Source organism: Psychrobacter celer (assembly GCF_016107555.1).
Classification (GTDB): domain Bacteria; phylum Pseudomonadota; class Gammaproteobacteria; order Pseudomonadales; family Moraxellaceae; genus Psychrobacter; species Psychrobacter celer.
Genome location: NZ_JABASU010000012.1, coordinates 1 through 57,671, shown reverse-complemented (window position 1 = coordinate 57,671; position 57,671 = coordinate 1). Strand labels below are relative to the sequence as shown.

The window sequence follows — 57,671 nt, the reverse complement described above, 5'->3', positions numbered from 1 at the left end:
CAAGTCGCTCAATGAAACGTTTTTATATCGAATCGAGGATAGCGTAGGTAATAGAGACTGATAAGACAATAAAGACTGACAATAGAACAAACACCTATCCATACGGCATCCACCCATCGTGTTTACGTACGCTGGCTTGATAATCGGCTCTACTTTGTTTACGATGACACCCTTTACTATGAACATTAGGCTTTCATGATTGATGCAAACGACATTCCAAGTAGTCAGCTAATCTTATATGCTGATGACGGCTACGACAGTCATGTGGTACGCCTATTACTTGAAGAAAAAAAGCTCGATTATTACTTGTCACGTTTGCACTCTGAGCGCCCCGAGGACTTGACTGAGCTAAACCCTTATCATACCCTGCCTGTGTTGCAGCAACGTGATATTGCCCTTTATGAAATCAACGTGATTTTTGAATACTTAGAAGAGCGCTACCATACCAATAAGCTGCTCCCTGAAGCTCCGCAAGAGCGCGCACAGTTTCGCCAATTGGCATGGCGCATCCAGCATGATTGGCTGGTGCTCGGCAAGCAGCTACTGACACATCCTGATAGTTTTAATAAAGCGAAAGCTGTCATTGCCAAAAAACAGCTCAGTGATTCTTTAATCACGCTTGCGCCTTTGTTTGCACATAAGCCTTATTTTATGGCAGATGACTTTGGCTGGTGTGACGTGTTGTTAGCGCCTTTACTGTGGCGACTAGAAGACATGGGCATAGCGCTACCGCATGCGATCAGTCGGCCTTTATTGGACTATCAGCAGCGTATCTTTGAGCGCGAGAGCTTCCAAAGAAGTGTGCGCTAATTAGACAACGCTCGATGTCTGTCTTAGAATAAAAAGTGTAAAAAGAATAAAAACCAAACAGACAGTGACAATGCGAAAATTAGTCCCGCCATACTTGTCTGTTGCAAACAATGTATTATTTAAAATAGTAGACTGTTGTCACAGATGACCGTTTATCTCTTAACCCATATTTAGTATAGGAAATCATTAGATGAGCGATACCACTTCTCTCACCCCAACTCGTCCATATATGGTACGCGCCCTTTATCAATGGATAGAGGACAATGCGCTGACGCCCTATCTGATGGTCGATGCGACGGCCAAAAACGTCCAGGTACCAACCGAACATGTGCAAGATGGCCGTATTGTGCTCAATATTGCCAGCCGTGCGACAGGCAATATGCGTATAGACAATGACTATATCCAGTTTAGCGCTCGTTTTGGTGGCGTCTCACAAGAGATTTGGGTGCCATTGACGGCGGTGATGGGTATCTATGCCAAAGAAAACTCGCAAGGCATGTTTTTTGATCCAAACGAGTATGACAATTATGTGCCAGAAGAGCAGCACACGACGCCCAAGTCTGACAAGCCCAAACCCAAACGCGATAACAAAGCGGGTCTAAAAGTCTTAAAGTAACAAAAACCTCTAACACCTTAGTTTTTAGCCCACAAAAAAGCCAGTCGTATGAACCATGACTGGCTTTTTGCTTATTTAACACTCTATAACTCTACTCTATAAGACTAAAGACCTAAGCTAGCGCCAAACAGCAATAATTGAGCGGCTGCCGACTACGTTCTTGGCAGCGTGACACCGCGTTGACCTTGGTACTTGCCGCCACGGTCTTTATAGCTGGTTTCACAAACATCATCGCTATCACTTTGGAAAAACAGCATCTGTGCAACCCCTTCACCTGCATAAATGCGCGCAGGTAGATTGGTGGTATTACTAAACTCAAGCGTTACATGCCCTTCCCACTCAGGCTCAAGTGGTGTGACGTTGACGATGATGCCGCAGCGTGCATAAGTAGATTTACCAAGACAAATAGTCAGGACATCGCGTGGTATACGAAAGTACTCAACGGTACGCGCCAGCGCAAATGAGTTGGGCGGAATGATGCACTCATCACCAACGATATCGATAAAGCTTTTATCATCGAAGTTTTTGGGATCGACCACCACAGAGTGTACATTGGTAAAAACTTTAAACTCAGGGGCACAGCGTACATCGTATCCGTAGCTTGATGTGCCGTAGCTGACCAAACGCTCGCCTGCATCGTTGAAACGTACTTGACCCGCCTCAAATGGCTCAATCATGCCATGTTCTTCAGCCATTTTGCGAATCCAGCGGTCAGATTTGATAGACATTTTTGTTCCTTAGCAAATAATATAGGGGTTAGGCGCTGACGATAGCGCATCAATGACCCAGAGGCTGTCATGATTGTCACCCTCTAAGAGACACGCTTCGTATATTGGTAGCGGTGATTATACGGAATTGAGCGCTGAATTTATAGAGCTGTCACTATTTATCATGCAAACCATTTAATAGCCAAACCCTTAACACCCAAACTACTTGACAATCAAACTTTTAACGCCCGAGTCAACCGAGTAACTTTATAAAAAGCAGGCAAGACCTCTAGGCTACCATTTGGCAAAATGGTCTTCTGCCAACCCCATGACATGATCGAGCCTGATGACGGTATCGCCCAGCCGTATCTCCCCACTATACCAGCCAAGCCATTGCTCAAAAATACTGGCCAGCACGCCAAAGTTATCGGTTTTTTGATAGACAGTCATGGGCGTAAAGGTCAAATCAATATCGACATTGCTCCAGCCAAGGTTTTGATGATAAACACGCCAAGTACTTGGCACAGCTGCCTGCAAGGCCTGACGTACAAACATCACAGGCGGTAGATAATGTATCTGCCCATCTAGCCAGCAGGCATTTTCGCTCATACCCGTTTCATTGACACCCATCGATAAGTTCAATAAAAAATGGCGACCATCGGGCAAGTAGTGATTGATACATGTCCAAAACCAACTGGTCTCGCGGCGCATATAGCCCAGCGTCCAATCTAGATTGGCAATTGCAGACGCATCAAAGTCTATTTGCTTGGTTTGGCTGCCAGCCGTAACCGCAGCGATATTAAATATTGATGCTTCTTTGATGCACATGTGTCCCATGACTGCTGTCAGTGGCTCTTTTTGTGTGTATGTCCAGCCGCGCCTGCCCGTTGGGGTGCAGATCGCAAGTGGCTGCGTTTGCCGCTGTAGCATCGCATCAAGCGTAATGTGTTTACTATCCAATGCTACTACGATTTGTGAAGGCGTAAAATCCAATGTTACGGTCAGCTTATTATGGGTAAATGCCATTCGCCCTTGATAGCAATCACCTATTAGCTGCGTCTGCCGCGTCAAAGGCTGCAAAGCTTCACAAACCTCTAGCTCATCAGTCTCATCGTTATAAAGATAAACAAAGGCACTGGTGGCAAGCTTGATGGTCGCCAGTGCCAAACAGATGCGATAAGGCGGCTGGATAATTTGGATAAAGCAAAATTGATTGGCTTTGAGATCTTTTCGCCAGTTTGGCAGCGTCTTTTGCGAGATCAGATGACTGTGGTAGTCAAGATAATTGATGCTTTTGACTTGCGTAAACACCCCAAAAGTGGGCTGTCCCTCTTGGATAAGCTGTTCAATAACTGGTCTTGCACCCACAGGTGAGTGCGGCTGATTTTGTGCGTTAGGGCTGGGGTTTTGGTTCATAAGTGAGGTATCCTAGCCAAATTTTATCGTGAGACTACCTGTCCTTGGTAGCCAACGGTGGTGCTTACGACGCTTCTTTTTGCTTGTCTTGCAGACACCCAAATGGCTTCTCTTATCACCTTAATCTCTATATCGGTCAAACCATCTGTCAGCTTTTGTGTCACATCAGTAGCGGCTATCGCGCTCATCCATAAAAAGTGCCGAGGAAACTTTTTTAATAATTCAGCCAACACTGCTGAAAACTTATTAAAATCAGCGATCACCATACGGCGATTGCTAAACTCGGCGTTGATTTGATACCGTTTGCTACTACCGTCTTTGTAATAGCAAACAGCAATTATTTGATTGTTTGAAAGCTCAATCACATATATCGGCGGGCGCAACAGTTTCAATAACAGATACTGCTTGGGAATATCGTCTAAATGACGCCGATAAATTGATATGCTCACCATACTTCCTTGCTGTAAACCACGTTCTTTATGGAAAAACATGCTTAGGCTATTTTACTATTATTCGAGTAGCGCGCAAAACTTATCAAAAAATTCGCTTATCATCGACTGGTTTGGCAAATTTTGCAATGTTGGCTTCGATGTTTTTGGCAATGCTCAAATAATAAGAGGCAAACTCATCGTCAGCCAAGACGCTTGGCACCCCTTTGTCCACTTGGGCGCGGATACCACTGGCAAGTGGCAACTGGCCTAGTAGCGGCACCTGATATTGCTCTGCGATAAACTTGCCGCCACCGCTGCCAAAGATGGCCTCGGTATGGTTGCAGTTACTACAGGTATGCAGCGCCATGTTTTCCACCACACCCAATACGGGGATATTGGTTTTGTTAAACATCTCAACGCCCTTTTGCGCATCCATCAAGGCCACATGCTGTGGTGTTGTCACAATCACCGCCCCTGTGACAGGAATACGCTGCGCCAATGTCAGCTGAATATCACCTGTACCTGGTGGCATATCAATCACCAAATAGTCCAATTGTGGCCAGTTGGTTTGATTGTATAGCTGCATCAGGGCGCCCGTGGCCTTGGGGCCGCGCCACGCGACAGGAGTGTTGTCACTATCGAGCAAGCTACCTATCGATAGCATGGCCATACTGTGCGCTTCGACAGGCACAAACTGCTCGTTTTCTAGCTCAGGCTTGATATCCGCCACACCCAGCATCGTTGGCATACTAGGGCCATAGATATCGGCATCTAGCACGCCCACACGGTTGCCAAGCTTTTGTAATGCCAAAGCAATATTGACTGTCGTCGTTGATTTGCCAACGCCGCCTTTGCCTGAGGCCACCACAATGATATGACGAATACGTGGGTGCGCTGCCAGCGATGCTTGCGTTGGCGCAGCCTTAGTAATTGGCGGCTCGCCGCTTGTCGGTTCTTGCTCTGCTTGGGTAGCAGGTTTGGCGTGAGTGGCCATGGCATCTGTCGTCTTTGGCATCGATTTGGGCAAGCTTGCACCAGCACCTTTAACATCGGCTGGTAGGCGCACATTCATATGAATGGTTCTGATACCATGCGGATGCAGCAGTTGACCCAGCTCCTGTTGTATCTGTTCAGGGTTACTGTCTTTGGGTAAGCGCAAATCTAAGGTGAGCACTTGCCCATCGCGCTCAAGCCCCGTCACCATCGTGGCAATGCTAACGGTGCCGACTTCATAGCCGAGCAAGACTTTATCAACTGCGCTATCACGCTCGGCGCGCTGCTGCGGTGTTTCGGCTTTGGATTTTTTTTTCATAAAATTAAACATGGCTATCATGACTACCTATTTTGCAAGTGGGCCGGTAGGACAACTCGAGCAATACCGTCGTCGCGCTGGTCAATAATACATCATCAGCTTTTTGTCTACCCTTATTATTCGACAGTGTAGCTCAATTGACGCTATAAAAAAACCACAATGCCAGTGGGAACACGCGCGCCGACGATACCTATGGCAAAAACCAAATCAACCAATCGCCAAAAACTTCGAAGCGACAAATAAATAGATCAGCACTCCCGACGCATCACACACTGAAATGATCAAAGGCGCACTGGCGGCGGCAGGGTCAAAGCCTAATTTGTTCAGCACAAATGGCAAGCTCATGCCGATCACACAACCAATCATTACCACCGACATCATACTAAGCGCCAGCACCAGCGACACCACGGCATCACCGCGAATATAACCAATGATAGAGATCGCCACCGCCATGGTCGCACCGAGCATCAACGCCACCAGAGCCTCACGACCAAGCAAGGAAAAGCAATCGCGCATCACCACATCGCCCGTGGCCAGCCCAGAGGCAGCAGAGGGCGATGCCAAAATCAATACACGTAAGGACACCACGCCCAAAAGCTTGCGCGCCGCATCGATGACATAAGCATGATAAATGGTCTCAGCATCCGGCGCTCATAAAAAAGAGCCAATACAATTGGCTCAAGTCAACATAAAATCAAACCCTAATGGATTGGTCTTTTATTAGCAAGCTGATGATGGTCAAACGCCTCAAATAGCCAGCAAACCACAATCACGGTCAGTGTTGCCAAAGTTGATACCACAAACAAACATGGATGGTATCAATTTATTTAAAAGCGCCATAAACCCGCAACTGGCTCAGTTTGGGTTTTATTAATTCATAAACCAACCATGGCTAGCGACGATGGATTGCCCAGTAAAGACATTGCTTGGGAATGCTGCTAAAAACAAAGCCAGCTGGGCAATATCATCGACTGTGGTAAACGCTTTATCGACGGTATTGACCAGCATAATGTCATTCACCACTGACTCTTCACTGATGCCTTTTTCGGCGGCTTGTTCGGGGATTTGTTTTTCGACCAGTGGGGTTTTGACAAACCCTGGGCAGATCACATGCGCGCGGACATTATGAGGCGCGCCTTCTTTTGCCAACACACGGCACAGCCCTAGGAGTCCATGTTTGGCAGTGACATACGGCGCTTTATATAGCGATGCTTCGTGCGAGTGCACCGAGCCCATATAGATGATCGTACCGCCTTTGTCATCTTTATACATGTGCTGCGTGGCCGCTTTGGTGGTCAAAAACGCCCCATCCAAATGAATGGCGAGCATTTTTTTCCAGTCATCAAACGTCATTTTATGGATAGGATCGATAATCTGAATACCGGCATTAGACACCAAAATATCAATAGCGCCAAAGGTATCAACCAATTTCTGTACACCTTCGTTTACCGCATCTTCAGAGGTCACATCCATCGCAATAGCAAGTGCCCGACCGCCAGCTGCTTCGATGGCATCAGCCGTTTGCTGCGCGGCGGCCAGATTGATATCAGCAATACCAACCGCGGCGCCTGCCTTGGCATAGGTTTCGGCGATATCGCGTCCGATACCACTTGCGGCGCCTGTGACTAAGGCCACTTTGCCTGTCAAATCTTGTTGTAATTGGGTCGCCATATGCGATCATCCTTTATCAGTTGGCTGTGTTCAGTCTTTGTTGGCCGCCGTTATTGCACAATGCTCACTGGGGTTTTTTCTTGCAGCTCCTCAAAACTGACACCCTCTGCCAATTCCACCAGCTTTAGGCCATCATGGGTGACGTCTAATACCGCAAGCTCGGTGATGATACGGTCGACCACGCCTTTGCCTGTCAAGGGTAGCGCGCATTCTGCAAGGATTTTTGGCTCGCCGTGTTTGTTGACTTGCTCCATCAGCACAATCACCCGCTGCACACCGGCCACCAAATCCATCGCGCCGCCCATGCCTTTAACCATTTTTTTGGGAATCATCCAGTTGGCCAAGTCCCCTTTTTCTGACACTTCCATCGCGCCGAGTATCGCCAGATTGACATGACCACCTCGAATCATCGCAAACGACTCTGAGCTACTAAAATAACTGGCGCCCGGCTCTGCGGTGACGGTTTGCTTGCCCGCATTAATCAAATCGGCATCGACATTCTCCGCCGTTGGAAACTCGCCAATACCTAATAGGCCGTTTTCAGACTGTAGCCAGACATCCACCCCTTCAGGAATATAGTTGGCCACGAGGGTCGGTAGTCCAATGCCCAAGTTTACATAATAGCCGTCTTGCAACTCTTGTGCGGCACGCTGTGCCATCTGCTCTCTTGTCCATGCCATGGTGATTTCCTTATTTTTATAACCACTCCAAGAAATATGATTAGCGGCATCAAACTCGCTTAGTCTACAAAATGTAGCACTTAGGGTTATCTTACTTGCTGCTCAATTTTTAGAAGTAGTATTACAATATTCTATTATTAACGTCATTTTTAAAAGATTTGGGTAAAACCACTAACTAAGCACTCTTGGCGGCTTTAGTGGTGGTTTTTTCGATACGTTTTTCAGGGTTATCATTTAAGACGATACGCTGCACAAAGATACCGGGCAGATGTACGTCATCAGGGTCAAGAGTACCGGTCTCGACGATTTCTTCGACCTCAACGATGGTCACTTTGCCCGCCATCGCACAATCCGGGTTGAAGTTACGAGCGGTTTTATTAAAGATTAAATTGCCCGCCTTATCGGCCTTTTGCGCTTTAATCAATGCCACATCGGCGCGCAGTGAATGCTCTAACACATAAGTACGACCGTCAAACTCACGGGTTTCTTTGCCTTCAGCGACCAGCGTACCAACGCCTGTGGCGGTATAAAATGCAGGAATGCCTGCACCGCCTGAGCGCAGTTTTTCGGCCAAGGTGCCTTGCGGCGTCAGCTCAACTTCAAGCTCACCTGCCAAATACTGACGCTCAAACTCTTTGTTTTCGCCGACGTAAGATGAAATCATTTTTTTAATTTGACGGGTTTGTAGTAGTAATCCTAAACCGAAGTCATCGACACCGGCGTTGTTACTGATACAGGTCAAATCCTTAACTCCGCTATCACGCAATGCTTCGATTAACGCTTCAGGAATACCGCACAGACCAAACCCGCCAATAGCAAGCGTCTGCCCATCGCTGACGATGCCTTTTAGCGCCTCTTCGGCACTACTATATACTTTTGAGCGACTCATACTTATCTCCTTGCAAGTCTGTTTTTGTTATTAACGTCCATTATCTATCATGATTTATTTATTGTGCCAATCAATAGCGTATTGACTTTTTTAAATTTAAATCAATACATTTTATATCGATATATCATATATCAAATACTTATGCTAACTTAACATATAATTCTCGTAGCGAGAAGACAATAACACTAAGAACGAACGAGACAGCACAGTGCGAGGTATGAGGCAAGTCAATATCATATTATTCTAGGGTGTGTCCTCATTTCAAAAATGGCGATAAAAATGAGATAAATCGCCGTCAAACAAGGAAAATAGCGCAGATAATATTGAGATATTAGTCAGCTATTTGACACCGTTTGGCCAGATTTAACCATTTTTAGCCCATTTAGATGACTATTGATTGAATTGAGGACATGCCCTAGATTAATATTTGATAAAAAATCAAAAATTACATATTTTGATTAATTTTATTGACCTACATAAACATGCCCTGCATACTCGCTGATTGAACTTTGCCAAGGAGGGCGATTATGTTTAGCACATTTGCTATTGTTATTACGTTATTATTATTGATGTTCTTTGCTTATCGCGGCTATTCAGTGCTGATATTAGCACCGATTATGGCGACGCTGGCCGTATTACTGTCGGGCGACTTTCTTAGCAGTATTCCGGCTTATACCGATGTGTTTATGAGCGCGTTAAGTGGGTTTTTGCTTAAGTTTTTCCCCATATTTTTGCTAGGTGCGTTATTTGGGCGCTTAATGGCAGACTCAGGCGCGGCGACAGCGATTGCCAATACTGTGGTCGAAAAACTCGGTGCCAACAAAGCCATTCTCGCGGTCATCTTAGTCTGCGCTATCTTGACCTACGGCGGTGTGTCGTTGTTTGTTGTGGCCTTTGCCATCTATCCAATCGCCAAGGATTTATTTAAGGCTGCAGATGTACCCAAGCGCTTGATTCCAGCAGCGATTGCGCTTGGCTCCTTTACCTTTACCATGACAGCACTACCAGGCACGCCAGCCATTCAAAACGCTATCCCAATCCCATACTACAATACCAACGTTTTTGCCGCACCGATACTGGGTATCATCGGCGGTACCATTATGTTTGTCTGTGGCTGGCTATGGCTACAGACACGCGCCAAAAAAGCCAATGCCGCAGGTGAAGGCTATGGTCAGCATGACGAAGCAGATGTGGGCGGTGTTGGTGCGGTTAAAAAAGAAGCCGAAACCCTCAGTACGCATCCTACCTCATTTACCATTGCGATGATTCCGCTGGTGCTGGTCATCGCTCTAAACGCCGTTATGACCTATTTCATTTTTCCGTCAATGGACTTTAGCGGCTTACAAGCGCAGTTCCCTGATCTCAATATCGCAGGCTCGCTTGGACTATGGTCAATTATCATCTCATTGGTCGTTGCTTGTACGGTTTTGATTCTATTACGTATTGGTCATTGGAATAACCTAAAAAAAACCATCAACCGTGGTACTTACGACTCGATGTTGCCGATTTTTAACACGGCATCGGAAGTGGGTTATGGCGCGGTGATTGCCTCACTCGCAGGCTTTCTTATCATTCGTGATAGCATCTTAAACCTAAACCCTGACAATCCTTTGATTTCAGAAGCCGTTGCTATGACCACGCTTGCGGGTATCACTGGCTCCTCGTCTGGTGGCTTGAGTATCGCTCTCTCAACCTTGGGTGAGGACTATCTTAGAATGGCAGTCAATGCTGGTATCGACCCTGAGCTGATGCACCGTGTGGCAGTCATGGCGGCAGGCGGTCTGGATACCTTGCCGCACAGTGGCGCGGTCATCACCTTGCTGGCGATTTGTGGCTTGACTCACAAGCAGTCGTATCTCAACCTAGCCATGGTCACCATCGTGATTCCGCTGATCGCAGTGGTCGCTATCATCATCTTAGGGACGATGTTTGGTTCTTTTTGATCGTACCGCTCGCCTTGCCTTAGCGCACCTCACTCTACAGTCGTCTTATTTTCGATTGATGATAACCACAAATACCACCCACTTAGCCTGCGCTTGGTGGGTTTTTTATGTCAAAGCGATGCTGGTTTTTTATAAAAAATCGGCCATCACTTAGCGTTAATTACTAAGGAATATCACAAATTTGGCCGAATTACGGTATCATAGACACACTTTTTAGACTTTTGCTTATTTTAGAAGTTTTTAGCCTTGATAACGTCATCATCATACCTTTATAAACAGCGTGTGACGTTTGATAACCAACCCATTTATACAAAAATATAGGTGATAAAAGTGCGTGAGATTTTAGTAACCAGTGCGCTGCCCTACGCCAATGGCTACATCCATTTGGGGCACCTTGTAGAATACATTCAGACAGACATCTGGGTGCGTGCCATGAAGGCGCAAGGCCATCAGGTCACTTATGTCTGTGCCGATGACGCGCACGGTACAGCCATCATGCTCAAAGCAGAAGCCAATGGCGTCACGCCAGAAGAGCAAATCGCCTCGGTCAAAGCCTCACACGAAGCAGACTTTGCAAAGTTTTTGATTGAATTTGACAACTACCACAGCACCCACTCAGAAGAAAACAAACAGTTCTCTGAGCTGATTTATCGTCGTCTAAATAACGCCGGCCACATCAGCACAAAGGATGTCGAGCAATTGTTTGACCCCGAAAAACAATTGTTTTTGGCCGATCGATTTGTCAAGGGAGAGTGCCCAGAATGCGCTAGCCCAGACCAATATGGTGATAACTGTGAAGTCTGCGGCACCACCTATGATGCCACCGAGCTAAAAAACCCCTACTCGACGTTGTCGGATGCCACGCCGGTACTCAAAACCTCAAAGCATTATTTCTTTGATTTGCCAGAATTTGAGCAGTTTTTAAAAGACTGGACCCGCAGTGATGAGCGCTTGCAAGTCTCGGTCGCCAATAAGCTGCAAGAATGGTTTGAAGCGGGTCTCACCAGTTGGGATATCTCTCGCGATGCGCCGTATTTTGGTTTTCAGATACCCGATACCCCAAGCGATGAGCCAGACAAATACTTTTATGTATGGCTCGATGCACCAGTGGGTTACATGGCCAGCTTTAAAAACCTATGCGACAAACGCGAAGGCAGCGATCAGGCGCTCGATTTTGACCGCTATTGGGCACAGGAAAATGAGCATAAAACCGAGGTGTATCACTTCATCGGTAAAGACATCGTGTATTTCCATGCACTGTTTTGGCCTGCCATGCTAGCCGGTAGTGAATTCCGCACGCCAACGGGCGTTTTTGCTCATGGTTTCTTAATGGTTAATGGCGAAAAAATGAGTAAGTCACGCGGCACCTTTATCAAAGCTGAGACTTATGCCGAGCACTTGCACCCAGAGTATCTGCGTTATTACTTCGCCAGTAAGCTATCGGATAAGGTCGAGGACATCAACCTTGATTTAGAAGATTTTATGCAAAAGGTCAACTCTGACTTGGTGGGTAAAGTGGTCAATATCGCCAGTCGCAGCGCCGGTTTTATCGTCAAAAAATACGACGGGATGCTCTCAGAGGTCTGCGCTGAGCCTGAGTTGTTAGAAGACATCACCAAAACGGGCGATGAGATTGCTGCTGCTTATGAAAACCGCGAGTTCTCCCGTGCCATGCGCCTTATCATGCAGTGTGCGGACAAGGCCAACGAGTATATCGATGGCAAAAAACCATGGTCACTTGCCAAGCAAGAAGGCACTGAACAAGAGGTGCAAGACGTCTGCTCGGTGGCGATCAACATCTTCCGTCAGCTCATGGTTTATCTTGCGCCAGTACTGCCTGAGCTGACCGCCAATGCCAAAACGTTTCTGAATATTGAAGACTTAAGCTTTGCCAGCCGCAATGGGTGGCTATTGGGTCATAAAATCAATAAATTCAAGCCACTCATGCAACGTATCGAAGAAAAAGATATTGAAGCCATGGTAGAAGATTCTAAAGCATCATTAGCTCAAGCTGATGCGCCTGCTGTGACCGAAAATAACAAGCCTGCCGCAAAAGACAAATCACCTGCAATAGACGCTAATACTGATGCCGAGCAAACGGATTATATTGGTATTGAAGACTTTGCTAAGGTTGAGATGAAAGTGGCTAAAGTGCTTGAGTGCAATCACGTAGAAGGCGCGGACAAGCTGCTACAGTTCACACTGGATGTTGGTGAAGAAAAGCCACGCAACGTGTTTAGCGGCATTCGTAAGTTCTATGAGCCTGAGCAACTGACGGGTAAGAAGGTCATTTGCGTGACCAACCTTGCCCCGCGAAAGATGAAATTTGGCATCTCTGAGGGCATGATTTTGTCATCAGGCGATCCAAAAACTCAGCTAACAGTCGTTACGCTACCTGATAACTGTGTCATTGGTGATGTACTCGCATAAAAATATTAACTTAAGTAGTGGTGTAAGTGATAATTAAAGAAAGAACGAAAAAAAACGGTCTAAATAGACCGTTTTTTTATGGCTGACTTAAAAGATTAAAGTGCGCTGTTATCTACTCAAAACATCAATAATTTCCAACGTGTTATTAATTACTGTCACAATCTTATTGTCTGGCGTACGGATACGTACGTAACGGTCATCATAACGGTCTAAAATAACAGAACGATCATAATCCCTTCTATCAAGCTTGCCGACTACTCTATAACCGTATTTATCAAGGTCACGCTTGAATGACGCGTTAGGGCTAGCATTACGATACGCATTAATATTAGGGTGGGCATTGCCATTATTTTGATAATTGTTATGGTTGTAATCTTTACTAATGTGAGCAGAGTTACCCTTGCCATTTCCATGACCGTGCCCATTACCATGATTGTCTTTTGCCATAGCAGGCAGGCAAATCAATGAGCTTGCCGTAATGCCAGCGATGGTCAATAACTTTAAATTAGCCGTCTTCATAATGTTATCCTTAAAATATGCGTTTGAATAATAGTAATGATATGGATTTTGGACGCACCCTACTTCTCATATAAAAAATTTTTATATAAACATTAGCTTACGTTAATTATGAAGTCGGTTCGTAATAGATGCGTTGCTAGCTTGTATGCCTTTTGACTATCAGTTTATTGGATAAGACAATGCTTTAAGAGGCTAATTCTTATGGTTAAATACTCAAAACCACGCTTATGACAGTGGTTACGACAATGCCTAATAGTCTTACTAAGTACACCTATGACGAATGCGCTTTAATTTTTTATTGCGATAACTTACATTGCTGTCATAATATGGACGTAATAATCATGGATTGATTACTTTGATGTTCGCCCGTTATCTCAGCATGTACATAATATTGACTCGGGTAACCTGCACTTCTTTAACCGACGAGCCAGAATAACATGACCTTTGCTACTACTTTACGCTTTAGCCTATATGGTGCCGCCATGAGCGCTGCCCTTGGACTACTGGGCTGCTCAGACGCTACCGACACCGCCGCCGATAGTGCTGGTACTGATGCCGATAAACCTGCCAAGACCTTGGCCATCACCCAGATCGTCGAACATCCATCGCTAGATGAGATGCGCCGCGGTATCATTGATGAGCTGGCTGATAATGGCTACATCGAAGGTCAAAACCTCACAGTAAACTTCCAAAGTGCGCAGGGTAATACTGCCACCGCAGGGCAAATAGCCAAACAGTTTGCCGGCGACAACCCTGATGCCATCGTCGCCATATCGACGCCCTCGGCACAGTCAGTGGTAGCCTCTACCAAAACCGTCCCTGTGATTTATACCGCCATCTCAGACCCTGTGGCGGCAAAACTCATCGACGCCAATGACGTGCCTATCCAGTCAAATGTCACTGGCCTATCAAGTGAGCTGCCTATCGAGCCGCAACTGGACAATATCAAAAAAATCGTCCCCGATGCCAAAACCATCGGCTATGTCTATAGCCCAGGTGAAGTCAACTCTGTGGTGGTGCTCGATCAGCTCAAAAAAGCCGCGCCAAATTATGGCCTTACCATCTTAGATGTCACGGCCAATCGCCCAACCGATGTCGCCATGGCAACGCGCAGCCTCTCAGGTCGTGCCGATGTCATTTATACCTCGCTTGACAACAACGTAGTATCCGCCTTTGAAGCCATGGCAGGCGCAGCCAACGAGCTGGATATTCCGGTGATTGCTTCGGACGAGTTTAGCGTACGACGCGGCGCGACCGCCGCACTTGGGGTCAATGATTATGATTTTGGTCGTACCACAGGCAAGATGGTCTATCGCGTGCTAAATGGTGAAGCCGTGAGCGCCATTAAGCCTGAGGTCATGAACACCTTAACCTTGTACGCCAGTCCAAAGCATGCCGCTGAGCAAGGCGTAAGCTTGAGTGAGGATTTGCTAAAAAACGCCATCAATATCGACAAAAAAGCACAAACCACTGCGCAGTAGTCATAGGGCGTGTGATGCAGTGATTGTATGACACAGTCAACTGACGTTATCCTTTACCCATCTATTAAATAATGTACGGACACATTATTATTTTCAGGAGTGAGAGCTATGTTTTATCAAAACCGTTTTGGTCATTTCAACTTCAGTAAGGCGCTGTTATTAGGCGGCGTTTGTACTGCGATCTTAACTGGCTGTAATCAGACAGCCCAAGACACCGATAGTGCTGACGGTGCGACAGACAGTACCGCCACGCAAATGAAAACGGTCGCCATTACCGCCATTGTCGAGCATCCTGCCTTAGATGACGTACGTAAAGGCGTGATCGACGAGCTCGATGAAGCAGGTTTTAAAGACGGTGAAAACCTAACGGTTAACTTTCAAAGCGCACAAGGCAATACGGCAACAGCCGGACAGATCGCCAAGCAGTTTGTCGCGGATGAGCCAGACGCTATTGTCGCGATCGCCACCCCATCCGCTCAGTCTGTTGCAGCAGCGACCAGCACCATTCCGATGGTATTTTCGGCTGTGACTGACCCTGTCGCCGCCAAGCTAGTACCGAAACTTGATGGCTCAGGCACCAACGTCACTGGCGCATCAGATGCGCTACCCTATGAGCCGCAAATCGAGCTGATGCGTCAGATCATCCCAGACCTAAAAAACGTCGGTTACGTCTATAGCCCAGGTGAAGTCAACTCAACCATCATCCTAAAAAACCTAAAAGAAAAGCTGACGCCACTTGGTATCAATGTGCATGAAGCGCCAGCACAGCGTAGTAACGACATCGCCATGGCCGCCCGCAGTCTTGAGGGTAAGGTGGATATGATCTACACCTCAACAGATAACAACGTGGTGTCGGCTTATGAGTCGCTATACCAAATCGCCAAAGAAAGTAAGATTCCGCTGATTGCCTCAGACACCAGCTCAGTCGAGCGCGGTGCGGTGGCGGCGTTGGGCGTCAACTACTACGATCTTGGCCGCGAAACTGGCAAAATCGTTGTGCGTATCTTAAATGGTGAAAAAGCCGGCGCTATCCCTGTCTATACGCCGCAAGCGCTAGATTTGTATGTCAGTCCAAAACATGCGACTGAAGAAGGCATTACTTTATCACAAGCGGTTATCGATAACGCCAAAGAAGTGATAGAATAACGACCTTCTATCTTTGACGTCACATAGCAGCGTCTATCTATCAGCAAAACCACCAAACAGACAGCGAGCGCTATTCATGGCTGTCTGTCGTTGGTTTTGTCCGATCGGCCTATATAATTAAAACCAAGGTAGCTTATGATCGTTATTCATCGTGATATGTTTTGGTTTACCCTAACCGCAGATTGTTTAATCTGTTAAATTCACCGCTTAGCTGTTTGGCGTTTATATGAGTGTGGCAATCGCCGCGCATTTATGTGACTCTCTCGCGCCGGACACTTGGTTATGACTTACTGATCTCTTATGTCTTTAATTGCTTTTTTTGGTGCGCTTGAAAGCGGTCTGATTTATGGCCTTGTTGCACTTGGCGTCCTGATCTCATTTCGTACGCTCGACTTTCCTGATCTGACGGCTGATGGCAGCTTTCCGCTCGGCGGCGCTGTCGCTGGTATCTCTATCGTCGCTGGTATCAACCCATGGCTTGCTTGCGCGTTTGGTATGCTCGCAGGATCAGTCGCAGGTATCGTCACGGCATGGCTCCACGTCAAGCTGGGTATCTTGCAGCTACTTGCCAGTATCTTGGTGATGGTCGCGCTATACTCTGTCAACTTGCGCATCATGGGTGCGCCAAACTTACCGCTCCTTGGTGAGACCACTGTATTTAGCAGCTTGGTAACCGATGGCAACGGCTATTGGATGCGCTGCTTGATCATTGGGGTGGTGATCTTACTGGCCAAGCTGTTTTTAGATTGGTTTTATAACACTGAAACTGGCTTGTCGATGCGTGCCACAGGCTCCAACCTACGGATGGCACAAGCCCAAGGTATCAACACCTCATGGATGACCATCATCGGTATGGCCATATCCAATGGTCTAATCGCACTGGCAGGTGCTTTGTTTGTACAAACACAAGGCGGCGCGGACATCTCTATCGGTATCGGTACCATTGTCATTGGTCTAGCAGCCGTCATCATCGGTGAGACCATCATTCCTGCCAAGCGTATCTGGCTGATTACCTTTGCTGTTATCGTCGGGGCGGTACTATATAAGCTGTTTATTCAGGTGGCGCTATCGAGCGATACACTACGTAGCATCGGCTTTGGTCCGCAGGATTTAAACCTAATCACCGCCCTACTGGTGGTACTGGCACTGGTACTACCAAAAGCCAAAACCAAGTTTTTATCTCGCAAGGCTCGCGCTTAATAGTGGGTAAAGTAGCAATACAAGCTTGAAGTGACTGTCTTAAAGTGACAATAAGGAATAACGACTATGATGCAAGCCACAGATTTGCGGTTAACCTTTAACCCAGGCACCCCTATCGAAAATCCGGCGCTACGCGGCATCAATCTCAACATTGCAGATGGTGAGTTTGTGACGGTGATTGGTACCAATGGTGCTGGTAAATCCACGTTTTTGAATACTGTCAGTGGTACCACACGTGTCGATAGTGGCTCAATCTTACTTAATGGTATTGATGTCACCAAAAAAACCGCGCATCAGCGCGCGCACTGGGTCGCTCGCGTGTTTCAAGACCCGATGGCGGGCACCTGCGAGGCGCTCACTATCGAAGAAAACATGGCACTGGCGTACAAACGTGGCGGCAAGCGTGGGTTGAGCTTTGCCTTAAACCAAAATAACCGTGATTTGTTTCGCGAAAAGCTGTCCGTACTTAAACTGGGATTAGAAAACCGCTTAACTGACCGCATGGGATTGCTATCAGGCGGGCAACGTCAGGCAGTTAGCCTCCTGATGGCCTCGCTCCAGCCTTCCAAAATCTTATTACTAGATGAGCATACGGCCGCACTTGACCCGAAGACAGCGGCGTTTGTCTTGGAGCTGACTGATAAGATCGTCACAGACAATAGCCTTACGACGATGATGGTCACCCACTCTATGCAGCAGGCGCTGGCGCACGGCACGCGTACGGTGATGCTACATCAAGGCCAAGTGGTCTTAGATGTTGCAGGAGACACTCGTCGCGGCATGACCGTCCATGACCTGCTCGATATGTTCGAGCAAACCCGTGGTGAAAAGGTCGAAGATGATAGCCTGATTTTAAGTTAAGTCATTGATATTATGCACAGTGCTTATTTAAAAACAGGTCCCAGATAGCTGGTAAATAGACCGAAAAATGAGTCACCAGTAAGGACATGCCCTAAGGGTCAAGCAGCACCAGCTTTTGAATCAGTTCACTGACATGCTGCGCTTGCATCTTTTTCATCACTTGTGAGCGGTGCACCTCGACTGTGCGCACGGCAATATCTAAGTGGTCGGCGATGACTTTATTGATATTACCTTGTAGCAGCTCATCGGCTACCAGCTTTTCTTTATCCGTCAGCTGAGCATACAGTTTGCGAATCTCGTACAGTTTGGCACGCTTGATGGTTAATGCTTGCGCCTGTGCCAATGCTTGCTGTAGACGCTGACTGCCTATGGGTTTTTCTAGATAATCGGCCGCGCCCTGTTTGAGCATATTTACCGCATCCGCAATTTCGCCATTACCTGTCAAAGCGATGATCGCCATAGGGCTATCATGATTATTCAGATACGCCTGTAGCGCCTGCCCGCTCATCTCCGGCATCATCAAATCACTGATGATGACAGCGGGACGATAGATATCTACCTGCTGCAAAAACGCTAACGCACTCGGCCATCCTTGCGCTTGCATTCCCAAGCTCCCAAGTAAAAACTCACAAGAGAGGCGCACGCTTTCTTCATCGTCGATGATATGGACGACAATGGGCTCGGCGCTGGTTTTTGGTACATGGTCGGACGATATCATAGGCATATCTTGACCGTGCTCAGAGATGTGTGTCAAAGGGGAGAAAATCATATAAACCTTTTTGGCCCAATTGAGTGATGATAAATGATGGTGTTTTTAAATGTAGGTTGCGCAGCATCGAAGGCATGCAGCACGTACGTAAAACTTATACCCATCACGCTTCATAATTTATAACCGTTTTCTGTTCAACTGGCTATATTACTGCCCGTTCTTTCTATCAAGTACAGATAGCGGCAAATAAAAAGAGACTTGCGCGCCTATCGTATTTGCTGGCGGCTGGCCTAGATGCGTGGGTAGCGACTGCAGTTTACCCTGTAAGGTACGCCGAAAGCGATAGGTCTGAGCGTTTGCCACAGGATATTTATCGAGCTCTGCGGCTACTTCGATATTACTTAGCGCTATCTGTGCCTCTATGGACTTACACAGTCGCTGACAAATCATCAGACCCAGCCCCAGACCATCCGCTTTGCTCGACTGTGCGGCATAATATCCAGATGCAGCGTCCTGCTGATGGGACTGAGCCAGTTGCCGCGTATCAAACCCTCCTGCGTCGTCACTGACATGCAGCGCCAGCCACTTTTTGTCATCGCGGCTATCTATCTGACAGCGTAACGAGATACTTGTCGCACCTTGCTGGGCGGCATTGCTCATGGTATTGATGAGCAGTTGATCTAAGAGCAGATGCGGCAGGGTCACGCCTTTATAGTCAGTTATCAGCCAAAAATCGATACCGCTCGCTTTATCACCCAATAATAAAACACACTGCCGATAGGTCGCTATGATGTCGACCCTCACGTCATCGGTGGCGCTCCGCTGCGAGCGTCCCGCCCAGCTGCGGATATTATTGACGACCGCCGCGACACGTTTGGTCTCATAGACGATCTGCTCTAAGGCATTTTGTGTCATTTTATTATTTGGCTCTTTATTATTTGTCTCTGTCTTATGCTGATGCCGTATCAGCAATCCTTGTGCATAGTTTTGAATAGTTGCCAGCGGCTGATTGATTTCATGGGCGATAGCACCACTCATCTCACCAATGACCGCAAAACGCTCTGATTGGCGCAGCTGCTCATCATAGTCACGAATGAGACGGTTTTGCCTCAGTATTTTTTGGCGGCGACGCCAAGCCAGCCAGCTCATCCAGCCATAGTTGATGGTCGATATCAGAATAATAAACACCAGCACGCCGACTCCCAGCCGATGCGCTTGTATCCAGTCGAGCAAATGAGCGCTGAGCGGTTTTTGGGCTGGATGACGCTGCATCTCATATAAGACACGCTCAGCCTCCATACTAGACTCTGGAGGCAGCCAGCGCAGCCCTGCCGTAGACATTGGCTCTGTTGGTGGCGGGGCAAATACCTGCTGACTGACTTGCCGTACCAATGCCGCAGGTGCTTGCTCAGTGGCGGCCAGCGTCCAGTTGGGATAGATCGCTGTAGAAGACTGGCAGTTTGATGCGGTCGCGACTGGATGCAGTAGACGATATTGTTTGGCATGTATTTTCCCTTGCCGCGTCATCTCCTCCATCAAGCATAGCGGCACGATGGCAGCATCGACCCTGCCATGGGCCAAAGCCTGCAAACTCCGCTCAATCGGATAGCCGGTGAACTGTACGTGATAATGACTGGGCGTGATGCCGTTTTGCTGTAATAAATGCGCGCCCAGCAAATATCCACCAAACGCATCGGCATCGACTGCGGCCACCGTACGGCGCTGTAAATCTGACAAACGATATATGTCGCTATCGGCTGCCACCCATAAAGCACTGGCTACCGCTTCCATCGCGCTGGGCTGTTGCTGCGCTATCGGCTCAGGTATTTGGCGAAACTGCTGAGCCAAGCTAACCGTCGCTTGCGATGCACGTTGGGTGAGCGTATGTGCCCGAAAGCCTTGCACCTTATCATCGACCGACAGCGCCTGCTCAGACAAAACTGTCGGTGCCTGCAACGTAGCCAGCCAGCGCCATTTGGTGGTATTCATTTTTATAAACTGGACTTGCGGACCCAGCACAAATGCAAACTGTTTGGCTTGTATTTGCTGTTGCCAGTTTTCTAATGCCAACGGCACTAATACCACCGTGTCCTCGGCGAGCTGCCGATTGATATCATCTAGCCATGGCTGCCAGCGATCTTGCGCGGCTCTCTCACCTTGCGGCGCCAGCACGCCCAAATAATACGTCTGCGCAAATGCTGTCGCGACACCTACCCCACTATATAACGTCATCACAAGCAGCAAAACAGCGCCAACAGACGCATGCCACGTCGCCTTATTTTTAGAGCCTTTGTACATCGTGCTCACTTCCCACTGGACCTATCAGTCGATATTATAAACCAAAACCCCAATTATAATGTGGTTTTCCACAATATCGCCATTGCCGCGCCTGCCATATACTCAATCATCATAGTATAACCTTTAAATCGTCATGTGCACCGTATGCAATCCTAGGGCACGGTGTGCTGGACACAGCTATCTTATGGAGGGTGGACGGATGAAAAATAAAAAGTGGCCACTGATTATCTTGATCGTCGGTATTATCGGGCTGGTCATTGCCTTTATTATTGGACAATTACTGCCAAATATGCGCACCAGCACGAGCAATATCGAGGTCGATATCACCGACCCGGCCTTAATAAAAAAAGGCGCGTACATCGCCCGTACCGCAGACTGTGTCGCTTGTCATACGACGCTTGACGGCGAGACTTATGCAGGCGGTCTACCGATGCTGACGCCACTTGGGGCGATTTACTCAACCAACATCACCCCCGACAAAGACACGGGCATTGGCAATTATAGTTTTGATGATTTCAAAAATGCGGTCAAACACGGGGTGCGCCGTGATAACAAAGCCTTGTATCCTGCGATGCCCTACCCGTCTTATCAGCTGATGCCAGATGAGGACGTGGCCGCGATGTATGCGTTTTTTATGTCTGACGTCAAACCCGTTCAGCAAGCCAACCTAAAAAACGAGCTACCACCAGTGGCCAATTGGCGCTGGCCCTTAGCCTACTGGCAGGTGTTATTTGATCGTAAGCGTGAATTTGTCCCTGAGACGGACGATGCGCTCTTGACCCGTGGTCAGTACTTAATCGAAGGCCCTGGACATTGCGGCTCTTGTCACACTAGCCGCGGTATCGGCTTTCAAGAGGTCGCGCTCAGTAACGCGGACTCCAACAAATATCTAAGCGGCGCGGTCATTGATGGCTGGCGTGCCAAAAGCATACGCGGCGAGCATCGCGGACTTGGCACGTGGACAGTGGCAGAGTTAAACGACTTCTTTAAGACTGGCCGTACCGACACCACTGCCGCCTTTGGTGCCATGGCGGAAGTGGTCGAGCACAGCACCCAATACATGACTGACGACGATATCAACGCCATGTCGTCCTACCTCAAAACCCTAAGCCCTGCACCAAACAAAGAAGAAACCCTGCCGAATAAAGCAGACACCACCACACAAAAACTGTTAGATGGCAACTATGACTCACGCGGCGCAACCCTCTACGCAGAGTATTGTCAAGTTTGCCACCGCGCCGATGGTCAAGGTGTGGCGCGTATCTTCCCCGCCCTTGATGGTAATAGCGCGGTGTATTCTAAAAACGCGGACTCCGTCTTACAAATCACCTTAAGCGGCGGCCGGATGCCCAAGACCCCTTATGATCGTATGGCATTTACCATGCCTGAGTTTTCTAACTTAAGTGATGCGGATGTGGCCGAGGTGGTCAACTATGTCCGCAACAGCTGGACCAACCAAGCGCCCAAAATCGACGTCAATGACGTGGTAAAAATGCGCGCTTTTCTCGCCAAAAAACCAAAAACCAGTACCGATATCGCCCCAGACCTAAGCATTGACGCTGCAGAAAAAGGAGCAAACCAATGACCCATTTACTATTTACATTGCCGCGCGCTGCGGTTTATGCCATCTTAGGTGTCATCAGTATAAGCACTGTCAGCGGCTGCTCCAATCCTGCCCCTGCTGAGCGCAATGCACCTGAATTTAACACGGTCACAGCCGACGATGCCAACGAAGATATCGGCACATATATCCTACCGCAAGACACTGCCATCTTATATGAGCCAAATGCTGAGGAAATATTTTATGGCAAGCGGCTCCTTAACGAAACCAAGCGCCTGCTACCAGAGCACGTCGGCGCGCAGATGAACTGTAATAGCTGCCATATATCACAAGGCAAAGTCCCGCTTGGCGACCCCTATATCAACAGCTATAACACCTACCCACGAGTGATGCCGCGTGCTGGCAAAGAAATCGATCTAGAAGCCCGTATCAACGGCTGTTTTCAGCGCTCAATGAATGGCAAACCCTTAGACCGTGAGTCACCTGAGATGCAGGCGATGATGGCTTATATGAAATGGCTGTCACAAAACACGCCAAAAGAGCACAAAGTCGATATCAAAAACGCAGGCGCAGTCGATACCTCATTGACACCGGACCCTATACGCGGCGAGCAAATCTATCAGGCACAATGCGCGACTTGCCATGGCGACAATGGCGAAGGGCTCAAAGACAGTCGCGGTGACATCGTCTTTCCGCCATTATGGGGCGATGAGTCCTTTAATATCGGCGCAGGCATGGCTCGCACCTATAAAGCTGCCGCCTTTATTAAATACAACATGCCCATGGGCATTCAGACCAAAGGGCTATGGGGCCACGGCAATGTCCTAAGCGATCAAGATGCTGTCGACGTGGCGCATTTTTTTACCCATCAGCCGCGCCCTGATTTTGCAGGCAAGGTCAATGACTGGCCCAGTGGTAAAAAACCCAAAGACGCGCGCTACTGATCGTCCTAAACGCGGTATTCTCCGTGGTTGTCTTTAGCTGTTGATAAAACCACTCTAACAAAGCAGACCTTTAAGAAAACGCGCTTTTCTTAAAGGTTTTTTGTTATCTATGGTTACTACTGCTACACACGGTACAGCGGGCATTATATAGTGATGAGATACCACCATTATGCCGCCATTTATCGATGAGGTCTGTCATGCGCAAAATTCCTGTTTACTCCCACCCTGCTGCAGGTTGGCCTGCGCTGATCTCATCGACTCAAAAACTGATGGACTATCAGACATTTTTGCGAGGCAGTCTTAGTGTCCTAAAAAGCAATCAACCTCAGAGCGGATTTGACTGCCCTGGCTGTGCATGGCCTGACCATAAATCACACAAGACCATTGATGTCTGTGAGAACGGAATCAAGGTCATTGCCAGTGAGACCATGACACACAAAGCAGACGCTGATTTTTTTGCAAGGCATACCGTGACCGAGTTACAAGGATGGTCTGGCTATGAGCTTGAACATAGTGGTCGTTTGTCAGAACCGATGTACTATGATGCCGCACAAGATCGCTACGTCCCTATTCCTTGGGAAGCGGCTTATGGCCTAATCGCTGAGCAGCTAGGACAGCTTGACTCACCCAATGAAGCACTATTTTATACCTCAGGGCGCGTGACCAACGAGCCAGCCTTCTTATATCAGTTATTTGTACGTTGTTTTGGCACTAATAATTTGCCTGATTGCTCAAATATGTGTCATGAACCCACATCGGTTATGCTCAGTAAGCAATTAGGTATCGGTAAAGCCACGGTCATGCTAGAGGACTTTGAGCAGGCCAAGCTGATATTGATGTTTGGACAAAATCCAGCGACCAATCACCCGCGCATGCTTGAAATGCTCGCTCACGCCCATGAGCAAGGGTGCCGCATCATCTCGATTAATCCGATGCGCGAGCAAGGCTTGAGTAGATTTAGAAATCCGCAAAAGCCCACGCATATGGCAGCAGGTCAAAGTGATGATATGGTCGATGATGTCATTCAAATTCAAATCGGCGGTGATGCAGCGCTGCTAACGGGTATTGCCAAATGGCTGATTGAGAATAATAAAATTAATACCGATTTTATTACAACGCATACCTCAGGGTTCGAGCCATTAAAACAATGGCTGACCGAGCAATCATGGACGGATATCGAGCAAGGCTGCGGTATCGCTCAGACAGAGATTATCAGGCTTGCTAAGTTGGTCGCCGATAGTCCAGCGACCATTTGCACATGGGGCATGGGTATCACTCAGCATGTACAAGGCGATGACAATGTAGCGATGATTACCAATCTATTATTATTGATGGGTATGATCGGCATTGGGGGCGCAGGCGCGTCTCCTGTGCGTGGACACTCTAACGTACAAGGCGATCGCACCATGGGTATCCATGAGCGCCCAGCGCAAAAGCTACTCGATAGCCTAGCACGCGTCTTTAAGCGCCCAATGCCGCAAGCAGCAGGCTTTGATGTGGTGACAGGCGCCAAAGCCCTTATCGAAGGTAAATTAAAAGTATTTATGGGTATGGGCGGTAACTATGCCGTGGCAGCCCCTGATACCAGCGCTATCGAGCACGCACTCACCACCACACAGCTCAATATATTTGTCGGCACCAAGCTCAATGAAACCATGCTCTACCCCGGGGCGCACAACCTAATACTGCCTTGTCTGGGTCGTACTGAGCGTATCCTGACAACAAAAGGTGAGCAGTTTGCCACCATTGAAGACTCCATGTGTCAGATTGTCCCAACGCAAGGCACCCTAACACCAGTCAGCGACGCACTCAAATCTGAGGCGCAGATCGTCGCCGATATCGCCACGCATGTGCTCAAGACTGATACCGACATTCCTTGGCAGGCGATGAGTGCCGACTTCGATCTCATTCGCGACTATATCGCCCAAGCGATTGACGGCTTTGAGAACTTCAACACGCGCATTCGGGCAGCCGAGCGCGGTTTTCATTTATACCATCCAGCGCGCCACCGCGTATGGAATACAGACAGTGGTAAAGCACAGTTTATCGTGCCGCAATACCCCATCACTTATGTCGCTGCCCAAATGGCGGATACACATGACATTGATCATGAGGACACAACGCAAAAGGTTTGGCAATTGACCAGTGTACGTAGTCACGATCAATTTAACACCATGATTTTTGGCTATAACGATCGCTATCGCCAGACCAACCGCCGCGACGTGCTATTTATGCATCCAGACGAGATGAGCCGCCTAGGCTGGCAAAAAGGAGATCAGGTGATGGTATCGCGGCACGCCAGCAGCTCAAGCCACACAGCGCATAAAAACAAGCCGCGCGTACTAGGGCCGCTCATATTGACTGAGATGGATATCGCCGCCAATGCCGTCGCCGCTTATTATCCTGAATGTAACGACCTGTTTGATTTGGATACCCATGCGCCAGACTCGCACATACCTGCCTACAAATCGACGACCGTGATCTTAGAGCGTGTGAATACAAGTGTTCAGACAGCCGAACCTGTATAAGTGGTGATGATCACTGAAAGTAATTTTGAGCAAAGTGAGTCCTCTAGCAAAATGGCTATGATGGCAGAGACAACTGAAACTAGAGTGATTATGACTGAGATATCTGAGGATAATGATAATGGCGCAGCCGAGACAATGCTCGCTCGCAAACATTTAGCGCAGAAGCATTATTACCCATCGGATAAGGCTCATGGAGCCGATATACCTCAAAGCTGTATTGAGTCTCAAACCACCAGTTTGGCAGTGGAAGCAGCTGTCGCTATTGTTATCAATGGGATTCATTATGCGGTACTGATGGCCAGCCCTCATCAGTTAGAGTATTTGGCGGTTGGGTTCTTATTTAGCGAGGGCTTGATTCAGCACAGTCATGAGTTGCTTGATTGGGAAGTAACTCACCTTACGGATATTGCCAGCTACCAAAAGTTTGCTCAATCCTTAAACGATGGGGATCTTGAATCCGCTTCCATTGAACAACGCTTAGAGCAATTTCAAGATTATGATATCTATGTCGTAGAGCTAGTGCTAAACCAGCGCTGCCATCAGCGCATCCAAGCCCAAAAGCGCCAACTGGCGGGACGAACGGGCTGCGGTATGTGCGGCATCACTGGCCTGACACAAGCCCTACCTGATTTGAGCGCTTATACGCAAGATAGCCAACCAATTCAGGCAGCCTGCCCGCGTCTGGATTATCTATTGGATATGCGCCAGCAAATCACTGCCATGCAGCATACCCATCAACTGACAGGGGCGGTACACGCTGCAGCGACCCTGCATGACGAGCAGCTGTATTTGTTTGAAGATGTTGGCCGCCACAACGCGCTAGACAAACTGATTGGCTGGCAGCTGCGCAACAAGCGAGAGGCAGACTGTGTGCTGATGACCTCACGCTTGTCTATCGAGCTGGTACAAAAATCGATTCGGGGGCGTATCCCTTGGCTCGTTGGCATGTCTGCGCCCACCAGTACGGCCGTACGGGTCGCCCAGCGCTATGGTTTGGGGCTGGCTGGGTTTTTGCGTGACAATAGAGTCACCTACTACACTGGCATTTGATGAGTATTGCCTAACCACATTTTCTAAATCCTGTCGTTATCACCGATTCGTTTACTTTGATACCCTCACATTGATCATTCAATACTGCCACCATTCAATACGTTAGCCTTATTGACACCCTCACAAACACCTTTTCATAAACCCCATTTGTCAATGCCATTTTTCTTGAGGTCTGCCTCTGCCTTTTGGTCATTTATGAGAGATAACTGACTGATAGATTTGAGCTTCACGGCAGAATAGGGTACCCTTAGCGCACGAGTATGTTACACATAGTTAACATAGCTGTAGTTTTATTTATAAATACCGAGCCTATGGTGCGACGCATCAGGGCTGTAGCGTGTTTGATACTTAACTACAGGTAATGCGTCAATTACCTAATCATGGGCAAAAATTCGCTCATGCTTGGGTGTATTTCAGCCGGCTATACATAATATTAGCCGATAAAGCTGTCTACACTTAGCACCGTCATTAGCAGATGGCTGAGTGCTTATCCATAATTTTGCTGTAGATACCTGCCTTGTCAGCACTCTATAGCAGCCAGCTACTATCAAGTATGACCACTTGACAGCGTGATGGACTATCCATCAACAGACGCATGCTGGTGACTGCCCTGCGATTTTTGTGAGACGTGGCTCACTGTTGCATGTGATTTTTTCAAATGACGTACAACAGTGAGTGACCGGCATGATGTCAATGGGCAGTTGTCATTTACAGGTTGCAGGATTTACTCTTAAAACACCAAGTGCGCCAGCGCGCTGCATTTGGGTCGGCGCTTACCGTTTTTTATGACGGTCAATTGTTAGCACTGTGTGATGCCTCTACATAAGCATTTTATGGGCTTTATTATATTCTTAACAGTTTTGGATAAAGTTATACTATTAAACTTTTATTTATGTAAAATAATCGCGAGGTATGAATTTGAAAACTGAGTCACTGTTCCAATTTTCATCGTTAACCATTATTTTATTGTTGTTAGCGTTTTATGGCGGCACGTATTTGTTGTCATTGCTGATCAAAAAAGACAAAGAAACCACTTCAGGATTTATGGTGGCAGGCCACGGCGTCGGCTTTGGCATGGGTGCTGCTAGTATGACCGCTACTTGGATTTGGGCGGCATCGTTTTATGCGGCGGCGACCTCTGGCTACAAGTATGGCGTGTCAGGGCCGATACATTACGGCTTTTGGGGCGCGCTGATGATCTTATTCATCTATCCTTTTGGTATGCGCTTTCGTGAGCTTGCACCCGATGGTCATACCTTAGGTGAGCTTATCCACGCCCGCCATGGCTCATCAAGCCAATTAATTTTAGCCATATCCAACCTTATGGGCAGCTTAATTAGCTTGATGGTCAACTTTACTGCAGCTGGGGCGTTGGTGTCGGTATTATCGCCATTATCGTTTCAGACGGGGGTCATGATTGCAGGTATCGGGGTGCTAAGCTACACCCTAACCTCAGGGTTTCGTGCTTCCGTCTTTACAGACTTTGCGCAATTGGTCGCTTTGATGGCCATCGGTATTGTCATTATTCCAGCGGTACTGTTTGCGATGGGTGGGCCACAAGTCATGGTCGATGGCCTCTCTAACCTCACGCTTGAACAGCAGGATTTCTTTTCATCCGAAGCGTTTTTTCAGCAAGGAGCGCCCTATTTTGTCGCTGTACTTGCTTATGCGATTGGTAACCAAACCATCACGCAGCGCTTGTTTGCGATCGATAAGACTAAGATTAAACAGACCTTTATTACCGCCACGGTCGGCTATGCTGGTATCGTCATCGGTCTTGGTATGATCGGATTGATGGCTTTGACCATCGGTATCGAGCCGCTAAATGGCGATATGAATAATCTGATTCCGCAAATGGTCAGCACTTACTTGCACCCTGTATTTATCGCCTTGTTCTTTATTTTGGTCATTGGCTCACTATCATCAACAGCCGACTCAGATTTGTCGGCCTTATCGACCATTATGATGGCGGATGTGTATGGCAAAAACATTGCCAAAGGCCGCGTCAAGCCTAAAACGATGATGCTCGTTGGTCGTAGCACGATGATTATCGCCACCGCTGCCGGACTGATCTTTGCCAGCTTTAAGCTAGATATTTTGGTGATGTTGGTCTTTGTAGGGGCGCTGTGGGGCGCGATTGTTTTTCCGGTCATCGCCAGTGTGTTTTGGAACCGCGTGACCAATACCGCCTTTACCTCGGCGGTCATCATCGGCCTGCTGCTATTCTGTGTGGTACGCTTTGAGCTGCTACCGATGACAGGCTTTACTGCCCTTTTCTTTGAAATACTGGCCAGTGTGGGCGCCGCAGTCGTGATTGGACTGATGGTCTTTGGCTTTTTGGGTCGTAAAATCGGCATGATGGCGGCAGCGCTCACGCTGGTACTGATGCTCATTTTTGCCACAGGCTTCTTACGTCAGTACATGGTACTACTGGCCTCACTAACGGCCTATGGTGCCAGCACCATCGTTTGTATCATCGTTAGCCTCATGGGTGATGAACACTTTGATTTTGCTTTAATCAATCAACGTGTCGGCGATTATGATAAAAAAGCCAAGGCATCGACCTCTGAGCTTTCATAAACACAGGTAGCGAGCACCGCTTGCGGGTTTGGCAGTTGGTCAATATGTGACCGGCTGCACAGGCAACCCTTCATAAATACTATAAGGAGATATCATGGACAACGTCTTTATCTACGGCTTATATATTTTAATTTGGCCAGCCATTACGCTCGGCGTGCTGGTATTGATTTGTACCGCGACTTATCGCGACATCAAACGAGCCAAACGTAATAACGAAGAGATATTATAAAAGTATATACTCAATGATCAGTACTCTCATCAGTGAGTCCGGCTCGCTGATGAGCCTGAATACGCAAAAAACTCATAAAAAAGCACTAAAATCAGCACAAGTGAGCATATAAGCTATTTTTAGCCAAAAAATGACTTGTAATTTAAATTATTTTTGCTAATATAGTCCACCTTGATTGGCTGGATGGCAGAGTGGTCATGCAGCGGACTGCAACTCCGTTAACGCCGGTTCGATTCCGACTCCAGCCTCCAATTATTTATTAACGTCATGTTAATTTTGGCTTGCATTATCAGCATAACCGCTTATAATAGCGACCACTTATCTTACCAACGAAAAGCACTATCAACGCTTTTTAATGTATAGATAACACAAGTTTTGCCCGGGTGGTGAAATTGGTAGACACAAGGGATTTAAAATCCCTCGCTCTAACGAGCGTGCCGGTTCAAGTCCGGCTCCGGGTACCATTACATAGTCCTATACTATCTTATAGAACAGCTAAAGCCCCTGATATCAGGGGCTTTGTTGTATCTGGCGTTCTATACTGTCCTGCTCTATCTATCCTAATCCATGCATCTGATGTACACTACTATGTACACTGGTTTTTAAATGTACATTGGGGTATCAGTTATGGCAGCACGCAAACCTATTAGCTCTGATCGCAGTATCAGCAGTCATAAAGCCGATGACAAAGAATACCTAGTCTCTGTCAAAAACTACCCCATGCTGTATCTCATGGTCAGACCTAACGGCACTAAGTCTTGGGTTTATCGCTACTTGTCTCCTACTCATTCAAAAAATAAACGTATATCGCTTGGTGTTTATCCAAACGTCTCGTTCGCTCGTGCCTGTGAAATCTGGCGTGACTATGAAGAGCTCTTGAGCCGTAACATTGACCCTAAAGATCACCGTGAAGAATTAAAGAATAGTGTTATTAGTAAAACTAAAAACTCTTTTAATCATTTTGCTTGGGAATATTTTGATAGCTTAGATCAAACGCAAAAGAGCAATACACTTATTCGCAAAAGAGGTCGGCTTGAGCTGATTTGTTCCTACATTGGTGATGAGCCAATTAGTGAGATCAGCTCGCCTAAAATGCTTGAAGTACTATTAGACATCCAAGCCAACTCATTAAATAAAGCCGGCAAGCCCACAGATAAGGCTGAGCGCTGTGCAGGTATCGCTAGTGATGTATTCGTCTATGCGGGTGCGCGTGGCTTTTGTAGCAGCAATCCTGCGGCATTAATTAAAAGCCAATTGGCTAAGTCGAGCTATGGTCATCGTCCAGCCATCACTAAGCCTAAAGATTTAGCTAAGCTACTACGTGATATCGAGACTATAGAAGGTGATCCAAATACTATCAACTCCCTTAGGCTATTAGCATTACTCTTTGTGCGTAATGGTGATCTACGCCGTATGCGCTGGGCTGACTTAGATCTAGAGGCTGGTAGGTGGCGGTTAAAGCCTTTAAAAGGCCAAGGTAAGGTAAACATGGTCAAGGACATGGTCGTGCCCCTACCTCGTCAAGCAGTAGCTATTTTACGCGCGCAGCAGCAAATCAATGGTCATACTAAGTTTGTCTTCTACAGTGAGACAGCAAAAAAGCATCAGATCATCTCTGATGCGACAGCGAATAAGCGTTTAAAAGATTTGGGCTACAAAAACATTCATTGTGCTCACGGCTTTAGAGCCACAGCGAAAACCATCCTACAAGAGCAATTAAAGTATCCTCTCGTGCTGGTTGAGATGGCTTTGGGTCATACAACCAAAGATCCTAATGGTACGGCATATGGTCGATTTGAGTACATTGATGATCGTAGTGATATGATGCAGAAGTGGGCTGACTATTTAGACGCGCTTAGAGACGGTAAAGATACTGCTAAGTTTAAGGCGGATACCAAAGATACAGCTGAGCCTAATGCCCAGCTGCAAGCGTTGATTGCTCAGCTGGGAGAGGATCAGGTATTAGCTATGTTGAAGAGTAAAGCTTGAGCTACTAATTTTTAAATAAATTGAAACATATAATATTACCTAAAAACACTTTAGCAAAGTGTTGGCTGCGTTAAAAATCAAAATCGCTAGTGAATGAACGCCTTACTGTGTATCTAAGCGTTTTGTATTCTTTATAGTGCGAAGTGCTTCCGACTCTTTCTTCTAGCTTTAAAATGACTTCTTGTCCATTGACTTCATCAATTTTACGGGTCAGTATCAAACTGACTTGCTGCTCTCTTTCCCGAGGGTTTTCTGAACGTAGATCAAAAGTCATCTCATAACTGTCTGAGATAAGCTCTCCTGCTTCAGTATAAATACCTACTCTTAGTACGCGAGGTAGCGTCTTTTCTGTTACAGGTGAGCTCTGGTACATACTGACGCTCAGCTCTTCTGTAGTAATTAAAGAGTTCGCGCCGCGTAAGATATCCACTTCAACCGCTGTGGTATCGCTCTGTCTGCTTTTATTGATGCTAATTACAGGGACAACCACCTCTTGCAATGATGCGCCACCATGTACAAAACGGCTTCCTGAGCCACTAAGTCTCAAACGGTTAATAGACTTAGGAATTTGCACTTCTACTTGACCGTCCAAACCAAGCATTTCAGAGCTGAATTTGTGTAACCCTGATGACTCCTCCAACCCTTTACCCAGTATAAATCTGCGATCTTTATATAAGATTTCTTTGCCTTTTACTTCAGCACCTGAAAAATCGCTCTGATCTATCTTACGGTTTTGATAAATAAATCCATGATCAGCTGTGATTAATATATTATTAGCATTGGCATTGGTTAGTTTCTTAATCACTTTAATCAGGTCATGCAATGCTTTTTCGGCAGCTTCAAAGGCCTCTCCCTCAGAGTGCATTTTATCGCCAGTATGATCTATTCGATTGTGATAAATATAAATAACATCATTGGCTTTTAACAACTCTCGACTACCCTCTCTATCAAGCTGCATAAAAGCATCTGCTGTAATGGCATCTCCTCGATCTTGCAATGCTGCTTTAAGTATTCTACTTCTACAGGTCGTTTTTTGAGAGCTTTTCCCATTAACAAGGACCATGCTTTTGTCCTTCTCCTTATCTGCAATGGATAAGGTGTCATTAGGTAGCAAGGCTGCCATTCCAAGTTGGGTATAGCTTGGCAACATGGATAGCATAGGTTCTAGATCGGCATTGTAGCGATCTTCTTGACGAATCAAGCTGACCAGCTCGTCTGCTATCTCATATCTCATTGCATCTGAAATAATGACGTATATTTTATTATTGTTCTCTAAGTATGGTTTAACCCAATGCTTAAAAAAATCATCTTGTCTCACTGCGACTGACGTATTCCATTGTGGTGCTGATTCAACAAACTCTTGAAAGCGATTCCCTAGCCCTAGTAAGTAGACATTAGAGTATAAATTTTCTACCTTATCATTAAGATCTTTTAGAAGTGTCACTTTTCCAGACGTAAGCTTGTGGTAGATAAACTTACGGTAGAGTTGATCAAGCTTATACCAAGATTGGGTATAGCGCTCTATGCCTTGATCTAGGCTATTCATATCGATCTCAACGTGGTTGAAGATAGATATGAACCGTGCAGCGTTATCAAGTGCCTGATAAGTATGTTGGAATTCAGAATACCAGTGACTCTGGCGACGTTGTCGAACCCAAACAGCAATTTGCTCAGCGGTAAAGTCACTCTCTAATACCGCACGAGCTAAGGCACTGATTATTTTTTCGTCGATTGATCTAAAGTAATCAGTTTCGATTAACTGCTTAAAATCACGATTGTTTAAATCATTTTCTATATCAAGGTAATCAGCAAAACGATCGGATAGTGTCTCAAAGCTGGCTTGATGGGGTTTACTGTCTTTCCAACGCTTCAAAAATACAAGCGCATCACTGGTCAGCTTGACCTGACCACCAGTTACCATGGCATAGCTGGACTTAAATAACTCAATGGCAAAATCAAGAATACTTGGTTCAGCAGACTTATAACCATAGTAGCGACTCATCTGTTCCCAAAAAAACTCATCAAGACCGCACCGACTTATCAGCTTAATCTTGTCATCTTTTTCATAAGCCAAATCCTGCAATAGACTCTCAACAATAGAATCCATTTTAGGCTCGCTTTTAGCACATACTGCTAGCATTTTAAGCTGCATCGTACCCGAGCTATCATTAGGGGCTATCAGCTTACTCAAAGCCTCTTTACGGCTCTTGGCCTGAAAAAACTCCTTATGATATTTTAGCACCTCTGCAAATTCGATACCTAAAGACAGCTCCGACAACCAAATAGCGGTCTGATCCGTACGGAATTCACCGTGTGCCAGTTGTACATCCAATAGCCAATTATCCAACTGTGCCGGTTGAGCGCCAGTATGATAGAGTAAAAACTTCTGGTTAGGCTGCTCACGCAATATCTTATATTTAACGCCAAACTCATTATTGTTTAGTACTATTTTCTCGATACCATCTAGCGTTAGGCTGTCAAAGTCATCGCGCAGCTCTTGCTTGGTGTCGTACCAAAAGACAATTCGATGACGCTCGAACAGCCTTTGTAATGAGTTTATAATACGATCATTCATGAACTAAGTCCTGTCACTTTCTTTAGTGCCTTGCCGAATTTAGGATAGTTGACCTTGACGCCATCATCTAGGTCGATCTCTACTTGCTGGGTCGCTAGCGGATAAAGTACGTCGCGTTCATACTCTTCCATCTCAGTAATCATTTTAGTAATTTTATCGAGCTGTTTTAATGCCTTGGTTTTTTCGCCTTGGGTTTGATCACTGCTAATGTTAATCGCGTTAAGCTGATCTTTATAGGCATTGAGCTTGGTGCGGAACTCACGCAAGTAATCGTTCAGCACAACGCTTACTGTGTCAGGTTGATAGCGATGCATGTAAATAAGGGCATTGAAGCTACCGCTTGAGAATAGCCAATATATAGGCCGTTTTTTATAACGCTTTACATGATCGTTATAAAAGTCTTTTAAGAAGTAATCACGGATATCACGCGGTTTATCGTTCTTACCCAGTGCCAGCTCGATGAATTGCATGTTGCTCTCGTACTGCTCTTCACCAAACGCTACCTTGATAAATTTACGGAAGCGCTCAACGATATCATCGCTAAACCAGCCATCATCTAAGATAGGGATCACGTTGTTTTTATCAGGGGTAAAGCTTGGCTCTGGTATCTGTTCAAGATACTGATTAATTGTATCGCCTTGATTGGCAAGTATTAGCCCAGGCTTATCTAAGCTATAGCGGCCAAACATACAGCCAACGGCATACGAGATCAGCTCACGCATGGTATCGGCTAGCAATAAGGCTTCTAGCTCATCGCCCGTCTTATCATCACCGTAACGGTAATGAGGATTGCAGGTTAGAGTGATTTCTTTTAGTGAAACTTCTGGGGTTAGCTCATCTTGAAGACCGTAAGCATCAATAAAAATGCGATTATTCTCTTCTTCTAAGCGCTGCATGTTATTGGTCATTTTTTGCCAATGCATGCGTAGCTGTTGATAAGTCTCTTTAAGTGCTGGCTTGCGGTGTTGTTTATCTAGCAGTGGTAAAGTGGTAAAGTCCCATGAGTCTTCGTATGAATCCCAGTCTTGCTTAGAAACATCATATAGCCTTTTATAAAGCTGCTCAGCTTGATTCTCTACTTTAATAAAAGGAATCTTTTTCAATACTTGCGGTGTCACGTTTAAAGTGGGGTTAAGTGACTTTATAAATACGTTAGATACTTTAGAATTAAGAAAACCCATAGCACTCTGAAGGTCATTTTCTTCCTCAGAAAACATGGCTAAGCCAGCTGAATCAAAAGAAAAACCTTCTGGATAGTATCTAAAGCTTAAAGTAGAATTAGCTGATGTTATTTTTGACCAACCCACATGTTTCCTAAAATAGAATTCCTTACCGTCGTGTCTAAACCCAGCATTTTTTTCCATACTTTGGATATGCTTTTTTGAATACTTAAGCACATAATCCCAATTACCTATCCATTTCCTAAACTCACCTCCTTTGTTATGAGGTGTATAGACATAAGGATTAGCTGGATCTATACGCATGCAAAGGGCACTAACTTCAGGCCAAAATAATATAAACTCAGCATTTTTACCTGTGGATATGCCCGCTTTGAACTTGAATGTACTGTCAAAACTTGGCTTGGTGACAAATAAGTTTCTAACATAAGAGCTAACCCAATAGGAAATTGGCATTCCCGTTACTTTCTGAAAGCTTTTTGCTGAAGTAGTATGTCTTGATACATGCCCTGAACTTTTAACAGATTCAATTAACATATCTCTTTTCTCAAGTTCCGAAACACCGCTGACTAAGCGTAGATATGTTCCTTCAAAATCTTGATTATTTAGATTTTCTAAAACAAAAGCAGTGGTTTGAACCTTTTCACCACTAATGCTATCAAACGCGCGTGGTCCTAAATGAGCCATTGATAATATCGTACTATATTCTAAAATATATTCACGTAACTGTTCATAAGAAGGTAAGAACATCCAACTATGCATAGTTATCATAGCAACTAAACCTTGCTTTGGTACTAAAGCAAGACTTCTTTCGATGAACATGGCAAACAAGTCAGACTTACTGTTAGGATATTCTTTATTTGCCCAAGCTCCTAATTCCGGATTCATTCCCCCACTACCCATATAAGGTGGGTTAGCTACAACTACACGATAACGTGGACTTAAATAATCTACCTGCTTCAACAGCTTAAGCACTTTCTGATGAGTACCGCCTAGGAAAAGCTGCCCTGACACGTCAGCTGCATGTAACCGCTCTAAAATCTCAGTTACATCTGTAAGCACTGGTCTTATCAAAGAGCCAAAGTTACTCACCTCATCAAACTGGCGCAGTGTTTTCTCTAAGTCAGCTGTAAATAGATCACGACCGATAAAGTCCATATACTCATCTAGCTCATCATCGTCAAAACTGATTGGCTCAAGCACACAGATGTTTGGGCGGATACCCGTACTAAAGAAGCGACGATGGCGCGCGCGTGCTTTCATAGTCAATGCAAACGCCGCGAGCTCACCTGCTCGCTCATCGATCTCAATACCATAAAGGTTATGAGTGAGAATAAGCGTCGGTATCTCAACCGCATCGTAGCCTTGCTCTTCATAAATGGCGTATAGCAAATCAAAGGCATAAGTTAGCATATGACCTGAGCCACACGCTGGATCACATATTTTTAGATCTTTTGGACTCGCTACTTTTAGGTAGTCTGTATCATCATTGTCTTCAGAAGGCTTTATGTAGTACTCCATATGGTCAGCCAGCTTAGACTCAGGATGATTCAATAACCATAATCGGCCAAGCGAGTTTTCTACCAAATAGCGTACGATCCAGTGTGGCGTGAATAGCTGGGTCGCGGCTGGGATATTCTCTGGCGTGACCTTTTTATTTTTTTTAAGTCCAGCAAAGACATCGTCTTTTTTATCTGAGATATAAAACTGATATAACCAGCCGATGACCTCAACGTCTTCACACGCCTCCTCTGGCATCGCGTCACGCATATCAGCCAATACTGAGCTGCTTGATAGTAGATCATCGGGCATCAACAATTCTGTATAGTCGTCAATGCGCTGAAATAAGAACGGCATAGACTCATGCCATTGATTACAGTATGCCACGAGCAGCAGACGATACACTTCCGCTTCTGGATTACGGCTGGGCGCTTTACCGTTTAGGAGATTAAGTATCTGCTCACGGCTTTCTTCCGGTACAACCTTATCATCTAGATCGCCTGATTTAGCTAACGCCAGTACTTCAGGCTGAATATCGCCTGTAGCAGGAGATACCACAAGCCTTCTGTTATAACGGTTCATATCCATAAAGCGCAATGCGCAGAATCGATTGAACCAAATATAAGCGATACGCTCAATGACTTCTTGCTCAGATTGCTGACGGATAAGATCCTCTAGCTTTTTGACCGCAATAGGGTTTTCACGTCTGGCTAGGCTCTCCTCCCCCAGTACAAAGTTAAGCTTGGTTGCTACTTGTTCGATCAAGGTAGTACGTGCTGTCTGAGCAAATTTTTTGAGTTTAGTCGTTTCCATTAGATGAAGATCCTTTTACCTTTACTTATTTCGCTGAGCAATGCCTCACTCATCGCTTCTAGATAACGCTCTACATCGGTCTCGTCCTCTATCCAAGCTCGAATATAATCTATTCTGATTTCGTTTAACTTAATAAGATTATTTTCAGGCTCACTTACCTGTTTAGGTTCAGATAGCGCTGACGCTTGTGATTGGTCTTTATCACTCTTATCACCATTGTCAGTGCTTACCTTCGTAGGTACTGGCGCTGGCTTAGGCGTTGCCATTACTACCATTTTTTGCAATATCGTTGCATAGCCCTTGTCTTCAAAGTAACGCAATCTATCATTAATAACGGCAATCAGCTTCTCTTCATTCACCTTATCAATCAATTGTGTATAAGGGGCATCAAGTTCTGCCTGTCTGATATCGGGAAGCTTTTTATACTCATCCATCTCTTGCATACGCGACTGCATTTGTTTAAGCGTTTCAATCGATTGGCTACGGTATTGCTGTAGCGCCCCATCGACCTTATCTTTCAAGCTGCCTAATAGCACTTTCACTTGTTGGATTTTACTGCCCTTATATATAGAGGTATCGTTTAGACTGGCCTCAAGCACTCTCACCTGTTCTCTTTCGATATAATCAAAGTTCGCTGACTGCTTTTCTAAGAAGTTTTTAGCCTCATCGTAGATGCCTTTTTGTGGGCTATTTATAAACCTACGGATTGGATCTAGCACCTGCTCTTTTAAATCCAAAAGCTCATCTTCAGTATCTGGATCTAGCTCAGTTAAGTACCATGTGTAAGGCTCCTTCACTATCGTTTTGATACTCCCGATAGCAGGTTCTAACGTGGCTAAAAAAGGATAGGTTTTTGAATCTGCCAACCAACTTTCAAGATCTTTGAGCATTGCTTTAAACGTGTCAATCGTCTCATTACCTAATGCTTTTGCTTCAGTATGGCTAGGAGGCTTATCAAAAAAATCCTCATAAAACTCTTTTAATTGACGAACTTGTGACGCAGTAAATTCAACTTGTGGCTCTAATACTAAATTGCTTTGTTGCTTACTATTGACTAGAGCGCGAGCAAGCTCGCTATCCTCTAATAAATTGCCATCCATACGTACTTCGACCTTGCCATTTGCACATAGCTTAGCTAATGTCGCTAGTACTGCTGCATAAGACCACCCATAAGGCTTCGCTTCAAACTGAGTCAATAAACCTTTTACCGTAGTGCGTATGGCTGATTTGGTATTCCTTTGAATAAAAGCCAATACCTCTCGCTCTGGCTCAGCTAGTGCCAAAGCATCGTCACCTAGCAAGTCTTGTTGTGAGGTATCAAGAATATTGACAACGTCATTTTCTGTATACGCCATATCACGCAGCATACGCAAATTAGGGTACGCTCGGGAGACCAGTTCATGAAACCCTTTTTCAATGCGCTGTTGGGCTTCCTCTGTATTAATATCAATCTCTATACCTGCTACCAGTAGCTTAGCTTGTCCTATAAGAGTTTTTACTCGCTGTAGCAGCTCAACTTCACGTTTGGTATTCTGTTGTCTTTTCTCGCTTAAGATACGTTTTACGGTTTCTTGCTGCGCAATAGAGTATTGTTGTTTGACATATTTCTCTGTACGCTTGTACATCGTTATGTCACTCATTAAGCGCGAATCAGCTGGCAACACCACAAATAACTCATCACTAGAGAAATTTGATTTATTAGACATCATCTCATCATTTTCAGCGTGTTCATAAAATGGACTGATAATATTGATACCAATTTCATATTCACGGCCATATAACTTATCATCAAGCTTCCTTGAAAAAGCATAGTCCTGCCCCTGACTGCCTGACCCGCCTGTACTGTAGCGAATTTTTCGAGTTTTTATAATTTGATCAAAAATTATACTTTCAAGCTCATTAGCAACATCCGCAGATTCCACTTCTGTATTCTTGATTTCTTGTTCAATATCTTTTTCTTCATCAGTGAGATATTCATATATCTCCCCTGTACGCTGCACGTAAGTCTGATCTTCTAGTAGATTGAGCGCCTCTTCTACGCGCTGGCGCAATGCAGTGACATCCTCGTCAAAACTGCTAAGCATCAAAACACAGATATTACGAATGGTTGCTTTGAAGCCATCGACATATTTGACCAAAAATAATGCTTTTAGTACTTGCACTGCAAACTTATTATCTAGATGGGTTTCTGCATTGATAACTGCACGCTGGATATTTGACTTCAAGGCGGTACGAATACCCTCAAACATCAGATCAAAAGTTGCTAGCTGACCTATGTCATGATCACTTACTTTGATCGCTACCTGCTGAAACACACCTAACATAGAACGCTCACCCACTGAGCTATGCTTACCTTCAAAAGCATTGTGTGATGACAGATCAGCGATGGCTGACTGAAACAAGCTAAACTGATAAGGAATGAAAGGATAGCTGTTTATGAAATGTGCTTCATTCTGAAAGTTTTGATACGTTTGTGAGCCATCAGCAAAGTCAAATAAGGTTTTAAAGTTATTTGACTGATTGGCATAAACATTAGAGAGCAGCTGAGCGCCTTCATCAGTTTTGACTAAAAGACGCTTTTGAATGACCTCTGCTACGTTTGCACTGGTAAGCTTCATGCGGTTGGCAAAACGTGCTTGGATTTTTGAGAAGTCATTACTTTGTTGTTTGCCCATCTCACCGACGACAGTGCCCATATCCTCTTGAGCCGTCACGATAATCCAAGATCGACCCCGAGACTTAGTCGCCAAGCTTTCAGCGATAGTTTGCAAGTTAGTCATGAGCTTGACGTTTTCGGCAATATATTGGCCTACCTCATCGACAAAGAAATTCAGTCTAAACTCATCATACCCATGCTCTTTGATTTGGCGTTCAATATAGTCATCAACTTGTGCTGCAAAATCCTCAATTGAGACATGGTAGTCACTACGATATTTATCCAAAATCCCTGTTACTGAAGATTCGTCTGTTTGTGTAATTTGACTATAAGCTTGGGCTATACTTTTTGATTCAAATAATGACTGCTCTCGCCCTGTTGTCCATGGTTTATTTGCTATGGATTGATAAACTTCTTTAAAGCTATCATAGAGACCGCGACTATCGAGATCACGCTCAAACTGAGCGATATAGCCTTGTTTACCGTAGTATCCACACATCTCATCGAAGACTTTAACAAAGACTGACAATAAAGCATCAACCTCTGTTTTACTGATAACGTCCGCTTTTTGATCAATATTGAATAGTATGCTTTTTGAAGGGATTGACACTGCCTTTTGAAGGCCAGTACTCAATAATTGATTGTCATCACATTTAGGTAAAAACAGCTCAAGCGCTGACGCATTGTCGATCTTTCTATTCTCAAGCAGCAGCGCCAACATTTTTAATAAGTGCGACTTACCCGAGCCGAAGAATCCAGATAGCCAAACACCATTTGCAACCTGATAATCATTGTAAGCGTCAAAAAAAGAGATTAGACGATCTTCAACCTCATCAGTTAATACATATTCTTCTAACTCTAAACGCAGGCTAGCTTCATCATCAGCCTTGATCACACCTTCGATTGGGCGGTTTACTGGTTTTTGGAAAATACTTTTTAAAGCGGTCATGCCTACCTCATTATAATTATACTTCGCAGTGATAAATGTTAAATGCCCGATAATACTTGTCGTCGTGCAACCTACCAAACAAATCAAGCGATGCACCAGACTCTAAAGAATGAGTATAGGCACCTGGGAAAAAGATAACCGTTGGCTTATCTTTTGCGGTACTTTGCAAGTTGTTTAAAACGTTATGTGAGCGTATATAGGGAAAAACCTCCCCAACACCTGACAGAAACAAAACATCATAGTCCGTATCACCTAACGTCTTAGCAATAGCTGGAGCCAGATGAGACTCAGGATCTAAGACTCCCTGAAGCAGCTCTTTGAGCTGTTCTTTTGCAATTTCTGACTCCATCTCTAATATTTGCTCAAAAATCTCACGTTCTTTGAGTAGCTCTATAGATAGGTCATATAGATTAATACTTAATACATTGACGCCCTGATTTCTCAACTGCTTGGTGAGCTGATCTTCAAGGCGTAGCATCTCATTTACTTCTTCTGGTCTGAATGGACATATGAAGAATGGAACTTCATTACCTAGACCTTGCATTTTAAGAAAGCGTTCGCTTGAAATCACAGCGAGAAGATGATCGTAACTTTGCTTATCACATGAATTTATATCGCTTGTAGCCATGGTGACACTCCTTTATACCGCATTTTCAGATACTGTGAAGTACATGATATCTCTGCCACCATTGCGCTCAATGACGTCTAACAAACGTGGGCTTAAAATAGTAGCTTGTATATTATTTTTACCGTCCAAGAAGTCAGCTTCTCGAAGCATTTTGAATAGCACCTGTCTGAGTTTTTTCTTTGTACTTATACTTAAACCATCAAGCTCACTATGCCAATCACATTTGCGATTAAAGAACACATCGAAATCTGAGTACTGAAGATCTGGCTTAAAAGTGATGAAACGCTCTCTTAATACTTCAGTAGCAAAATCAGCAATAAATTTATGATGCCGACAGACTGCCATCCATATCAGATAAGCTTGATCTTTATGACTACTATTCACAAGTAATATAAGCTCCTCACTGGTAAGGGTGCTCAAACGAGATATAATCTCATAACTTATTCGCTTTAGCGTACTGACTGCTCTTGATTGAAGGACATTATTGGCAATAGCTTTGTCTTTTACCTCATTCCAACTTCCAAGCTCAAGGTATAACTTAGCTATCGTCACTGACTCTGACTGTAGCAGCGCACCAGCTGTAAATGACATATTGTATTTTTGACTATCCATCTGTTGCTACCTGCTTATAAAAACGCGCGACCTATATTCAGAGGTTATGCATTTTTGATAATAATTACTATCTTAAGATAAGGTAATAAAATATGACATTGTACATGGTTCTAGATATCGCTTAAATAGTCGGAGCCGATATAGTGCTCACTATAGCTTTTATGCTCATACAACCTACAAACAACATTAAAAATTAACTGAGTATTTAGATAGTTTTATCTGTCTGTATTAATATAATAAATGCTATATAAGAAAGGCACTAAACTTCTATTTATGCTATCGTAGCCTATAAATCACAAAATATCGTTAAAAACGGCTGACTATGATTACCTATATTCGTTTCGATAATTTTTATTCTTACCCAGAACCAACGGAAGTATCGTTTACGCTAGGTAAGCAACCAACTGAGTCTAACTATGACTTTTACATCGATACCACGCATGACCAGTATCGGCTCAATAAAGTCACAGCGATCTTAGGTGCGAATGGCTCCGGTAAGACGCAGCTGCTTAAAGCAGTATCATTTTTGCGCTGGTTTATTTGTGGCTCTACTAGTAGCCTTGATTCAGAAGATAATATCCCATATAGCCCCTTTGCTATGAGCAAAGATAAGGAGTCTGATTTTGAGCTAGGATTTTTGCTTAAAAATGCTGATGGTGTCTATGAAGAATATCGCTATGAGCTAACGCTTAGCCAAAGCCACGTGATCAACGAAGCATTATATAAAAAGACCAGTCGCTTATTTAGCTATGTTTTTAGCCGCCATTATGACGGTGATAAGATGACTTATAAGCATCGCAGTTTTGTCATCCCATCACTTGCAGATGACGTGAAAAAAAACACATCCTTGATCAGTTATGCTAATTTGCTTGATGAACCACTGGCAGAAGCGATCATTGAGATGTTTGAAGGCTACAAAACCAATGTCGTCTCAATAGGTAGGCTTGGCAGTCTTAGTCAGTCTATACCTGAGATGACTGAATTGTTTGCTAAGGATGATGGTTTAAAACAAACCGCTGAAAAGCTACTTTGTCAGTTTGATACGGGCATCGATGAGATTAATATAAAAAGCGTCATGATGGTCAACGAAGGAAAGCAGCAAGAAGTACTGCTGCCCTTTGGTGTTCATAAAGTCGGTGATGACTCATTTGAGCTTATGATTTATGAAGAGTCTAATGGCACACAATCAGCTTATAGCTTGCTTGGCCTAATACTACCTGTGCTTAAAAATGGTGGCGTAGCTATTATCGATGAGCTTGATAACGACTTACATCCCCTACTACTGCCTGCCATATTCGACTTATTCCGCTCATCGCATCATAACCCTCATAATGCTCAGCTTATTTTTAGTTGCCATACCCCAGAGGTGTTTAATTTGTTAAATAAGCATCAAGTTTATTTAGTGGAAAAATATGAGCAGGCTTCAGAAGCTTGGCGATTAGATGAGATGGAAGGCGTGCGTAATGACGATAACCTTTATGCCAAGTATATGGCTGGCGCGTTTGACGCGATACCAAATCTATAAGGGGGTTGGGTTATGGCAAAGCGTAAACCTCGGTCAGTCAACAAAACCACTCTACTGGTTATGGGTGAAGGTGAGCATGACAAAGCATTTTTAAGTCATATGAAAGGTATCTATCATGAAAGGCACTCTGGTAGTAAAATCACTTTAGACTTTTCAAGTGGTGGATCTCCGCACGATATCATTAAAGACACCGTCAAAAAAAGCCGTCATGTTGGTTACGACCAAAAGTTCATCTTGATGGATAGCGATGTCCCTGTTAAGCAACAAGATATTAAAGCCGCTAAAGATTCAGGCATTACCATCCTATATTCAAACCCGTTATGCTTAGAAGGTATGTTGCTGAGCGTGCTAGGTCAAAACACTCCCCATACTGCGCAAAAATGCAAAAGTGCCTTACATCCACAATTGTCTGATAATCCTGCCCTACCAAAGAGCTATGAGCCTTTATTTGCAAAACCTGTACTCGATCAAAGCATTCATGCCACGATTAAACAGCTGCGCTCATTGTTAGGCAAGAAATAAACCGCCCTGCTCGCTAGAGTTAAGTAAATTAGTTTTTATTTTAGTAATATAGACTTATAGCACTAAATCGACTCAAGTATTTATTACTTTTAAAACTCAATTTTGTCGATGTTTGGGTCATTCATCGCCATTAATACCTGACCGGCTTCTTGAAGTGGTGAAGATTTAACCGTGTTTTCTATCGCGCTCATAGCCATCGTGATCAACTCAGGATTATCATTTTCAATCCCCTGATCAAGCCTTACGAACATCTCATCTATCACATGACGACGTTCTGCGAAGCGTTCTTTTAGATAAGACTCTAGAAACTCTCTTTGGTTATTGGACTTAGTAAGATGTACATTTTCCCATGCAGCTATCGCTTCACGTTTTGTATATTCAGTCTGACAAATAGTTTTATAATCTGCGTAAGCTTTGACTAGCATCTCAAATCCTTGATAAGCGCTAGAAGCTGGGTTTTTGGAACTTACCGTCTTAATAGCTTTCTTAGAGCTTGCTGTAATCACGTCTTTCATAATGTTTATATTCCTTATTAGATTTCAAGATAGCCTTCACACTTGTAGCGAATATTTTGTACTGCTTCGCCTTCATTATTTAAAAGAGGCTGATCTAAAATATTTTTCAGTGACTTACCTAAAGCAAGCATTGTCTGGAATGCTACTGGATCTGAATTATCATATACCTTAATTTTCTCAAAACGTTTAACCGTTTCGAGTAGTACCATCTGAACTTCTAAAGCATTAGTCATCACAGCTTTGACGCCTACTTCCATTAATTCAATCGCGGCTATATTACAATTGCTTCTAAGTTTCGCATCGCGCGCTTGGGTTAACGCCTTCTCACCTTTACCAGCAAGATGTAGACCGGTTATAGCTAATGCGGGAGCGGCAACTATACCTCCTAGTACCAAAGTACCGCCTGCCATACCGAATCCCCCTGCTGCTAAAGATCCGCCACCAAGCCATGCAAGCGTAGCGCTTTTGGCAGCTGCTCCTGATAATGCTGAAATTGCTGTGCCTGTTGAAGCCGAAGCAAGTAAGCCAACAGACCCGTAAGCGCCTATACCCGTAAGGACACCTGCTGCCGCACCTGTTAAAAGACCGTTTTCTAACTCAAGTGAAGCGGTTACCTTTTGCTGTATGTCAATATAGTCTTGCTCTGTAATCGTCTGACTAAAATTTTCAAGTTTAGAGCCCGCATCTTTTATCTTTTTAATAGTGTCTATAATATGCTTAATTTGATTGTTAAAAATATCAACTTTTAGCTGTCCTAAATTTCTAAGCTCATCGTTAGTATCTATCCGAAGGTTACTTAGTGCTTTACGCTTTTTATCTAGCCTTCTTTGCGCTCTTTCAATAGTGGCGCTAGCGTCAGATAATTGAGATACGCCTTTAGCGCCTTTGGTGATTCCAAAGCCTGATGCAGCTAGTGCGCCTGCACCTATGATTAGAGGGATGGGCATAGCAAAGTCCTTTGTTGGTTATATCTGAATTATTGGCAGTCGATGCTTAACTTGAATCGATTGGCAAACCTCTATATTCAGCGCTATATATTCATCGTAAGGGATAGTAGAGAAATAAGCCTGATGCATTGCTTCAATATTGCATATAAGCGGCCTTGACTCATAAATAGTGCAACTTTTACTATCTATATCGAACCATTCACATGTGCCATCACCTCTATCTAAAGCTGCATATATTTCATTTTTATCAAGATTTTGACAGCACCAACCACATTGATTGCAAGGAAACTTCATGATTAATGTACTCTAAGCTGCGCTATCTTCACGTAGATCATTAAGCTTTTGGTTAATTTCAGTGAGTCTGTCATCAATATTATCCAGCGCATCTGTCACAAGCTCTGAATTAGACACTATTTCTTCATCGATTTTATCAAGTTCGTTTTGATTTAAATATGCATTGATACACTCTACAAGCCTTTTACCATAAAAACGAGCGACATCTCCTATCAGATTTATTTTATAATCCTCTATATACAGAGCTTTATCACTTTCGCTGTAGTAGGCTTCTTCGATATCGTTCAATATCTCCCAGTCTTTAGTATCATTTTTTAAATGAAATTGATAACTATTTTGATGTACATGTAAGAAGAGACCAACACCAAAATTTCTAGTAAAGCTTGTGTCGATGATAAAGTCTGCATACGTAGTGTCAATCATATAGTCATTTTTCTCTCTGACAGCACTTGCTTTATCATAAAATTTGGAACTTTCGTCAAAATCCATACTTTCATAAAACCAAACACCTCCGCCTGGATTTTGCGGCAACATTTTTGACTCATCACGGAAATAATTATCAAAGAACGTTTTAAATGAAATACTCCCATCACTTTCAAAGTCTATGCTTTCAATATGATTATCAGCTTCCTCTACCACTTTCTTATTAGAGTTCTTATCTTCTTGAGGCAGCTCATTATTTTTCTGCAAACACTGCTCTGCTTCTAAATGCCCCTTACATGCTGCTTTATGATAGTAATAATTAGCTTTGTCTTTATCTATTTCAACTCCTATGCCTTCGCTATAAAAATTACCCAGCTCGTAATGAGCGTCTGCATTATCTTGTTCAGATGCTTTTTGATACCATTCAAAAGCTTTACTATTATCCTGCAATACACCAAAGCCCTCTTTATAAAGATAAGCAACATTGTTTTGAGCAATATCGTAGTCCTGTTCGGCAGCCTTCAAACACCATTCAAATGCCTTAACATAATCTTGATCAACACCAAAACCGTAGCTGTACATACACCCTATAACATCTTGAGCTGGCGCATAGTCTTCACTCGCTGACTTTTGAAACCATTCCAAAGCTTGTGTATAGTCTTGAGCTACTTTATTACCTAGTAGGTAATCTACTCCGATTAAATATTGCGCTTCTATATAATTTCTACTGACAGGGATACCGTACATTGATTACTCCACACTGGTAACATTGATAGGTGCACAAAATTATTTTGACCACACTGGCTATTAAACACGCTTCGCTGGTAATCCCCACTGATTATTTTGTGGTGATGTTTGCTGAGCCAAAAAGACGACAAGAACAATCCAACCAATAATCGGAATAAACCATAGTAGCTGCCACCAACCAGACCGTCCAGTATCATGCAGACGTCTTGTAGCTACGGCTATAGTAGGAATAAAGAATACTAAAGCCAAAATTAATGGTGATATAGCCTCATCTCCTATTCCTATACCCAAAAGCCCTCCAAAAAAACCTTCCATAAATCCAAAGACTACAGATAGAATAATGGTTGCTAGATAAAACAGCCAATACTCTTTTCGTCTAGCACGGCCTGTAAAAGTCGCATAATTACTGAACACTTTTTTTGTCCAATCTACTATTCCATAGTTACTTTCTGCTAGGTATAAGCTTCCGATATTCTCATCATACTGACTATTATCAGGACGACCGTAATCTTCAAGTTCTGGTGTAGTTGATATATTTTGGTTTTGAGGTTCTTTAAGTAATGATGGAGGAGTAGAAGCCTGAGACTGGCTGGATTGATAAGATATTCGATTGATACTACCCGTGCCATTGAACATGAAATCTACATTATCACCTGCTTTGGGAGCATACCTCTCTATCCAATCCTTGCCATCGAAAGAATACTGCACACCATCATCGGCTATAATTATTCCCGTATTTTTATAATCATCAAAGTTAATTATTTTGCCATTCATTTAAAAACCCTCATATTAAATTACATATAATAACTAAACAGAAGTTAAATAGAAACACTTAAATTGAGGGATTTTTGTTTATTAATACCATTGAATGAGAAAAAATAATTTTTTGACTCGGAACTGGCATAAACACTACCTATATACTTTATCTGCACTAACTAATACTATAAAAGAACTAGGGCGTGTCATCAATTAAAACATTTATATTCTTATGGGTTAAAAATGGCTATATTTGCGCCACTCTTTATAAATTTATAGAAAATATGTTCATATTCTCTGCAAAATTTATCTTGATTGGCAAAAATATATCTCATTTTTACCCTCATAATCTAATTGATGACACGCCCTAGGTGACGTTCTAAAACTATCTGTCCGTATAATAAGGGTCACTATAATCATGACCCATTCCTTCAACCACACCACTGTCTTCACCTTCATAATACTCTTCACCCGGAAGAGTGTTAGGGTTAGTTGGAACATTATAATTAACATCGGAATTATTGAGTTCTTTCACACCTTCAGCCAATTCAATATCGCCATCTTCGTAAAGCCAGCTACTTCTATTATCACTACGGACATTCTCTCCATCATCCTGATTTCGACCATACAACTCATCAGCACTCGGAATTTTTCTACTAGGCTGCCAAGTTTCAATAGGCTCTGATTGTGACGTAGCTGTCGCTTGATTTGCAAAAGAAAAAATATTATCAACGACCTCTATGTAATAATTATCTCCTTGGTCGGTGATAGTGATGTCAATCTTTTTACCATTACTAAGTATTGCAGTAGCAGCATAAAGCTCATCAGTTACTTTATGATCAATATTTACTTTAACGCATGTGGCGGCAGATGATGATATGTTTTCAGCGATAATATCTGTCACTACATTACAGTAGCTGTCATTTACTCTCCTTTCAGATCCGTAGACAAGAAAGTTTATTATCAGTAAAAGAGTGATCACACTAATGATCCAGTCCGTTGCATAACTTTTACGACCGGGCACTCTTCTTGAGCTATCCCATAAGTAAAGAGGCGGTATATAAATATACCAGTGCTTTGGTTTATGAAGGTTATTATCTATAAGGTATTGTCTATCAAAATAACATACAGCTATCGAAGGTATAAGATAAAGCGCAAAAATTAGTGAAAGCTCAACATGCGAGCTATGCGCTAATATAAACACAATTACGAATATTAAGGCAGGATAAAGTTTTGCTAAAAACCATACATATTTATCCCTACTTGCCACTCGACTATCTACAGATTTTTCATCACTAGCTTTATTAAGATTTGGTTTCATCAATGTAGCCTTACAATAATATTATTTAAAAAATTCATTCCGACAAAAGTTTGAACTGCTGCACAATATTTCATAATAACGACAAAAAAACAACAGATAGAAAAAAATAAGTCACATTAAGTGACTTATTTTTATATTAGTATCAATTAGCACGAGCAGCTATTTTGCTCTCAATCCACTCCGCGATCTCACTTGCTACCCACACTACCCTAGACTGAGTAACTTGTACCTTTTTTGGGAAAGTAGGGTCGTAGCGGTCAGACGCTTCATTGATCATCTCATAAATCGTTGAGCGACTAAGCCCTGTGTAATGAATCACATCCTTGATGCTAAGCAGCTGCGGAATATGATTGCATTGTTCAATGACTGGTTGTGCTGAATTTAGGTTTTCCATGATTATCTCCTTCGTAAGTGAATGAGAGCGGTATCTCTCATATACTTACCGAGTCCCATATTTTTTTATGCCATCCCATAGCATCCGTAAGCGTTAGTGAAACCCATAAAAAAAAGGAGCTGACAGATCAGCTCCCTTTTATGCCGTGTACTTGCGGTGTGCTAGCTTACAGTCGTCACGCTCTCTCGTAGTCTTTGCTCAATGCTGGTCACGTTGTGGGTATCTAAGCCATTGGGCACTTGTTTTTGTTTCTGAACTTGCGGCTGACTCGTGAGACCGGCTTCATCTGGATAAAGCTCTTCCATCAGCTCACTTGCTTCATCATCGACCTCAAAGCATGAATTGGCGTAACCCTGTTTAGCCGCTTGCTCTAACGCACTTTGATCAAAGCCGTGTTCGCTCAGCTCATGATCAATCGCCTTCGCTTGCTGTACCGCGTCTTTGAGTGTCACTTCATCACGTAGCGTGAGATCTACGAAGTAAATCGGCGTGCGATAGCTTTGAGTAGTGCTCTTACCTCTCAATGTGAGCTGTAGCGGTAGACATGATAGCTTGTTACCGGACACTGCGGCAAAGTAGCGCAGTCTTGCCGCAAGCGTACGAATACTATTAAAGCCTGTGGTGCGAAAGATAAAAGTACCCAGCTCATCGTCCTCAGATAGATTAACGTACAGTCTGCCATAAGGCTTACACGCGCCGCCTTGCGCGAGTGGACAACGATCAGGGGATGGGCACGGCAGTTGCTCCATGCCATTATTGGTACGGCGCTGGCATTGCTCACCGTCACCCACGCATAACGGGCGTCCGGTTTGCCGATCAAATAGCGTGTACTGAGCGCGCAAGTTTAAATCAGGATCATTGAACAGCATACGTACAGGTATTTGCCGTAGCTTACTGTCATTACCTTTACGCAGCTTGGCATCGATTGGATGATTGACCCAGCCGTCTTTATTCTGCACTTGGCTGGTAATAGTGAATTGATCGTCTTTAGCAGGGAGACGCTTGCCATCTTTATTGATGACGCGTCCAATGCTGATACGACCGAGTACGGGCGGAGTTATGGTTAGACCTTTAATCATAATGGTATTCCTTGTTTGTTTAATAAATGAATAAGACTTAAAAAAAGCCCAGCGATGAACGCTGAGCTTATGGGTTTGCTTGGGTGTGTAATTTATGGCTTTTAAACCTAATCTTTAGAAAATGGCTTAATCATTTAACACCACAAAGCGGCGACTGCCTTGACGGGTTTTACTAAACTTATCTATCAGCTCAGGATAGGCCTTAATAACGGCCTTGCTGTCTAAGCTCACGCTATCCTTACTACGCTTCCATGAGATCGCACCGCTAGAGAAGACCGCCACTTCATGATCTTTAATCAAGCTTTGCAGCTGATGCTTGACGGTATCATGACGCTCTTTTAGCTCATCCATATAGTCGCGATAGCTTAGCAATTGCTCAAACAACTCATTGGCTCCCTTGTCTTCACGTAGATCAACCTTACTTGCAGGAACAGGCTCAGGATAAAGCAGCTTTAAGGCTTTCGCGGCTGACTCGCTATGATCAGGCGTGGGTGGTGTGTCCGTCTCCACGTACTGCCAGAACAAACGCTCATGCTCGATAATTGATGCAATCAAACGCTCATCACGCTCAACTTTATAAATCTTAGCCTCGTGTCCACACAGCAGCACACAGATATGCGCAGCAGCTTTACCTGTTACTGCCAGTTGATGCTGTACTTGGCATGTCACGTATAGCGGTACGCCATCTCGCCATAATTTCGCGCCATGCTCACCAGTGGTTTTACACTCTAGTATCTGCACTTCATCACTACCTGTTACCGCATAGTCAAGATTGGCAAGCATAAAATGATTATCAGGGTCAGGATGCTGCAAGACGGCGTTTACTCGCCGTACCTTATTGCCTGTGTGTTCTTGGTAGTACTTAGCCACCATAGGCTCTAAGGTATTGCCCCAATAAAGCGGCGAATAGCCTTCGATACTATTATCACTACTCTCATCAAGATCTGATGTCATACGTCCCGTCTTGATCATCCATAATTCAAGCATGGATAAAAAAGGGTGAATACCACAAGCAGCCGCAGCATCAGAGCTGCCTATGCCTTGTTTGCGAACGGCTAACCACTCTTCACGGCTTAAGTCTTTGGTATTGATCAGACGCTTAGCCGTGGTTGAAGGCTTAGATCGATTGGTTTTATCGATAATAGCCCTACCTTTCTTTAGTGGTGTTGCTGTTGGCTTCACCGTAACAGTTGAGCGTTTAAGTCTTAACGGAGTGCGATTGGTGTTGTGTAAAGCGATAGTTTCCATGATGGTATCCTTTTGATAAATTAATAATTGGTTAAATAATCGGCATAAAAAAACCACGCCCTTGAGCGTGGTTTAATCATTAGGTGTCATACGCTGATTTAGGCGATCATCAATAGCGCTTGCTCTAAGCTTTTATCCTTTAGCTTCGCCCCAGCACCAAACCACGCAGAATCAAGACGATGGTCTCTCGACATGGCACGGCGTTCATGATCGACAAATTCTGTCATGGCAGACAATAAGCCATAAGCGGTGTCTTTAGCAGAGGCCAGATCAGCACCACGACCTTGACCGTTAAACATACTCATCACCTGATTCATGGCACGAGCATTAGGAACGGCTTCTTTCTCCTTCTTAGCGGTGTTAAACAGAATCAAGCCATCATCTTTGACATCGTTAAACACACGGTTTAAGTAGTTAGCCGCTTCTGCTTGGGTCACTCGTCGATTGGTTAATTGCTTCATCTCATAGTTAAAGTCATCCCACTGGCTGACAGACACGCCCAGTTGCCGCTTGACCTTGTCGGCATCAAAGGTGGTGCTGTGTGGTACTTTCACCACGCCGCCACTACCATCCGCTAAGCTGATAGCTAAGGTGTTATTACATACCACACGGATATTGGTGAATTGAGCGGTGGTTGCAAGCGTGCCATCACAAGCGGTTGCCAGTAGCAAATAGCCGTGACTGACATCACCGCCACGTAAAGACGCTGATTGACCTGTACGAGCCAGTGCCCACATCTTACGGCCACCCTTTAACACCCCTGCAGTTTCTAACTCAAAGTCTGCTTGCTCGGTCAGATCCCGATAGAACTCTAGAATCTCACTCGGCTGTACTTCTTGATAACGCTGACTGACGACTGATAAGGGCTCAAGCGTATCAGAGCGATACAGCACTTTATTGCTGTCAAAGGGCATGATCAGGCTTTGCCCTTTGTTATTGTTTGCCATATAGCTGACATCGGAGGATTCAATACACCAGTCCATACCTGCCTCACGCGCCCAGACCTCAAGCGGCTGCTTAGGGGATAGCTCACTGCCAAGGCCATGCCAAGGGGTGTCGCCAACGTATGCCATACTCTCGATTAAATGTGCCATGATAATTTTCCTTTTGTATTATGATTAAATTGAGTTTAAGTGAATGAGTGAAAGGTGGTGAAGACATGGGAGCAGTCATCACAGCGATATTGTTTATTGACCAGCATTGGCAGCGCTTGATGAGACTGAGTAACCTCAATAAGCGCTGCTACCGTTGTTCCTGCAACCACACCGATAGCAGGATGTACTTTAAGTGTTTTGCAAAGACTAACGCCAAGGCTGACTAATACCGCAGGGGATAACAGCTGATCAATAAGATTGATTTGACTACCATCAGTCATCTCGTAGACCAAAGATGACTGACAGCTAGGACATAGGGTTTTCATATATACTCCTAAATTTTGCGCATAAAAAAGGCCTGCTAAAAAGCAGACCTTATTGGCTGAAGTCACGTACACACAAACAGGCTGTACGTACTCTCATGGTAATAGTATATATCTGAGATTATTTTGATATGGGTTATAGTCCTCGGCGGTCGGATGTGCGGTATCGACCATGTGCAAAGGTGTTCATGTTTGGGAGCCATACTTTTAATTTTTGGTCATACTTGCTTGGTTGCGTCAGGTAACACGACGTTCTAAGAGCGTTGTTAACTTCCTGTTCGTTATCCTGATGAATCATGCCGATACCTAATTTACCGTTTCGCTCATACCCCTGCTTAGTCTTTTTATTGTGGTAGTTATAGCACTCGCCTAGACCACCAGTAATGACCTTCCACTTTTCACCAACCTCTTTTGCGATATACCAATCATTTTGTCTCTTATTACCGTCATATATCAGCAACAAATGACAATGTAATCCGCCCTCGATGCCACCATGCTCTAAAGCCCAAGCGTAGCCCTGCAAATCTTCAAAGCACGTTTCCTCATTACCGATAAGATCTCGGAATTTGCTCATGTGATGATAAAAGTCTTCAATGCTAACAAGGTGGCTTGTTTCTTTGGCGTACTTTAGGTCGATACGTACAAAGAGCAGTCTTTTGTAATGATGAATCAGATGGCGTACATATTTTTCGAGTGTCCTCTTATTTTTAGACTCCTGATAACTAAACACACTACGTTCACGCTTAATATCTTTTTTATAGTATGACAGTGTTTTAATAAGACGCTGTGTTTTATCGTAATCCCAAATGACATCTTCTGGATATTGATCACCAACGATATATTGCGTACTGCGAAAGAAAGCTTCAATGGGCACCGAGTAAATCAATCCATTGTCACCCTCATAGTAATACATGAACGGATGATACAAATCGTTCAGCTCATCTATTATCAGGTCAAATCTCAATTCATTAGAAATGATATCGATTACCAGTTGGTGAACTTTAGTTAATAAGTTACTTTGATTGAGGTTGGTGTTTTCCATGGTATTTCTCCTATGTGGTTTGTCTTGCACATAGTAGAGCTACATCATATTTTTTTATTCTGACTACTGGTGGTTAGTGAGGAGATAGTCAGTTTGGTAACGCTGCGCTATATAATAATATCAATAACCGGTTAGTGGCACTTAGCAATACTGCGGAGATATCGGCGTTACATTATCCTCAATTGTAGGAATCTTGGGTCATATTGATATTTTTTGAGTGAATGGAGTTAGCTGATAAGGGCTCATCGGCAATCTACTAGATATTGATGTCATTTTTAAATATCTTGAAATGCTATTGTTAAGATTTTTTCCATAATAGTTCATTAACGATTGATGTTTGTCTATAGCTTATCATCGTAGGCAACAGCTGATTTAGAATCAACGATATAAAACAGTCTATTAAGAAAGTACTTTCTAACGTACGTAGTTCAGGGGGCGCCCAATTTAAAAACACTGATAAATTATATAATGTCTGAAGGGTAGGTCTACAGTGATCTACGAATAAGTAGGGTTAGAGCTCTTGTATCCCAGTAATATCAGTAATAAAATACAAAATCTATTACTAAATTATTACTGTATTATGATAAAAAAAGTACCAATAATATATTGAAACGGTATTTTAATATTACCCTCATATTACTAAACTAATCACTTATATAGGTTATTTATGGAAAATAAAGACGACAAACTATTGAGTAACGAAGATAGTAAAGAGTACATTTCAAAGCAAATAAAAAAACTATCCCAGAGAGAACTATATGTGTTACTGAGCGAGATATCGAAGGATTATAGCTGGATAAGTCCATACCAATCTTTAGATATAATAAACAAACAAATATGCCATTTAGGCATTGATGACATTAATTACTACGTAGACTTAGCGTATGCTAAGGTAGTAGCAGATGAAATAATTAGCTGGATAACTAAAAGTTTAAGAGCTACCCTGTGGTTCGATAACTACATAAGCAGTTTTCATTCAGACACTGATTATAATGTGCTATTCGAAGATATCATCTCAACTTCATACAGTGAAGATTGTATTAAGCAATTAGACACTTGCTCCATTATTCAGTTCAGATCTAAAAACCTTATGAGAAATAACTTACATTTGGAAGATTCTACTCAAAATCGTCGTGTTAATAGAAGGCTTGAAAGAGATGATAGTTTGTTACGACAAAGTAGATCAGGAGATAGTAGAGTTCAAAACCGTATAAGTAGAACAAGAACTGATGAAGTGCGAGGACCTAGAAGAAAAAGGCTTCGGATTGAAGTACCTAACTATAACAATAAAAGAATCAACCTTAACTTGCCATTAAGAAAAGAGTCAGAACGGCGAACTAGGAGCCTCGAAGACTTTGGTGAAGTAATAAGCACTAGCAGAAATAGAAACGATCTTGAAAATAAAACTAGGTATATTAATCAAGCTAAGAAATATTACTATCAGTATCAAACCCCATTCAAACAACTTGAATGGCTTGATCAGAAAGATGAGCAGCAGCTTTTATGGGCACAAGAATATTTATGTTTACAAGGTCTGCTTTTACAACCAGAGCTTTTCTCAGCAGAAACCTTAAGTGATCTATATGATCAAATATGTGCTTCTTTAGATGTTATAGATAATGCGGTTAGAGTTGAGCGCAGAGTGGTTCGTAATTCTGAAGGAATGAGCTTGTATAAAAAGGAAATTATTAGAAAAATGCGTAATGCGTGGAGCCAAAAGAAGTTCCGCGACAAAAAAGATGCCGAGACAGCTCAAGAGCACTTTTTAACCAGACGTCATATAAATAAGCTTAAAAAATTAGCTAGCGAGTATGGAGTAAGCAGCAAAGAATATCTTCAGAATCTAATCGATGAAGCATATGATAGTACTGATTAATCAGCTTACATAACTGGAATATAAAGCTTGCATTCTTTGTACACTATTATGTACACCAAAAATTATACAATACTTATTGTCTAGTAAAATCAAATACTTAACTAATAAAAACTGTTCCGGCTCCGGGTACCATTACATAGTTCTATACTATCTTATAGAGTAGCCAAAGCCCCTGATATCAGGGGCTTTGCTGTATTTGACGTCCTATACTGTCTTTTAATATCTATCCCAATCCATGCACTTTGAGTATACTGTCAAGTATACCGAGTTTTGAGTCTACTCATGGAGATCTAGGGTATGGAAAGAAAAGCGATCAGTTCAGACCGAAGTATCAGCAGCCATAAGCCTGAAGATAAGAAGTACTTCGTTCCTGTCAAAAACCACCCCAAACTATTCTTAATGGTACGTCCTACTGAGACTAAGTCATGGATGTATCGCTATTACCCGCCTTCAAATCCTAAGCAAAGTATTATTTCCATCGGTATATATCCAAGTATCTCGTATGCTCGTGCCTGTGAAGTTTGGCGTGAATATGAAGACCTACTAAGCAAAGGTATTGACCCTAAAGTTCATCGTGAAGAAATAAAGAAAAGTGTTATTAGGGGCTGTATAGAATTGAGGAACCATTGAAAAAAATAAGCAACGCCTTACTCT

The 57,671-nt window shown here is 44.1% G+C and carries 46 protein-coding genes, 2 tRNA genes and 1 pseudogene; 21 read left to right on the top strand and 28 right to left on the bottom strand.

What is annotated here, in order from left to right; all coding sequences use genetic code 11:
• Positions 1 to 195: 195 nt before the first annotated feature.
• Both JFC05_RS07360 and JFC05_RS07355 read left to right on the top strand, forming a co-directional pair.
• Positions 196 to 810 carry a glutathione S-transferase N-terminal domain-containing protein gene (locus tag JFC05_RS07360; RefSeq protein WP_198336399.1) on the top strand — a complete coding sequence of 205 codons (615 nt, stop codon included), beginning with the start codon at positions 196 to 198 and terminating at the stop codon, positions 808 to 810.
• Between the two features lie 190 nt (positions 811 to 1,000).
• Positions 1,001 to 1,426, top strand: coding sequence for a ClpXP protease specificity-enhancing factor (locus JFC05_RS07355; protein WP_198336398.1), 426 nt, complete (start codon positions 1,001 to 1,003; stop codon positions 1,424 to 1,426).
• Between the two features lie 152 nt (positions 1,427 to 1,578).
• On the opposite strand, the gene dcd is transcribed toward JFC05_RS07355, so the two are convergent.
• The 8 genes and pseudogenes from dcd to JFC05_RS07315 form a co-directional block, all read right to left on the bottom strand.
• Positions 1,579 to 2,154: a dCTP deaminase gene (gene dcd, locus JFC05_RS07350; RefSeq protein WP_075101619.1), complete on the bottom strand. Its 576-nt coding sequence runs from the start codon at positions 2,152 to 2,154 to the stop codon at positions 1,579 to 1,581.
• A 273-nt stretch (positions 2,155 to 2,427) separates the two neighbouring features.
• The gene (locus tag JFC05_RS07345; RefSeq protein ID WP_198336397.1) at positions 2,428 to 3,549 is read right to left on the bottom strand and encodes a DUF2804 domain-containing protein; all 1,122 of its coding nucleotides are present in this window, start codon (positions 3,547 to 3,549) and stop codon (positions 2,428 to 2,430) included.
• A gap of 23 nt (positions 3,550 to 3,572) precedes the next feature.
• The gene (locus JFC05_RS07340) at positions 3,573 to 4,001 is read right to left on the bottom strand and encodes a hypothetical protein (RefSeq protein WP_198336396.1); all 429 of its coding nucleotides are present in this window, start codon (positions 3,999 to 4,001) and stop codon (positions 3,573 to 3,575) included.
• 82 nt (positions 4,002 to 4,083) lie between these two features.
• Positions 4,084 to 5,304, bottom strand: coding sequence for an iron-sulfur cluster carrier protein ApbC (apbC, locus tag JFC05_RS07335; RefSeq protein WP_198336395.1), 1,221 nt, complete (start codon positions 5,302 to 5,304; stop codon positions 4,084 to 4,086).
• A gap of 195 nt (positions 5,305 to 5,499) precedes the next feature.
• Positions 5,500 to 5,898: pseudogene (locus JFC05_RS07330) on the bottom strand (magnesium transporter); the annotation flags it as partial.
• 264 nt (positions 5,899 to 6,162) lie between these two features.
• Positions 6,163 to 6,963: a 3-hydroxybutyrate dehydrogenase gene (locus JFC05_RS07325; protein ID WP_192992998.1), complete on the bottom strand. Its 801-nt coding sequence runs from the start codon at positions 6,961 to 6,963 to the stop codon at positions 6,163 to 6,165.
• A gap of 50 nt (positions 6,964 to 7,013) precedes the next feature.
• The gene (locus JFC05_RS07320; RefSeq protein ID WP_192992997.1) at positions 7,014 to 7,643 is read right to left on the bottom strand and encodes a CoA transferase subunit B; all 630 of its coding nucleotides are present in this window, start codon (positions 7,641 to 7,643) and stop codon (positions 7,014 to 7,016) included.
• Between the two features lie 175 nt (positions 7,644 to 7,818).
• Positions 7,819 to 8,532, bottom strand: coding sequence for a CoA transferase subunit A (locus tag JFC05_RS07315; RefSeq protein ID WP_105243737.1), 714 nt, complete (start codon positions 8,530 to 8,532; stop codon positions 7,819 to 7,821).
• A 527-nt stretch (positions 8,533 to 9,059) separates the two neighbouring features.
• On the opposite strand from JFC05_RS07315, the gene JFC05_RS07310 reads away from it, so the two are divergent.
• Both JFC05_RS07310 and metG read left to right on the top strand, forming a co-directional pair.
• A complete protein-coding gene (locus tag JFC05_RS07310; RefSeq protein ID WP_198336394.1) occupies positions 9,060 to 10,475 on the top strand; it encodes a GntP family permease in 1,416 nt (471 codons plus the stop codon).
• A gap of 330 nt (positions 10,476 to 10,805) precedes the next feature.
• The gene (metG, locus tag JFC05_RS07305) at positions 10,806 to 12,905 is read left to right on the top strand and encodes a methionine--tRNA ligase (protein WP_198336393.1); all 2,100 of its coding nucleotides are present in this window, start codon (positions 10,806 to 10,808) and stop codon (positions 12,903 to 12,905) included.
• A 108-nt stretch (positions 12,906 to 13,013) separates the two neighbouring features.
• Here the strand turns inward: metG and JFC05_RS07300 are convergent, their stop codons facing one another.
• Positions 13,014 to 13,424 carry a hypothetical protein gene (locus JFC05_RS07300; protein ID WP_198336392.1) on the bottom strand — a complete coding sequence of 137 codons (411 nt, stop codon included), beginning with the start codon at positions 13,422 to 13,424 and terminating at the stop codon, positions 13,014 to 13,016.
• Positions 13,425 to 13,861: 437 nt separating this feature from the next.
• Between JFC05_RS07300 and JFC05_RS07295 the strand changes: the two genes are divergently transcribed.
• The 4 genes from JFC05_RS07295 to JFC05_RS07280 all read left to right on the top strand — a co-directional run bounded on the left by JFC05_RS07295 (position 13,862) and on the right by JFC05_RS07280 (position 18,112).
• Complete coding sequence (locus tag JFC05_RS07295; protein WP_198336391.1) at positions 13,862 to 14,905, top strand: ABC transporter substrate-binding protein; 1,044 nt, start codon at positions 13,862 to 13,864, stop codon at positions 14,903 to 14,905.
• Positions 14,906 to 15,013: 108 nt separating this feature from the next.
• Positions 15,014 to 16,051, top strand: coding sequence for an ABC transporter substrate-binding protein (locus tag JFC05_RS07290; protein ID WP_198336390.1), 1,038 nt, complete (start codon positions 15,014 to 15,016; stop codon positions 16,049 to 16,051).
• 300 nt (positions 16,052 to 16,351) lie between these two features.
• The gene (locus JFC05_RS07285; RefSeq protein ID WP_075101629.1) at positions 16,352 to 17,251 is read left to right on the top strand and encodes an ABC transporter permease; all 900 of its coding nucleotides are present in this window, start codon (positions 16,352 to 16,354) and stop codon (positions 17,249 to 17,251) included.
• A gap of 66 nt (positions 17,252 to 17,317) precedes the next feature.
• Entirely contained in the window at positions 17,318 to 18,112 is a 795-nt protein-coding gene (locus JFC05_RS07280; protein ID WP_198336389.1) for an ABC transporter ATP-binding protein, read from the top strand.
• A 91-nt stretch (positions 18,113 to 18,203) separates the two neighbouring features.
• On the opposite strand, the gene JFC05_RS07275 is transcribed toward JFC05_RS07280, so the two are convergent.
• Together JFC05_RS07275 and JFC05_RS07270 are read right to left on the bottom strand one after the other, a co-directional pair.
• The gene (locus JFC05_RS07275) at positions 18,204 to 18,881 is read right to left on the bottom strand and encodes a response regulator transcription factor (RefSeq protein WP_198336388.1); all 678 of its coding nucleotides are present in this window, start codon (positions 18,879 to 18,881) and stop codon (positions 18,204 to 18,206) included.
• 147 nt (positions 18,882 to 19,028) lie between these two features.
• Positions 19,029 to 21,119, bottom strand: coding sequence for a PhnD/SsuA/transferrin family substrate-binding protein (locus JFC05_RS07270; protein ID WP_198336387.1), 2,091 nt, complete (start codon positions 21,117 to 21,119; stop codon positions 19,029 to 19,031).
• Between the two features lie 199 nt (positions 21,120 to 21,318).
• Between JFC05_RS07270 and JFC05_RS07265 the strand changes: the two genes are divergently transcribed.
• The 9 genes from JFC05_RS07265 to JFC05_RS07230 all read left to right on the top strand — a co-directional run bounded on the left by JFC05_RS07265 (position 21,319) and on the right by JFC05_RS07230 (position 32,000).
• On the top strand, positions 21,319 to 22,704 hold the full coding sequence (locus JFC05_RS07265; RefSeq protein ID WP_227697459.1) for a cytochrome c: 1,386 nt from the start codon (positions 21,319 to 21,321) through the stop codon (positions 22,702 to 22,704).
• Entirely contained in the window at positions 22,701 to 23,624 is a 924-nt protein-coding gene (locus JFC05_RS07260) for a c-type cytochrome (protein ID WP_198336385.1), read from the top strand. Before JFC05_RS07265 ends, JFC05_RS07260 begins: the two co-directional genes overlap by 4 nt.
• Positions 23,625 to 23,821: 197 nt before the next feature.
• Positions 23,822 to 26,152: an FdhF/YdeP family oxidoreductase gene (locus JFC05_RS07255; RefSeq protein ID WP_198336384.1), complete on the top strand. Its 2,331-nt coding sequence runs from the start codon at positions 23,822 to 23,824 to the stop codon at positions 26,150 to 26,152.
• 90 nt (positions 26,153 to 26,242) lie between these two features.
• On the top strand, positions 26,243 to 27,202 hold the full coding sequence (locus tag JFC05_RS07250) for a formate dehydrogenase accessory sulfurtransferase FdhD (RefSeq protein WP_227697458.1): 960 nt from the start codon (positions 26,243 to 26,245) through the stop codon (positions 27,200 to 27,202).
• Between the two features lie 912 nt (positions 27,203 to 28,114).
• On the top strand, positions 28,115 to 29,782 hold the full coding sequence (locus JFC05_RS07245; RefSeq protein ID WP_244658171.1) for a sodium:solute symporter family protein: 1,668 nt from the start codon (positions 28,115 to 28,117) through the stop codon (positions 29,780 to 29,782).
• A 94-nt stretch (positions 29,783 to 29,876) separates the two neighbouring features.
• Positions 29,877 to 30,011, top strand: a complete 135-nt coding sequence (locus JFC05_RS12775; protein WP_208855952.1) for a putative transporter small subunit — start codon at positions 29,877 to 29,879, stop codon at positions 30,009 to 30,011.
• A gap of 177 nt (positions 30,012 to 30,188) precedes the next feature.
• Positions 30,189 to 30,262 (top strand) — tRNA-Cys (locus tag JFC05_RS07240).
• A gap of 126 nt (positions 30,263 to 30,388) precedes the next feature.
• Positions 30,389 to 30,475, top strand: a tRNA-Leu gene (locus JFC05_RS07235).
• A 163-nt stretch (positions 30,476 to 30,638) separates the two neighbouring features.
• A complete protein-coding gene (locus JFC05_RS07230) occupies positions 30,639 to 32,000 on the top strand; it encodes a tyrosine-type recombinase/integrase (protein ID WP_198336382.1) in 1,362 nt (453 codons plus the stop codon).
• Between the two features lie 70 nt (positions 32,001 to 32,070).
• Here the strand turns inward: JFC05_RS07230 and pglZ are convergent, their stop codons facing one another.
• Genes pglZ through JFC05_RS07205 form a run of 5 tightly spaced genes read right to left on the bottom strand, consistent with a single transcriptional unit; the run spans position 32,071 to position 42,911 of the window.
• Positions 32,071 to 34,575, bottom strand: a complete 2,505-nt coding sequence (gene pglZ, locus JFC05_RS07225) for a BREX-1 system phosphatase PglZ type A (protein WP_198336381.1) — start codon at positions 34,573 to 34,575, stop codon at positions 32,071 to 32,073.
• Complete coding sequence (gene pglX, locus JFC05_RS07220) at positions 34,572 to 38,066, bottom strand: BREX-1 system adenine-specific DNA-methyltransferase PglX (protein ID WP_198336380.1); 3,495 nt, start codon at positions 38,064 to 38,066, stop codon at positions 34,572 to 34,574. The genes pglZ and pglX overlap by 4 nt, the downstream gene beginning before the upstream one ends.
• On the bottom strand, positions 38,066 to 41,671 hold the full coding sequence (gene brxC, locus JFC05_RS07215; protein ID WP_198336379.1) for a BREX system P-loop protein BrxC: 3,606 nt from the start codon (positions 41,669 to 41,671) through the stop codon (positions 38,066 to 38,068). Before brxC ends, pglX begins: the two co-directional genes overlap by 1 nt.
• Positions 41,672 to 41,687: 16 nt before the next feature.
• Positions 41,688 to 42,299: a DUF1788 domain-containing protein gene (locus tag JFC05_RS07210; RefSeq protein WP_198336378.1), complete on the bottom strand. Its 612-nt coding sequence runs from the start codon at positions 42,297 to 42,299 to the stop codon at positions 41,688 to 41,690.
• 12 nt (positions 42,300 to 42,311) lie between these two features.
• Positions 42,312 to 42,911 (bottom strand): DUF1819 family protein, encoded by a 600-nt coding sequence (locus JFC05_RS07205; protein ID WP_198336377.1) that lies wholly within the window; start codon positions 42,909 to 42,911, stop codon positions 42,312 to 42,314.
• Positions 42,912 to 43,233: 322 nt separating this feature from the next.
• Here JFC05_RS07205 and JFC05_RS07200 point away from each other — a divergent pair, with 322 nt between their 5' ends.
• Both JFC05_RS07200 and JFC05_RS07195 read left to right on the top strand, forming a co-directional pair.
• Positions 43,234 to 44,436, top strand: coding sequence for an AAA family ATPase (locus tag JFC05_RS07200; protein WP_198336376.1), 1,203 nt, complete (start codon positions 43,234 to 43,236; stop codon positions 44,434 to 44,436).
• 12 nt (positions 44,437 to 44,448) lie between these two features.
• On the top strand, positions 44,449 to 44,958 hold the full coding sequence (locus JFC05_RS07195; protein WP_109590313.1) for a hypothetical protein: 510 nt from the start codon (positions 44,449 to 44,451) through the stop codon (positions 44,956 to 44,958).
• An 89-nt stretch (positions 44,959 to 45,047) separates the two neighbouring features.
• Here JFC05_RS07195 and JFC05_RS07190 read toward each other — a convergent pair whose 3' ends face one another.
• The 12 genes from JFC05_RS07190 to JFC05_RS07135 form a co-directional block, all read right to left on the bottom strand.
• Entirely contained in the window at positions 45,048 to 45,473 is a 426-nt protein-coding gene (locus JFC05_RS07190; protein WP_075101647.1) for a hypothetical protein, read from the bottom strand.
• Positions 45,474 to 45,490: 17 nt separating this feature from the next.
• Entirely contained in the window at positions 45,491 to 46,420 is a 930-nt protein-coding gene (locus tag JFC05_RS07185) for a hypothetical protein (protein WP_075101648.1), read from the bottom strand.
• An 18-nt stretch (positions 46,421 to 46,438) separates the two neighbouring features.
• A complete protein-coding gene (locus JFC05_RS12965; protein WP_075101649.1) occupies positions 46,439 to 46,714 on the bottom strand; it encodes a YkgJ family cysteine cluster protein in 276 nt (91 codons plus the stop codon).
• A 12-nt stretch (positions 46,715 to 46,726) separates the two neighbouring features.
• Positions 46,727 to 47,884: a tetratricopeptide repeat protein gene (locus JFC05_RS07175; protein ID WP_198336375.1), complete on the bottom strand. Its 1,158-nt coding sequence runs from the start codon at positions 47,882 to 47,884 to the stop codon at positions 46,727 to 46,729.
• Positions 47,885 to 47,944: 60 nt separating this feature from the next.
• Positions 47,945 to 48,658: a DUF805 domain-containing protein gene (locus tag JFC05_RS07170; protein ID WP_198336374.1), complete on the bottom strand. Its 714-nt coding sequence runs from the start codon at positions 48,656 to 48,658 to the stop codon at positions 47,945 to 47,947.
• 367 nt (positions 48,659 to 49,025) lie between these two features.
• Positions 49,026 to 49,961, bottom strand: a complete 936-nt coding sequence (locus JFC05_RS07165; protein ID WP_198336373.1) for a hypothetical protein — start codon at positions 49,959 to 49,961, stop codon at positions 49,026 to 49,028.
• 142 nt (positions 49,962 to 50,103) lie between these two features.
• Positions 50,104 to 50,355, bottom strand: coding sequence for a helix-turn-helix transcriptional regulator (locus JFC05_RS07160; protein WP_198336372.1), 252 nt, complete (start codon positions 50,353 to 50,355; stop codon positions 50,104 to 50,106).
• Positions 50,356 to 50,516: 161 nt separating this feature from the next.
• Entirely contained in the window at positions 50,517 to 51,434 is a 918-nt protein-coding gene (locus tag JFC05_RS07155) for a recombination directionality factor (protein ID WP_198336371.1), read from the bottom strand.
• A 126-nt stretch (positions 51,435 to 51,560) separates the two neighbouring features.
• Entirely contained in the window at positions 51,561 to 52,682 is a 1,122-nt protein-coding gene (locus JFC05_RS07150; protein ID WP_198336370.1) for a YqaJ viral recombinase family nuclease, read from the bottom strand.
• Between the two features lie 98 nt (positions 52,683 to 52,780).
• A complete protein-coding gene (locus tag JFC05_RS07145) occupies positions 52,781 to 53,776 on the bottom strand; it encodes a DUF932 domain-containing protein (RefSeq protein WP_198336369.1) in 996 nt (331 codons plus the stop codon).
• A 35-nt stretch (positions 53,777 to 53,811) separates the two neighbouring features.
• Entirely contained in the window at positions 53,812 to 54,102 is a 291-nt protein-coding gene (locus JFC05_RS07140) for a hypothetical protein (protein WP_198336368.1), read from the bottom strand.
• Positions 54,103 to 54,235: 133 nt separating this feature from the next.
• Positions 54,236 to 55,141 (bottom strand): YagK/YfjJ domain-containing protein, encoded by a 906-nt coding sequence (locus JFC05_RS07135; RefSeq protein WP_198336367.1) that lies wholly within the window; start codon positions 55,139 to 55,141, stop codon positions 54,236 to 54,238.
• Between the two features lie 667 nt (positions 55,142 to 55,808).
• On the opposite strand from JFC05_RS07135, the gene JFC05_RS07130 reads away from it, so the two are divergent.
• The gene (locus JFC05_RS07130; RefSeq protein WP_198336366.1) at positions 55,809 to 57,017 is read left to right on the top strand and encodes a hypothetical protein; all 1,209 of its coding nucleotides are present in this window, start codon (positions 55,809 to 55,811) and stop codon (positions 57,015 to 57,017) included.
• 297 nt (positions 57,018 to 57,314) lie between these two features.
• Entirely contained in the window at positions 57,315 to 57,647 is a 333-nt protein-coding gene (locus JFC05_RS07125; protein WP_227697457.1) for an Arm DNA-binding domain-containing protein, read from the top strand.
• The last annotated feature ends 24 nt before the right edge of the window (positions 57,648 to 57,671 follow it).

Excerpts from the sequence above, each read along its gene's own strand:
- JFC05_RS07360 (WP_198336399.1), top strand. The coding sequence starts at position 196 with ATGATTGATGCAAACGACATTCCAAGTAGTCAGCTAATCTTATATGCT.
- JFC05_RS07355 (WP_198336398.1), top strand. The coding sequence starts at position 1,001 with ATGAGCGATACCACTTCTCTCACCCCAACTCGTCCATATATGGTACGC.
- dcd (WP_075101619.1), bottom strand. The coding sequence starts at position 2,154 with ATGTCTATCAAATCTGACCGCTGGATTCGCAAAATGGCTGAAGAACAT.
- JFC05_RS07345 (WP_198336397.1), bottom strand. The coding sequence starts at position 3,549 with ATGAACCAAAACCCCAGCCCTAACGCACAAAATCAGCCGCACTCACCT.
- JFC05_RS07340 (WP_198336396.1), bottom strand. The coding sequence starts at position 4,001 with ATGGTGAGCATATCAATTTATCGGCGTCATTTAGACGATATTCCCAAG.
- apbC (WP_198336395.1), bottom strand. The coding sequence starts at position 5,304 with ATGTTTAATTTTATGAAAAAAAAATCCAAAGCCGAAACACCGCAGCAG.
- JFC05_RS07325 (WP_192992998.1), bottom strand. The coding sequence starts at position 6,963 with ATGGCGACCCAATTACAACAAGATTTGACAGGCAAAGTGGCCTTAGTC.
- JFC05_RS07320 (WP_192992997.1), bottom strand. The coding sequence starts at position 7,643 with ATGGCATGGACAAGAGAGCAGATGGCACAGCGTGCCGCACAAGAGTTG.
- JFC05_RS07315 (WP_105243737.1), bottom strand. The coding sequence starts at position 8,532 with ATGAGTCGCTCAAAAGTATATAGTAGTGCCGAAGAGGCGCTAAAAGGC.
- JFC05_RS07310 (WP_198336394.1), top strand. The coding sequence starts at position 9,060 with ATGTTTAGCACATTTGCTATTGTTATTACGTTATTATTATTGATGTTC.
- JFC05_RS07300 (WP_198336392.1), bottom strand. The coding sequence starts at position 13,424 with ATGAAGACGGCTAATTTAAAGTTATTGACCATCGCTGGCATTACGGCA.
- JFC05_RS07295 (WP_198336391.1), top strand. The coding sequence starts at position 13,862 with ATGACCTTTGCTACTACTTTACGCTTTAGCCTATATGGTGCCGCCATG.
- JFC05_RS07290 (WP_198336390.1), top strand. The coding sequence starts at position 15,014 with ATGTTTTATCAAAACCGTTTTGGTCATTTCAACTTCAGTAAGGCGCTG.
- JFC05_RS07285 (WP_075101629.1), top strand. The coding sequence starts at position 16,352 with ATGTCTTTAATTGCTTTTTTTGGTGCGCTTGAAAGCGGTCTGATTTAT.
- JFC05_RS07280 (WP_198336389.1), top strand. The coding sequence starts at position 17,318 with ATGATGCAAGCCACAGATTTGCGGTTAACCTTTAACCCAGGCACCCCT.
- JFC05_RS07275 (WP_198336388.1), bottom strand. The coding sequence starts at position 18,881 with ATGATTTTCTCCCCTTTGACACACATCTCTGAGCACGGTCAAGATATG.
- JFC05_RS07270 (WP_198336387.1), bottom strand. The coding sequence starts at position 21,119 with ATGTACAAAGGCTCTAAAAATAAGGCGACGTGGCATGCGTCTGTTGGC.
- JFC05_RS07265 (WP_227697459.1), top strand. The coding sequence starts at position 21,319 with ATGAAAAATAAAAAGTGGCCACTGATTATCTTGATCGTCGGTATTATC.
- JFC05_RS07260 (WP_198336385.1), top strand. The coding sequence starts at position 22,701 with ATGACCCATTTACTATTTACATTGCCGCGCGCTGCGGTTTATGCCATC.
- JFC05_RS07255 (WP_198336384.1), top strand. The coding sequence starts at position 23,822 with ATGCGCAAAATTCCTGTTTACTCCCACCCTGCTGCAGGTTGGCCTGCG.
- JFC05_RS07250 (WP_227697458.1), top strand. The coding sequence starts at position 26,243 with ATGACTGAGATATCTGAGGATAATGATAATGGCGCAGCCGAGACAATG.
- JFC05_RS07245 (WP_244658171.1), top strand. The coding sequence starts at position 28,115 with ATGAATTTGAAAACTGAGTCACTGTTCCAATTTTCATCGTTAACCATT.
- JFC05_RS12775 (WP_208855952.1), top strand. The coding sequence starts at position 29,877 with ATGGACAACGTCTTTATCTACGGCTTATATATTTTAATTTGGCCAGCC.
- JFC05_RS07230 (WP_198336382.1), top strand. The coding sequence starts at position 30,639 with ATGGCAGCACGCAAACCTATTAGCTCTGATCGCAGTATCAGCAGTCAT.
- pglZ (WP_198336381.1), bottom strand. The coding sequence starts at position 34,575 with ATGAATGATCGTATTATAAACTCATTACAAAGGCTGTTCGAGCGTCAT.
- pglX (WP_198336380.1), bottom strand. The coding sequence starts at position 38,066 with ATGGAAACGACTAAACTCAAAAAATTTGCTCAGACAGCACGTACTACC.
- brxC (WP_198336379.1), bottom strand. The coding sequence starts at position 41,671 with ATGACCGCTTTAAAAAGTATTTTCCAAAAACCAGTAAACCGCCCAATC.
- JFC05_RS07210 (WP_198336378.1), bottom strand. The coding sequence starts at position 42,299 with ATGGCTACAAGCGATATAAATTCATGTGATAAGCAAAGTTACGATCAT.
- JFC05_RS07205 (WP_198336377.1), bottom strand. The coding sequence starts at position 42,911 with ATGGATAGTCAAAAATACAATATGTCATTTACAGCTGGTGCGCTGCTA.
- JFC05_RS07200 (WP_198336376.1), top strand. The coding sequence starts at position 43,234 with ATGATTACCTATATTCGTTTCGATAATTTTTATTCTTACCCAGAACCA.
- JFC05_RS07195 (WP_109590313.1), top strand. The coding sequence starts at position 44,449 with ATGGCAAAGCGTAAACCTCGGTCAGTCAACAAAACCACTCTACTGGTT.
- JFC05_RS07190 (WP_075101647.1), bottom strand. The coding sequence starts at position 45,473 with ATGAAAGACGTGATTACAGCAAGCTCTAAGAAAGCTATTAAGACGGTA.
- JFC05_RS07185 (WP_075101648.1), bottom strand. The coding sequence starts at position 46,420 with ATGCCCATCCCTCTAATCATAGGTGCAGGCGCACTAGCTGCATCAGGC.
- JFC05_RS12965 (WP_075101649.1), bottom strand. The coding sequence starts at position 46,714 with ATGAAGTTTCCTTGCAATCAATGTGGTTGGTGCTGTCAAAATCTTGAT.
- JFC05_RS07175 (WP_198336375.1), bottom strand. The coding sequence starts at position 47,884 with ATGTACGGTATCCCTGTCAGTAGAAATTATATAGAAGCGCAATATTTA.
- JFC05_RS07170 (WP_198336374.1), bottom strand. The coding sequence starts at position 48,658 with ATGAATGGCAAAATAATTAACTTTGATGATTATAAAAATACGGGAATA.
- JFC05_RS07165 (WP_198336373.1), bottom strand. The coding sequence starts at position 49,961 with ATGAAACCAAATCTTAATAAAGCTAGTGATGAAAAATCTGTAGATAGT.
- JFC05_RS07160 (WP_198336372.1), bottom strand. The coding sequence starts at position 50,355 with ATGGAAAACCTAAATTCAGCACAACCAGTCATTGAACAATGCAATCAT.
- JFC05_RS07155 (WP_198336371.1), bottom strand. The coding sequence starts at position 51,434 with ATGATTAAAGGTCTAACCATAACTCCGCCCGTACTCGGTCGTATCAGC.
- JFC05_RS07150 (WP_198336370.1), bottom strand. The coding sequence starts at position 52,682 with ATGGAAACTATCGCTTTACACAACACCAATCGCACTCCGTTAAGACTT.
- JFC05_RS07145 (WP_198336369.1), bottom strand. The coding sequence starts at position 53,776 with ATGGCACATTTAATCGAGAGTATGGCATACGTTGGCGACACCCCTTGG.
- JFC05_RS07140 (WP_198336368.1), bottom strand. The coding sequence starts at position 54,102 with ATGAAAACCCTATGTCCTAGCTGTCAGTCATCTTTGGTCTACGAGATG.
- JFC05_RS07135 (WP_198336367.1), bottom strand. The coding sequence starts at position 55,141 with ATGGAAAACACCAACCTCAATCAAAGTAACTTATTAACTAAAGTTCAC.
- JFC05_RS07130 (WP_198336366.1), top strand. The coding sequence starts at position 55,809 with ATGGAAAATAAAGACGACAAACTATTGAGTAACGAAGATAGTAAAGAG.
- JFC05_RS07125 (WP_227697457.1), top strand. The coding sequence starts at position 57,315 with ATGGAAAGAAAAGCGATCAGTTCAGACCGAAGTATCAGCAGCCATAAG.